Below are 56,917 nucleotides of genomic sequence, written 5' to 3'. Positions count from 1 at the left end.
TCCGATCCCCGAACGAATCCATTACATCAAACCCGAGCAGTCCATATACGAAGAGGCCCGCGTCCTGTTCCAGCGCGTAGCCAATGCCTTGGACCTCGGTGGCAAGATCAGCCTCTCCTCCTCTGCTACCGATACCTCGACAATTGCGGTTGGGCTGTCCAGCTCTCTGTCCCTGGCTGCGTATGAACGTTCGGACGAGGCATTGCTCAACGACTACGAAGAGATCCTCGAAGCACTTAAGCATGGCGGATCGGCCGTGGTTGAACTGTTCGAGGGCATCGTTGGTGGTGTACTGCGCGAGAACCCCAAGTCCATCGCTGCTGCTGTGGAGACCACCTGGGATGCGCTTCCGATGGTGGATCGAATGGTCTTCGACTCACCGATCCCCCTGAACGAAGAGCAACGCAAAGTATTGATTGCCGTGCGACAGCCTGAAGGAAAGATCGTTGTTGTCTCCGGCCCTCCAGGTACCGGCAAGAGCCATACGATCACAGCAATCGCCGCCGATTGCGCCTTTAATCAGCGCTCCTGTCTGGTGTTATCGGATAAGACCGAAGCGCTGGATGTGGTCTACGACAAACTGTCGGAAGCCATGTCACGCGTACGCCACGATCGTGATTTCCCGAATCCGATACTGCGGCTCGGCCAGCAAGCCCATAACTTCCGTAAACTGACCTCGAATCAGGCTGTGACCCAGATCGGGGCCTACGCCAAGGCAATGAAGGCGAATCAGCCCCGGCTCGAAGAGGAGCGAAAAAGTCGGTCGGAGAACCTGAAGGAACAGATCAAGCTGACTGTGGCGACATTAGGCGCCATCGAAATGACCAGCGTACAAGCAATGCTCAAAGACGAAACCGAGCTCGCTGAGCTTGCCCCGTCAGTACTGGAAGTGTTGAAACGCGCAAGTGGAGCCGGTCTGATTTCAGAGCTCGAGAGCATCACCGAGCACCTAACGGGGGTGGAACAGTATCTTCTTGAGGTCTTCTCGGAGGGAGACTTTAACCCACAAAGCCTTTGGAACAGAACGCGAAGGGATGCATTACTGGCAGCCTTCACTCAGGAACATTCTGACGCCCCATGGGATCTGTTCGAGTCGATGTCGTCCTCCCAACTGCGCACGCTTGGCGGACTTCTAGTCAGCTATGGTCAACTGAAGATGCCTCTGTTCGGTTACCTGTTCCGTGGCGCACAGGTGCGCGAAGTTGAACGTCAGCTTAATGCCCTACCCGTCAGCAGCCCCTTGCAGCTCAAGCAACGGCAAGCAATGTTATCCAACCTCGTTGAGGCGGCAAATAAGCTCCGATTGAAGCTTCAGAGCGAAGATCTAGAAGACGAATTCGAGGGTTGTTATCGGCTGCTTACCCGAGGAAAAACGCCAAAACTCAACGCAGGCAATGCGGCAAAAGCCATGGCCATTCTGCGTCGTGTCGATACCAAAATAGTGGATGTACTGCTTGAGCAACCAAAGGATGATGCCCGTCTCTGGCCCCTGTCCGTTCGGTTCCTGCACGGCTGGCTGCGCACTCGGGAGGCCTTCGCATCGGCGCCCCAGTATGATTATGCCGGCACCAAGACCCAGCTCGAGCGCCTCAACACCTCGGTCATGAACGCACACGTAGACACTCGCCTACTGAGTTTCATGGAGAATTACCGCTCAGACGCACGGGCGCTAGCTGGCGTAATCGCTAACCGACAAAAATTTCCAGAAGACAAGTTCACGCACGTACGCGAGAGCTTCCCGGTCATCATCGCCAGTATTCGCGAGTTTGGTGAATACATGCCATTGGCCCCTGACATGTTCGACGTGGTGGTCATCGACGAGGCCTCACAGGTCTCAGTCGCCCAAGCATTACCGGCGCTACTACGCGCGAAGAAGGTCGTCGTGCTGGGCGATGACAAACAATTTTCAAACGTGAAATCGGCGAATGCCAGCATTGAGCAGAATGATAAGTACCGCAATGAGCTGAAAAACTATTTCACGACCCACGTCAGCGGCGCAGCCGACGCCCTACAGCGGCTGTCCATGTTCGACGTTAAACGTTCCATTCTGGAATTCTGCAATCACGCGGCCTCATACTCAGTCATGCTGCGCAAGCACTTCCGCTCTTACCAGGAGCTAATCGGATACTCCTCGGGCACGTTTTATGGGCACCAATTGCAGGCCATCAAAATCCGCGGCATCCCGGTCGACGAAGTCATCCGATTCGACATAGTCGATACGACAGACAAGAGAGTGACACGAGGTACCAATGAAGCGGAGGCGGAGTTCATTCTTGACCGCCTTCTTGAGCTGATCGAGGAGGAATCGCCACCGACCGTAGGCATTATCTCGCCCTTTCGTGAACAGCAGACCCTACTGTCGAAGAAGCTGTTTAATCACCCCCGCGGGGCAGACTTCGAACGTCTGTTGCGGTTGAAGGTTATGACCTTCGACAGCTGCCAGGGAGAGGAACGGCACATCATTTTCTACTCGATGGTAGCGACGGCTGATGAGGATGCGCTCAACTATATCTTCCCGGTTGAACTGAGTGACGCAGAACAGGCAGTGGAGCAAAAACTCAAGGTACAGCGTCTTAACGTCGGCTTTAGCCGCGCTCAGGAAATGATTTGGTTTGTTCACTCCAAGCCACTCAATGAGTTTCGCGGCGCCATCGGACAAGCGCTTAACCACTATGCGAACATTCTTGAGAACGCCAATAGAATACCTTCTGCCGAACACACCGATCAGTCCAGCCCTATGGAAGCCAAGGTTCTGGAGTGGTTTCGCCAGACCAAGTTCTATCAGTCCAATACGCACGACACTAGCTAAAGACCAGTCGTGAGATCGCGCAGCTGCAATTCGAAGACGCCTTGGGGAAGGAATATCGCGAATTGGCCGGTGAACTGTCGAAGAAAGCTTTAATGGGCGAGTGCTTAAACGACGACGAATATGAAGAGGCCTTCGACGAACTGTATCGATATGTTGATCTGATCAACGAGCAAGTTTCGCTCCGAGCACGTGGACGCATTGTTTCGGATGTATGGCAAAGTTGGTTGGAGGAAATTGAAGCGAACTTGAATCTACCGGTATTCGCGCAGGCGTGGACCGAGATCAAGAGTAGATCCAAGGGTTTGGAGGAGCTTCGCCGCCTTGAGCGAGAAAAGTTAAAGAGCGACCCAAAGTATTGGCGGTAAGCTCTGAACCGGGCATTTGAGTTACATCGGTACGACCGCCAGGCCGCTACAACATCTCGCCGTCATACCACGCGCCTACTCCGCCTTCCCCCGCACAATCCTTCTCGCCTTCATAACCCGCCAGCTAATTTGTGCCGTTCAATGGAGAACCCTGCGACTCTCTCCAGTCCTGATCCGATCAAGCGCCCGGTTTAACGCGTCCAAGGCATCGAGGAGAGCTTTCGCCTCGGCTTCCCGGCCATCCCCCCATAGGCGTTCAGCCATTTTGTTCAGAGCTTGGATAGAACGCTCAATTTCAGCAGCAGTCACTGCTGCTTTACTGTCCGTCAGCTTCTTCTTCATTGAGTAACCGTTTGCAGGGCATTGCTTGTATTTCAGGATCTAGCGCGAATACGCCCGCCAGAACGCATGGCTATTCAGCCTTCCGGACAATCCTTCCCGCCTTCACCTCATCTGTGTAAGCAGTCAGCCGATCAGCTTGCTCATGCAGCTTTTCGATCGTCTCCATTGCCTCCAGAAGCTCTGTATCCCCGCGCTGTTTTGCAAGCCTGAACATTTCCAGGGCAGCTTCTTCGAGGGAATATGCAGCGGCTTTCAAGTCGCGGCGTAACTCTTGATTGGGTTTGTTAAGTGCCATGACAACCTCCTGCCAATCCCTTCCGCGATCATTGGCAGTGGTCAGCCTTCGCCGGCGGGACTACCTGGCCTGCACCGATTTCTTTAATCCAGCCATCTAACCGATTCTCACCTTGCTGGAAGATTGTGATCATCCTTCGAAGCGCCTCAGCGTCTGGTCCATTACCTGCGTGGCTTAGCCGCTCGGCAATCCGAACTAACTCCACGGCCGACCACTTCAGATCAGAGGCGACACCCTGCAGATCGCGCTTCAGGTCCTGCACTGGTTTGTTGAGCCCCATCATCACCCCTTACAAGTCCCCACAACACTAATCCGATATTCAGCTGCGAAATTGCACTCTACTTGATCACCCGCTTGCATTCGACCTGACCAGTCATTTGCATTCGTTCTGACCACCGATTGCATCGGATTTGACCAGCACGCTTTGTAACCATGATCGGCAGAGAACGGCCAGAAGCGGTCAGTAGCTCAAAACACTTAAAAACCACTGGTTGCTAAAGTAATCAGGATCCGAAAATAGCTCACTCGGTCGAAGGTACGGATGCTTTGCTGCCCAAGCGGATTAGTTCATTGGAGAAACACAGGCCGACGATGATCAGTGCCGCTCCCGCGTACAGGCTTTCGCGCGGTACTTCATTGAGCGCCACAAACGCCAGCAGGGCGGCGAACAGCGGCTCGGTCAGTTCCAGCGCCTGCACTTGGGATGGCTTGAGATACTCGATGGCCTTGGTGGTGCAGAAGAAGCCCAGGATTGTCGGCAGCGCGGCCAGCGCCAGCAGCGCGGCGATCGCCAGCGGCGACAGCTCGCCGATCACGAAATCATCGGCCGCGGCCGGCATCAGCAGGTACAGGCTGCCAAAGAACAACAATTGTCGGGTGAAGTGCAGTCCCCCCGACACGCCCATCCGCTTCATGGCAACCGAAAACGCCCCATAGCCGCAGCCGGCCATGGAGGCTAGCGCAGCACCTTGCAGGGTAAAGCCCTGCTGCAGGTCGGCGCCGAAGATCACCGCGATCCCGGCGATAGCCAGTGCGGCGCCCACGGTCGCGTTCGCGGTGATGGCATCTTTGAGAAAAATGCGCCCCAGAATGATCGAGGAAATTGAGGCACTGGCCATCAGCACCACCACCACACCTGCCGCAGCGTAGTGTCGATAGGCGGACGTTTCGAAATGGAACAGCACAAAGATGCCAAGGAATGCGCAGATAGCCGCCTGAGTCCATTTGGTCGACGCCGCCGGGCGCTTGAGGACAAATAATAAGATCGAGAGCAGCACGCATCCCAGTACGGTCTTGATGACAGCGACACTGCTAGCGGTGAAACCATTACTCATGAGTACTTTGCTGAGTACACCGATCGTAGCGTTCAGTGCCGCAGCGGAGAGTGCAAATATGACGCCTTTGCTGAAAGTAGATTGCATTGATGACGATCCCTGTCGCTGAATTGTCGTTCGATAGAATGCCGCCCTACATCGACGGCGCAAAGTTTGAGGATACGAAGATCCCATCGACCCCAGTATTTATTGTGGCATAAGCTGGATCGTCCAGTAGGATGCCATTCGCCTTCTTGTCGCCGCCAAGGGAGAAGTCAGAGGGCCTGGCCCTTGGCTATGCAATTTGAGTTGACGAACATTGCAGTGTGCTGCAAAGACTGACGTATATCCGGTTTGGATATTCCATGCATATTGGCAAATTGCTCGACCGCCGCTGTATCAAAACGAGTGGTCTGGATAAAGTCCAAGGCTTCGGGTTTTGTATTCAAAAACCGCGCGACGGGAGGAATACTCAGTAGCAACTTCAACAATCGGAGTGAAATGTAATGCTTGGGAGACTTTAAGCCCAAAGGTTGTGCCACCTGTACCAGGAGTTCTCGCAAGTTCGGTGTTTGGTCATCAAGCGCCAGCAGTTCCTGGCCCACCATGGCAGGATCAAAAGCACAAACCGCCACCAGCTCAACCAGGTAATCCACGGTGACCAGTGGCAGCCAGTGCTCGGCGGTACCGGGCACTGCAGTCAGCTTTCTCTGCACAAGGTTTCGTATCAGCTCCACCAGCGGCTGACCGTCAAGGATATGCCCAGTGCGGCTGTGGCCACAAACCGTCGCGGGGTGGACAACGGTAATCTCCCCGCCCTTGGTGGACATGACCTCCAGGGTCGCAAAATGCGCCTCCAGCTTGCTCCCCTCGTAACCACCGACATGTCGGTAGACGGCAGGCCAATTCGTCAGCTCCGGATAACGAGGATCAATTCCGATGCGTTGCAGATGTTCATGATTTTTCAGCATGTAGCCGCCGATCATCACTAGCCGGCTTTTTTGCTCAGCCGCCAACAGCGCCACGCGCTTTGCCCCTTCCACATTTACCGCACGAGAATGCTCCACTGAAAGCCCCCATGCGAAGTGGGCGCCCAGGTGGAATACGACGCTGGCGTGCCTTAGTACTTCTCGGTCAGCAAGACTCAGCCCGAGGTTGTCCCGTTCCAGATCGCCAGCTACGGCAAATACCCGGGTTGCACACCCTCCCAAATTGTCGACTTGCTCACGCAGTGCAGCTAGTCGCTCCGGGCGACGCATCAACACCCGAATGGTGTGACCTTTTGCACTCAGGTTCGCCACCAAATGTTGACCGATGAAACCGGTACCCCCCGTGACAAAGCACTCCACGCTCATTTCCCTGTTCCTTGTTTAAGGTGAGGAACCAAGCGTAAACTATCAACCCAACTCTATGGTCAAGCGGTGTTTTCATGAAAATCGGCGAACTCGAGGCCCGCAGCGGTGCCAGCCGCCATACGCTACGTTACTACGAGCAAATCGGCCTGATCTCACCACAGCGGCGAACTAACAACTATCGCGATTACACAGCGCAAACTCTGCAGGATCTGGACTTTATCCAGCGCGCGCAAAGCATGGGGTTTTCCCTGGGGGAAATAGGCGAGATTCTGGATGCGCAACGGAACAAGCTGATCGATTGTGCTGACGGCGCCAAGCTAATTGAAAAGAAGATGGCGGAAATCAAACAGAAAATCGCCAACCTCCAAAGTATTTATCGGTATCTGGATGAAGAGCGTGCAAACCTCGAAGCCAGTGCTGCCAAACAACTTGAGCTTCAGCAGTTGAACAACTCTTCCAACTGAACGGTCAGCATCTAGAGAGCGGAAGCTGCAGCCTGCTTCAAGTTTCAAGTTTCAAGTTTCAAGTCCCCTTATGCATTTTCTAAAGCCTTCTGGCCAGGCCCTGGACAGCAAACGTCCGCCCAACAGACCTTGCGTGGTTAAACGGGCGCCCATCTATGCGGCAGCAACTCGGTAATCTGTATCCGTCCGGCGGTGTCCTCTAGCCCGCCCTGAAAAGCTATGGTATCCGTCCTTTGGGCGAGTCGGCGAAACAGAGTGACTCGTCTTCTCACCTGCTACACCGGAGCACGCTAAACCTAGGTCAGATTCAACCCGCCGTCTGAGAGGAGTATCTCGCCGGTTAAGTAGTCCGACTCGACCAGCATTACAACAGCTTTTGCGATGTCGTCTGGGCTAGCGGCCCTGCGCATAGGTGCACGAGTTCGCCACAACTCTTGAGCACCTGTCCACTCTGCGGTCAGAGGCGTGTCGACCAAGCCAGGCGCCACAGCGTTTACGCGAATTTCTGGCCCCAGCGATACCGCGAGCAAGCGGGTCATGTGATTAAGCGCAGCTTTGCTTACCGCATAGGGAATCGATGCACCCTTAGGACGGATACCGGCATGCGAACTGATGTTTACGACGCAACCTGCTCGACGGTCACGGGCGGCATCGCGTAATGCCGACTCGGCCAATGCGACTAGGTGGAACGGCGCCACGACATTAACCTCGTTAAGTTCGTGCCACACCGTCGAGTTGGCCGAGGCAAGGTCGCAGTGCGGAATGACTCTGCTAATACCGGCGTTATTGACCAATACGTCGAGCTGCCCCCACGCGGCGATCGCCTCGTTAATAAGCCTGACCCTGTCAGCTTCGAAAGCAAGATCAGCTTGCACGTAAATAGCCTGCTTCATTTCGGCAACCATTGCGCGTCCCGCATCCGCAGAATTTCGCGAATGGAGCACCACCGCATAGCCTGCACGGCTTAGTACACGTGCAATGGCTGCGCCGATACCGGAAGTGGATCCTGTAACCAACGCGACGCGTAATACGTTATCGATTGTCGGATTGGGTTTCATATGGATATCTCGAATTGGTTGCTAAAAAGCCATCACCGTAGCACCAAGCGGGCAACGTCGGCGTCTGGCGGTCACGATAGGCAGGTATCCATTTTCAAATCAGGTTGGCGCTTATTCTGCGGCGCAAAGCTACGCTTTTCATTGAGACGTCCGGCTGTACGTATTCTTGGACGACTTGGGCTTTAAAAGGTTTGGGGCAAGAAGTTCTCTGACGCATGGAAATCCTGGCGATAATGGCGAAGGTGTCCACGTACTTTTAAGTGAAAAACACCGCCTTTGTCACAGCTATCGGCTAGGTTTATGCGTCCGACACCACGCCTTGCGTGATGAAACCGGTTGCCACTTATGCGGCAACAATTGATCGACTTCACTCACCCGCTGCGTCGGCAGGCGCGTGAGCACGCCCTTTAAATACGCATACGGTTCATGGATGTTAAGCCGTGCCGACTGGTTCAAACTGATAATCGCAGCCGCACCTTTGCCGCTACGTAAGGAGCCCGGGAATAGCCAGTTTGAAAGCCCAAAAAGCCCATGGCCGGATTTGATTTCCCCATCAGTGAATTGCTCCGGATTTGCTAGACACATAATGTCTGCTTTGGGTTGATTCTGTTGAAAAAGTCGGATTTTCAGCTGGCCTGAACTAAGGCACGACCACCATCGGAGAACCTACTCACCACATCGAGTGGTTTCTCGGCTCTTCGTTGACCTTTGCTGCTCTGTTATTGGGTTAATTTGAGGTTTTTTGCTTCGTGCAGGCGCACCTATCCCGTGGCAGGTGGCCCTTGAGATGTAAATTTGGCCAGCCGTCGCAGGTTCTGCACCGCAGCGGCCAGCGTGAATTCATCAGTCGCGCCACTCATGCCACGTAGTCGCAGGCGATCCAATTTCAGGATGCGCTTGAGGTGGGCAAACAACATTTCGACCTTCTTACGTTCGTGGCGAGAGCGCACGTACCCAGGTGTCGCTGCGATTCGCCGAGCCACATCGCGCGCGGCTTCATGGACGCTGCGGGCGATCTTGCGGCACGCAGTGTTCGGGCAGCACTTGGCTTTCATCAGACAGGCAACGCAGTCGGTCTGCCGGGATCGGAAGATAATGGTGTTGGCTTTGGTGACGTGTGAACGCTCATTTTTGAAGGCTCGCCATTCGCTGCGCAATGGGTTTCCGGCCGGGCAGCGGTATTCCTCAGCCTCTTCATTCCAGTGGAAATCGTTGCTCGAAAAACTGTTGTTCTTGCGCTCGGTTTTGTCCCACACCGGCACATGCGGCTCGATGTCTTTTTCCTCCACCATCCAGGCCAGCATCGGCGCGGTGCCGTAAGCGGTGTCGCCAATAAGGCGCTCCGGCTTGATGTCGAACTGCGCTTCGACCCGTTCGATCATCGTCTTGGTGCTCTCGACTTCTGCGGTTCGATGAGCCGGTGTGGGTTCCACGTCCATGATCACGCCGTGCTCGGTATCGATCAGATAATTCGTGGAATAAGCGTAGAACGCTGGGCCACCTGGAGCTGCGGTCCAGCGGGCTTGAGGATCAGTCAGCGATAGGCGCTTCGGTAGCGTTTCGGCCAGAGCCTCTTCATCGAGTGCCTCAAGATACTCACGCACGGCGCGGGTGCTCAGGGCCGGATCGTTCCAGTTGACCGGTTCATCACCCGGTACACCGCGCTGCCGGCTGGCATCCGCTTTGATGATGCTGGCGTCCACGGCAAAGCCTTCGCCCTTGACCAGGCCGGCGTCCATGCAACGACGCAGCACTTCGTTGAACAGCCAGCGAAACAAATCGCTGTCCCGAAAACGGCCGTGCCTATTTTTGGAAAAGGTCGAGTGATTGGGGACTTCATCTTCAAGGCTTAACCGGCAGAACCAGCGATACGCCAGGTTCAAATGGGCTTCTTCGCACAGCCGACGCTCTGAGCGAATGCCGTAGCAATAGCCCACGATCAGCATGCGGATCATCAACTCAGGGTCAATCGACGGACGCCCAATTGGGCTGTAAAAATCGGCGAGGTAATGGCGCAAGTCGCTCAGATCGAGACACCGATCAATGCTACGCAGAAGGTGATTGGCGGGGATGTGGTCTTCAAGGTTGAACGAGTAAAACAGCCGTTCCTGCCCACTCGATAACTGTCCCATCATGCTGCGTGCTTCCCTGCTGGCCAATGCAGAGATTTTGCCGCAGGCCAGACAGGGGAGCTACTTTTTCAACAGAATCGGCCGATTTCTGCCTGTCGCCACAGTCAACTTTAGGTCGTCCTCTACCGGTCAAAAATTAGGAGCGTGAGCAAGCGCAATTCAGGTGAATGTTGAATGCAAACAGCTAGATAGAACTAGGTAATTAGCCACCAGTCTCAGCCAGCGTGAGATGAGCTAGGCTTCCGGCAACATTTCTCAAGGATGACCGTCATGCTAGATAGCTCAGACTGCAAGATCGCGACGGCTGACGCTCTGACATTGCTACTCCACAATCAACACGCCCTAGGTGCAGCAATAGAAGAAATAACCAAGTGGCTTTTAGAAAATGGGGTTGGCAGTGTTGCCGCTAATGCGATATCGGCCATGGAAACGCTGGACACAAATGCTCAAGCCATCACAGATTCCATAATGAGGATACGCCAGTCTTAGGATCACTCAGTGCAGTCTAAGGCTGCCCTCTGATCTGAATCGGTCCCTGATTTTATAGGCACATTTGACCGATAGTGGAACGAGTAGCGACGGCCTAGCACGACCGTCACAATGAATGGTCAGACTTCCGTCTGCTCCGCCATTTCCAAGGCATCATCGACCTCGACTCCCAGGTACCTAACAGTGCTTTCAAGCTTCGTATGACCTAGTAAGAGTTGGACGGACCTCAGGTTCTTTGCCCTGCGATAGATCAAAGAAGCCTTGGTTCTCCGAAGCGTGTGAGTACCGTACATGGTTGGATCAAGGCCAATGGCTGCCACCCAATCTTTGACTATTCGAGCGTATTGTCTGGTGGAAAGATGGTCTGAGGCGTGCAACCAGCTCGGGCACAAGAAATCCTCGCCGCGAAGGCACTTTTGAGCAGGAAATCAGCGCAGGGGCAATCGTGCCGTTCCCCGCCTATGACCCTGCCCTGCGTACCCGTTATGCCTTCAGCCACCTGAAAGAGCGCTCACTGCCACCCGCGGTAGAGATTTAGAGCCAGTCTCTTACGGGCTCTGCTTGGAGATATGTGGCGGATACGTGGAGGTTCATACCCGAAGAGGAAAACGTTCCTCCCTATTAACGATGCAATCGTGCACGCCTCGCACCCGATGCTCTTGAACACCCCGCGTTGGAGCACTCTACGTTAATTCCCCTCCCTCTCGACCAGCGGATAATCGAAATCCTCAGTGGGGCAAAAAGTGGGGCAAAAATCAGCTCCGCGCAAAAACTATAAATCATAAAAAAATCCAGTCACCGCTAAGTGACTGGATTTCTTTAAGAATAAATGGTCGGGACGGAGTGATTCGAACACTCGACCCCTAGCACCCCATGCTAACGATGATTCTAAGCATTTGATTTATAACAGTTTTAATAAAGCGTATTTCACTCAACTTAAGTGAATGAAGCCCATCTATGTCACTGCTCAAGCGAAATACTCCAATCTGCTGCCGCCGTGGCAACTGAGTGCCCGGCGCTCCTGAATTGGGCAGTTAACGGCGATGAAGGCGAAGATACGCACCTCAAGTCAAAATCCAGGCTGAGTCGGGCGCTTTAGCATAATGGATTGCGACCAATCCTTCTGGACTGGCATACCTATTGCCGTAGCCCTTGAAAACCGATATCAGTAAGCTGATGCAACAAGGAGTACAAGGGTAGTTAGCGACTGTGATTGTATTATCAGGCGCCGGTCAAGGTTTGATATTTTTAAACTCATTGAGCAAAGCCAGAAGCTGCTGCATTTTTTCCGCACCAAATTGCTCTTCAATCCTGAGGTAGTTGCCTTCCATGCCGTCACTCATTGAGACAAAGCACTGCTGACCGCGCTCCGTGAGCGCAACGAGAACCCGCCGTTGATCCTCGCTGGACTTGTGCCGACGCACCAGACCATCTCGCTCCAAACGAGTCAAAACACCAGTCATGCTCGGCTTTAGAATGCAGGCTTGATGTGCAAGTTGATGGCTTTCAAGTTCGCCCTGCTGACGCAGTATCCGAATGATCCGCCACTGCTGTTCGGTGAGGTCGTGCTTGTTGAGAGCCGGGCGGAAGAAAGCCATTGCGGCTTCGCGAGCCTGCAACAAGGTCAGCGTCAGTGAAGGTCTGGGGTTAGCCATAATCGAACTACTTGAATGGGCGAGTCGGCAGCTTAGTGTCGCCAGCCATCAGGCGCAAGCTGCCGAGCAAGGCTCGGTTATTATCTTGTTAACCATTTTACGACTTTGCTCAACCCGACATTGCCTGGCAGCAATGCGCCTGTGAAAAGTGCAATCGGTTCCCCGTAAAAGCCATTCTGTCGCAGCGCTGCGGTGGTCATGATGATCCGTACAAGATCAACCCGACCAAAGCCAAAAAGCCTATGCCCTATTCAACGCAAACCCGATTGGCGCTGGCGATACTCCCCCGGTGTCAACTGCACGTGGCGCTGGAAGAATCGACTGAAGTAGGCCGGATCCTTGAACCCGAGCTGATAGCAGATTTCATTGGCAGAGCCCCCGGTAAACAACAACAGTCGTTTCGCTTCTTGAATCAGGCGCTCCATGATCAGGCGCTTGGAAGGCAGGTCGGCAATTCGTCGGCACACATCGTTGAGTCGTGCTTCGGTAACCCCGATGCCTTCAGCGTAACGCGACAAAGGCCAGTGCTGCTGGTAGTGGGCTTCGATCAATTCATTGAAGCGGTGGAAGATTCTCAGGTCTTCGTGCCGTGCTGGCGAAGCCTTCAACGAGTTAGGGCACAGTCGCAGCAGACTGATCATGAGCAATCGCGTCAAGCCGTCGAGGGCAGAACTGCGTCCCGGGCGCTCAGTCACGACCTCCTCACTCAGTTCCTCGAACAGATATTCAAGACGGCGCACCTCAGCGGCGTATTCCGGCCCAAGGCGAGACAGCGCGACACACACCGCCGGAAACTGCGCCCCAGCAGGCGCGAGGCTGGGATCGGCGTCGATCAATTGCCACACCAGTTGCTGACGCACCGTCAACACGTGCCCGTCACTGTCGGCCTCGGTCACGAAGGAATGGGGGATGGTCGGTGGCGTCAGGAAGAACATCGGCGCGGACTCCACGTATTGCTGGTCGTCCAGATACACCCGCACCGTGCCGCTTTTCACATAGTGAACCTGGAAGAACCGGTCATGCCGATGCACCGGCATGTTGCGGCCGAAGAAACCCGCCAGGTTACCCAGCTTGTCGTAATGGACTTCAGCGTCGCTGTAGCGCTGGTCGTACACCTGGCCAATGTTGATGTTCGGGATCGGTTGACGGTCAGTCATTGCTGGCTACTCGTTTTTATTCTGATTCATGCATTGCAGTCGCCTCCATCCTGCACCGAATTGGCTGTGGCAACCACTGCACAACCAGTCTGACACGCTTGACGATAGTTAACATATTAATTATAACTGTTAACACATTAACAAAATCATGGGCCCTCAGGGCTCTCCCAGGAGAAAAGCATGAGCCGTGCCTTGCATGACGTCGCGACCGGCACCCTTTTTGGTGTCGCGCTGAACTATCAGGGACTGCTGAAGCAGCGCCTCGCCGAATTCGAACAGCCGCCTTATCAGAAGCCGCCGGTGAAGCCTGTGCTGTTTATCAAGACGCCTAACACGCGCAATCAGCATGGCGCCAAGGTTGTGCACCCAGGCAATGGCGAACGTCTGCAGCCTGGACCGTCGCTCGCCGTGGTCATCGGCACGACTGCAAGCCGCGTCAACGCGGCGCAAGCACTCGACCACGTGGCCGGCTACACCATCGTCAATGAATTCAGCCTGCCGGAAGACAGCTACTACCGCCCCGCCGTCAAAGCCAAATGCCGTGATGGTTTCTGTGCCATCGGGCCTGAACTGGTGCCGACCGCTCAGTTTGCCGACCCGCACAGCCTGGCCATCACGCTCTACGTCAATGGCGAAATTCGCCAGCAAAACAACACCGCCAATTTCGTTCGGAACATTCCTCAACTGATTGCAGAGATCAGTGAATTCATGACGCTGCATGAAGGTGATGTGCTGATTACCGGCACGCCGGAAGGCCGTGTCGATGTTCAACCCGGCGACACCGTCGAAGTCGAAATCGGCGGCCTTGGCCGTCTCGTCAACCACATCGTAGCCGAGTAACAGGAGCCTCCATGAAACACGCCCGTATAAGCTTTGAAGGTGAGGTTCACCTCGTCCATGTCGAAGACAACAACACCGTACGCCTGGCCGACGGCCGCCTGCTGACTGAAGATCAGGTGCAGTGGTTGCCACCCGCCACTGGCAGCATGTTTGCCCTTGGTTTGAACTACGCCGATCACGCCGCAGAATTGGCCTTCAAGCCGCCCACCGAGCCATTGGCATTCATCAAATCGCCTGGCACCTACACCGGCCACAACCAAGTGACCTGGCGTCCGGATAACGTTGCCTACATGCACTACGAGTGCGAGCTCGTTGCCGTCATCGGTAAGCCGGCACGCAACGTCAAACGTGAAGACGCCCTGGAATACCTGGCGGGTTACACGGTGTGCAACGACTACGCGATTCGCGACTACCTCGAAAATTACTACCGGCCCAACCTGCGGGTGAAGAACCGCGACGCCACGACCCCCGTCGGCCCGTGGATCGTCGACGTCGCCGACGTCCCGGACCCGAGCAACCTGAAGCTGCGCACCTGGATCAACGGTGAACTGCGCCAGGAAGGCAGCACCAAGGACATGATTTTCGACATCCCTTACTTGATCGAATACCTGTCCAGCTTCATGACCCTGCAGCCCGGCGACATGATCGCAACCGGCACGCCTGAAGGCCTGGCTGATGTGGTACCAGGTGATGAAGTGATTGTGGAAGTTGAAGACGTAGGTCGCCTGGTTAATCGAATTGTCAGCGAAGCGGAGTTCTTCTCCGCCCGGAAAGAGGCTTGAGCACCATGATCAAAAATTGGATCAACGGCCGTGAGGTCGAAAGCAAAGACGTGTTCGTCAACTACAACCCGGCCACCGGTGAGGCTATCGGTGAAGTGGCGAGCGGCGGTGCCGAGGAAGTCGCTCAAGCTGTAGCGGCGGCCAAGGAAGCGTTTCCAAAATGGGCCGGCACGCCCGCCAAGGAACGTGCCCGCCTGATGCGCAAGCTTGGCGAGCTGATCGAGCAAAATGTGCCGCACCTGGCCGAACTGGAAACCCTCGATACCGGCCTGCCGATTCACCAGACCAAAAATGTACTGATTCCGCGCGCTTCGCATAACTTCGATTTCTTTGCCGAAGTCTGCACGCGCATGGACGGGCACAGCTACCCGGTCGATGACCAGATGCTCAACTACACCCTCTATCAACCAGTGGGTGTTTGCGGCCTGGTATCGCCATGGAACGTGCCGTTCATGACGGCGACCTGGAAGACCGCGCCGTGCCTGGCACTGGGCAATACCGCTGTGTTGAAAATGTCTGAACTGTCGCCATTGACCGCCAATGAACTGGGTCGCCTGGCCGTCGAAGCGGGCATTCCCAACGGTGTCCTCAACGTCATTCAGGGTTATGGCGCCACAGCGGGGCATGCGCTGGTTCGGCACCCCGATGTACGTGCGATTTCTTTCACCGGCGGCACCGCTACCGGCAAAAAGATCATGCAGACCGCAGGCTTGAAAAAGTACTCCATGGAGCTGGGCGGCAAGTCGCCGGTGCTGATTTTCGAAGACGCGGACCTGGAACGCGCGCTGGACGCGGCGTTGTTCACCATCTTCTCGCTGAACGGCGAACGCTGCACCGCCGGTAGCCGGGTCTTCATCCAGGAAAGCGTTTATCCGCAGTTCGTCGCCGAATTTGCCGCTCGCGCCAAACGCTTGATCGTTGGCGACCCGCAAGATCCGAAAACCCAGGTCGGCTCGATGATCACCCAGGCCCATTACGACAAGGTCACCGGCTACATCAAGATCGGTATCGAAGAGGGCGCCACCCTCCTCGCTGGCGGCCTGGAGCGTCCGGCCAACTTGCCTGCGCACCTCGCCAAGGGCCAGTTCATCCAGCCGACGGTGTTCGCCGATGTGAACAACAAGATGCGCATTGCCCAGGAAGAAATCTTTGGCCCGGTGGTGTGCCTGATTCCATTCAAGGATGAGGCCGAAGCCCTGCAACTGGCCAACGACACCGAGTATGGCCTGGCGTCCTACATCTGGACCCAGGACATCGGCAAGGCGCATCGTCTGGCCTATGGTATCGAGGCTGGCATGGTGTTCATCAACAGTCAGAATGTGCGTGACTTGCGTCAGCCATTCGGTGGTGTGAAGGGTTCCGGCACCGGGCGTGAAGGCGGCCAATACAGCTTCGAAGTGTTCGCCGAGATCAAAAACGTCTGCATCTCGATGGGCAGCCATCACATTCCACGCTGGGGCCTGTAAACGCACTACCGATTGCTGAAACCCGCAAGGGGCCGCGCATTGGCCCTTCGCGGTTTCACCTAACGCCGAGTTGAACCGCATAACAACAATTTCAGGAGAATCATCATGGGCGAAGTCGTCCTGGCTGCGAAAATCTGCCACGTACCCTCGATGTATTTGTCGGAGCTTCCCGGCAAGCACCATGGCTGTCGTGAAGCGGCGATTGCAGGGCACAAGGAAATCGGCCGTCGCGCCCGTGAACTGGGTGCAGACACCGCTGTGGTGTTCGACGTGCACTGGCTGGTCAACAGTGCTTACCACGTCAACGGTGGCGAACACTTCAAAGGTGTCTACACCAGTAACGAACTGCCGCACTTCATCAAAAACATGGAGTACGAGTACCCGGGCTGCCCTGAATTGGGCGAGCTGATCGCCGCTGAAGCCAACGCTGCCGATGTGCGCACCCTGGCCCACAACATCCCGAGCCTGGAGCTGGAATACGGAACCCTGGTGCCGATGCGCTACATGCACATGGGCGTACCGCAAGAACAGAAATTCAATGTCGTTTCGATTGCCGCCTGGTGTGCCTGGCATCGCCTGCAAGACAGCTTCACCTTCGGTGCCGCCGTACGCCGAGCGATCGAAAAGAGTGACCGCAAAGTACTGGTGCTGGCCTCAGGATCACTCTCGCACCGCTTTTCCGACGACCGCAATGCCGAAGCCAATATCCATAACTGGACCCGTGAATTCGATAAACAAGTCGATCTGCACGTAGTGGAGCTTTGGCGCCAGGGCCGATGGAAAGAGTTCTGCGCCATGCTCCCGGACTATGCCGAGCACTGCTTCGGCGAAGGCAAGATGCATGACACCGCCATGCTCCTCGGCTTGCTCGGCGGAGCTGACTACAACAAGCCTGCCGAAATCATTACCGAGCCCTTCGGTAGCTCGGGCACCGGCCAGATCAACGCCATTTTCCCCGTTTAACCCGTCCGGCCGCACGGCATTCCCGCGCGGCCCGCAAGGAGCCGTTCATGCCCCACTTCATTGCTGAGTACACCGACAACATTGAACAGCAAGCCGACCTGCCTGGCCTGTTCGAAAAAGTCCACCAAACACTGGGCGACAGCGGCGTGTTTCCACTGGGCGGCATCCGCAGCCGAGGCGTACGCCTGGACACCTGGCGCATGGCCGACGGCAAGCATGACTACGCCTTCGTGCACATGACCTTGAAGGTTGGCCATGGCCGCGACCTGGCCACCCGCCAAAAAGTCGCGGAACAACTGTTTGAGGTGATCACCGGGCACTTCGCCGACCTACAGGCCCAGCGCCTGCTGGCATTGTCATTTGAAATGATCGAACTGCACGAGCAGCTCAACTTCAAGGAAAACAACGTGCACGCCTTTCTAAAGGCTCAGGCCCGTTAAGGCAAACCACCTTTCGTTTCAACGGCCTCTCAGACAAAAAGTATAAAACCATGAGCACAGCCAATACCGCCGACACCCTCGACACCGATGCACACGACCGCACTCACAGCACCATCACCTGGCGCCTGATGCCGCTGCTGTTGATCTGCTACCTCTTCGCCCACCTCGACCGGATCAACATTGGCTTTGCCAAGATGCAGATGAGCGCTGACTTGAGTTTCAGCGACACGGTCTATGGCTTCGGCGCCGGGCTGTTCTTCGTTGCCTACGCGCTGTTTGGCGTACCGAGCAACATGGCCCTTGATCGCGTCGGCCCGCGACGCTGGATTGCCACGCTGATGGTGGTGTGGGGAGCGTTGTCCACGTGCATGTTTTTGATCGACAGCGCTGCGCAATTCTATGTCCTGCGCTTTTTGCTCGGGGTGGCCGAGGCGGGTTTCTTCCCAGGCATTCTGGTGTTCCTGAACCGGTGGTATCCCGCCGGTCGTCGAGCGCAAATCACTGCATTATTCGCAATCGCCGTGCCCATGGCCGGTGTCATCGGCGGTCCTCTTTCAGGCGGCATTCTCGAACACTTCCACGACTTTGGCGGCATGCGCGGCTGGCAATGGATGTTCGTCATTGAAGGGTTGCCGGTCATTCTGCTCGGGCTCGTAGTCCTCAAATGCTTGCCGGACAGCTTCGAGACAGTCCGGTGGCTGACGACGCAGCAGAAGCAGCAACTGCGCGAACAACTGAACAGGGAAGAACACCGAAAATCGATCACATCGTTTTCTGCCATCCTTCGGAACCCGCAAGTTTGGCTGCTGGTGGCGGTGTATTTCGCGGTGATGCTGGCGGTCAACACCCTGGCGTTCTGGATGCCAACACTGATTCACGGTGCCGGGAGCGGCAGCGACGGCAAGGTCGGCCTACTCAGTGCCGTGCCTTACCTGGCCGGTTGTTTCTTCATGATTGGCTGCGGACGCTCATCCGATCGTCAGCGCGAACGCCGCTGGCACCTCTGTGTGCCACTGCTGATGGCTGCTGCCGGTATCGCCGTCGCCGGGCTCGCCCCCACTGACCCGCCCCTGGTGCTGGGAGGCTTGATCGTCGCCGGCATGGGCGCCAGCGCCGCGCTACCGATGTTCTGGCAACTGCCCCCGGCGTTCCTGTCCAACAGCACCCAGGCCGCAGGCATTGCCCTGATCAGTTCCTTTGGCAGCATCGCATCGTTCTTCGCACCCTATTTGATCGGCTGGATGCGCGACACAACACAGAGTTCCAGCCTGGCGCTGTACGTCCTGGCACTGCTCATCGCTCTCGGTGGTTTTCTGGTGCTGCGCACCCAGGCCGCCATCGTCAATCCTCAGTAAGAGATCATTGTCATGCTTGATCAACAACTCATTCAGCAAGCCGCCGCCCGCCTCGACCAGGCCGAGCGTACACGCGAGCAGGTCCGTCAGTTTTCCCTGGACCATCCAGATATCACCATCGAAGATGCGTACGCCATTCAACGTGCCTGGGTGGCGCAAAAGATCAAGGACGGCCGCAAACTGGTCGGGCACAAAATCGGCCTGACCTCCCGGGCGATGCAAGTGTCCTCGAACATCACCGAGCCGGATTACGGCGCACTGCTCGATGACATGTTCTTCGAAGAAGGCACTGACATTCCGTTCGAGCGTTTTATCGTCCCGCGCGTTGAGGTCGAATTGGCGTTCATTCTCGGCAAGCCCCTGAAAGGCCCGAACGTAACGGTTTTTGATGTGTTGGACGCCACCGAGTGGGTAATACCGGCGCTGGAAATCATTGATGCGCGCATCCAGCAGGTCGATCCGCACAGCAAAGTGACCCGCAAAGTGTTCGATACCATTTCCGACAATGCCGCCAACGCTGGCGTGGTCATGGGTGGCCGTGCCGTGCGTCCCACGGAGATCGACCTGCGCAAAGTGCCCGCGGTGCTTTACCGCAACGGCGTGATCGAGGAATCCGGAGTGTCCGCAGCGGTGCTCAACCACCCGGCGAAGGGCGTGGCCTGGCTGGCGAACAAACTGGCGGCCTACGACGTCACCCTGCAGCCAGGGCAGATCATCCTCGGTGGTTCCTTTACCCGCCCTGTGGCGGCCAACCCTGGCGATACCTTCCATGTCGATTACGACATGCTGGGCTCGATTGCCTGTCGTTTCGTTTGATTGGAGGCCTCCACAATGGACATGCCCATCAACACCTTCAAGCTTCGCCTGAAAAGCGGTGAAGCGCAGATCGGCCTTTGGCTTGGTCTGGCAGATGCCTACTGCGCCGAGTTGGCCGCCAACGCCGGATTCGATTGGCTTTTGATCGATGGCGAACATGCGCCCAATGATCTGCGCAGGATGCTCGGCCAGCTTCAGGCCGTGGCGCCCTACCCCAGCCATCCGGTGATTCGCCCGGTCATCGGCGACACGGCACTGATCAAACAAGTGCTCGATATCGGTGTGCAGACGTTGCTGGTACCGATGGTTGAAAACGCGGACCAGGCACGGGAGCTGGTTCGAGCAATCCACTATCCACCCAACGGTGTTCGCGGTGTCGGCAGTGCACTGGCACGCGCGTCGCGCTGGAACAGCATTCCAGGCTACCTCGACAAAGCCGACGAACAAATGTGCCTGCTCGTGCAGATCGAAAATCGCGAGGGCCTGGCCAATCTGGATGCCATTGCGGCAGTAGACGGGGTCGACGGCGTGTTTATCGGGCCGGCGGATTTGAGTGCCTCGATGGGTTACCGCGGCAACCCGGGGCATCCTGAAGTGCAGGCTGCTATCGAGGACGCCATCTTGCGCATCCAGAAGGCCGGCAAAGCGGCCGGCATTCTCAGCGCGGACCAGAAACTGGCCAAGCGCTACATCGAACTGGGTGCGGCGTTTGTTGCAGTGGGCGTTGACACCACCGTCTTGATGCGTGGCCTGCAAACCTTGGCTGCCACATTCAAGGAGGGTCCTGTGCCTACCAGTTCCGGTGGCGTGTACTGACGGCATCGACCAAACCTGGAATGCCTGTATGACAATCACCAACCACCCCAGCGCATTGCTGGGGACTGGTGCTGATTAACGCTTGAGCGCTTTCAACTCGTTGAGCAACGTCAGTAGCGTCTGCAACTTCTCCTCGCCAAACCCCGCCTGCAACCGCTGATAGTTCGCTTCCATGCTCTGGCTCATCGAGTTGAAGCAAGCCTCGCCCTTCTGCGCCAACCTTACCAGCACTCTGCGTTGATCCTGTTGCGCCTTGCGCCGCTCTACCATGCCGGCCGCCTCCATGCGCACCAGCACACCGGTCATGCTCGGCTTGAGGATGCAGGCCAGCTCAGCCAGGCGATTGATCTCCAGTTCATCGTGCTGACTCAGGATCCGAATCACCCGCCACTGCTGCTCGGTCAAGCCGTGTTGATTCAACGAGGGACGGAAAAACCCCATCGCGGCTTCGCGAGCCTGGAGCAATGTGAGTGTCAATGATGGGCGCGACTTGGGCATTGAATGGGTTCGAATTCGATGATTATTAATATGTGAACTATATTCCAGCACTGCGCCGATGTCGATGTATCCGGGCCTTGGCAGCCACGATCAAAACCGGCGGCATAGAGGATCAAGACACCTACCGGTCGGAAGGCAGTTAATACACCTCAACAGGTACAGAGCTTCTTGCAAGCCCTGCAGTTGAGTTTCCCTTCACTTTTCCAGGCTGCGCCATGATCAATATCGAAACGCCTACCTACTACTCGGCAACCAAAAAATACAACCTGAGTTTCCCCACGCTCGAACAGGATGTGGAAGCGGATGTCGTGGTGATTGGCGGCGGCTTTTCCGGCATCAATACCGCGTTGGAACTTGCTGAAAAAGGCATCACCAACATTGTGGTGCTCGAAGCTCGATATCTGGGGTTCGGTGGCACTGGCCGCAATGGCGGACAGATCATGGCCGGTATCGGTCACGACCTGGAGAAGATCAAGACCCAGGTCGGCGAGCAAGGGCTGCGCGAGATCTTTGAAATCAGCGAGCTGGGTGCTGGCATTATCAAGGACCGAATCGCCAAATACTCGATCGATGCGGACTTCTGCAACGGCTACGGCTACATGGGCTTCAACGCCCGCCAGGAAAAAACCCTGCGTGCCTGGGAGAAGGACTTCAAGTCGATCAATACCAAGGACGAAATCCGCTTCATGGCGGGCTCCGAGGTCAAACAGATCATCGGCTCCGACGCCTATACCAGTGCGTTGCTGCACATGGGCGGTGGCCACGTACATTCATTGAATCTGTTGCTGGGCGAAGCCAAGGCGCTGGTCGGGCACGGTGCGCGCATCTACGAACACAGCCCGGCGCTGGAAGTCAGCTATGGCGAGCGCATCACGGTGCGCACCGGCCGGGGTTCGGTGAAGGCCTCGAAGTTGCTCTGGGCCTGTGACAGTTTCCTCAACAAACTGGAGCCCGAGCTGCACAAGACCACGCTGAACACCTACGCCTTCCAATTAATGACCGAACCGCTGTCGGACGAAATGATCAACCGCATCAGCCCGATACGCGGCGCCTACAGCGATATTCGTCCGGTCATCGACTACTACCGTGTCACCAATGAAAACCGCCTGCTGTTCGGTGCCGCGACGCCCCTCGTCGAGCACATCCCTCAGGATCTGAAGGCATGGAACCGCAACCTCATGCTGAAAATTTTCCCGTACCTGAAGGACGTGAGAATCGACCTGGCATGGGGTGGCCCTATGGCAACGGGTGCCAACCTGTTTCCGCAGATCGGCACACTCAGCGGCCGCAAAAACGCATTTTATGTTCAGGGTTACGCCGGCTTCGGCGTCACGCCGAGCCATATCATCTGCAAGATATTGGCTGAGGGCATGAGCGAAGGATCCTCTCGTTATGACCTGATCAGCTCGGTCAAACATGCGCAGATCATGGGCAAGGATCACATCCGGCCCTTGCTGCTGACAGCAGGCAAAAGCCTTCATCAACTTTCGGGCTATTTCAACGGTCGCCGTTGATCCCGACCCTTTCAATCACAGGAAAACTGCCATGCCTATTACCACCCTCAAGAAAGACATCCAACTGTCCGAGCTCGATGCCTGGGGCACTGTCGCTGACCTCGGTTCGGAAATCCTCGAAGGCGAAGTCAAAGCCTTCGGGAAAATGACTTTCGGTGCGCCGTCCGACCCGATCAGCAGTGCTTACTTCGGCACGACCCAGGGCAAGTTCCGGATGGTTTATCCATTTGCCGAACAAGCGACCGTGGTCACAGGCGAAGTGGTTCTGACGGACGAATCCACTGGGCAGAGCACCCGCTACGCGGCTGGCGACAGCTGGTTCGTAAACAAAGGCACCCCGGTGCTCTGGGAAGTTGTCAGCGAAAGCTTCGTGAAGCATTATTTCGCTGTCGTCTGATCGATCCCCGCTGCCGGTTTCTGCCGGCAGCTTTTTTTGGCGAGGGTTACTGACCATGAACGCCATCCCTGCTCAGGAAGTCGCCGGCCACTGCCTGCAGGCTTTCACTCAACTCGTTCCGGCCAGTCAGGCCGCGTTCTATTATGTCGACCGCCAACTGCAAGCCCGTGACTTTCAGTTGCACGGCATGAGTGGCGAAATGCATCGCGATTATCTGGACAACTACCGCCAATACGACCCGCTACAACCACGCAATTGCCTGTCGAGTGGCTTGACGGTGGTGCCTCTGGGTCTGGCCATGGCTCGACAGCCCGCGCGGGACAGCCGTCGCTATCGGGACTTCCTGCAACGCTACGGCGTAGTCGATGTAGTCGAAGTTCTCGCTCATCGTGCAGGCCAGCCTAAGGCCGCGATTTCGTTGCTGCGCACGGCCGCGCAAGGCGCTTTCACCCCCGCTCAATTAGCCCAGCTCAATGCCTTGCAGTCGTTGCTACAAATGGCCGTAGCCAATATGCAACCGCATGAAAACTCGCTGATCGGACTGACACCTAAAGAGCGCCAGATCGCACTGTTGTTGAGTCAGGGTGCCAGCAACAAGCAACTGGCCCAGGAGTTGGAAGTCGGTTTGCCAACCATCAAGACTCACTTGATCAACTTGTTCCGCAAGACCGGGGTAACCAGCCGTACTGAACTGGTGGGAGCGCTATTTTTATAAGCCGGTTCAACCATCTGGTTGATAGGCGAGTCAGTATTCGGGCGGCATGATCCAGGTTGTCGATTACACAACCGGAGCCATGCAATGACTACAAATTCTGACTGGATCACCGTAGGTGCCCTCGCTGACGGATTCGCCCCAGAAGCCTTTATCCTGCCCAACCTCGCCGATCTCAACGGCAAGACCTTCACGTTGCACTTCGCCAACGGCTGGCAGATCGAGCATCGTTTTGAAGCGCAGCTGCTGCACTGGAAAGCCGCCGACGGTCACTCCAGTGGATCCGCTGCGTACAGGGCCACTTCTGTTAGGCCGGGCCTGTATCTCGTCGACTTCATCAAACGCGAAGCCGATCAAGCCTGGTCCGTGAGCCTGGTAGTGGACACCGCTACGTCGTCGTTCACCGCCGTGATCGGACGCATGCCAGCCCAAGCGCAAACCGAGGAAGGGCTTTACAGTCGCGCACTGGCCGGCAAGGCCTTGACGTCGGTGCAAGTAGACTTCCTCCACGGCAGCCTCGACCGCCCATGGCAGGAAGGCCAATGCCCACACGCCCCGACCCGGGAACTGACCGGGTTGCGCAACCTGTATCGCTACAGCCCCAGCGAAGTCTACGAACACATCTACCTCAATGATCAGTTCTACTCCTGGCAGTGCCTCAAGGGCGTCGAGCAAGGCTTGTGTGATACCGATCGTTGCCACTACTACAAGATTGCCGATCAGCTGTATCTGTTCGTCTGGCGCGAAAAGATCATCCCGACCCTCGGCCTGGTGTTGATCGACCTGCAACAGCACCGCAGCGACGGAAAAATCTTCGGTTATGCCGGTTCGTCCTTCGACGAACTGTCGAACTTCCCGGTCAGCTCCTACTGCCAGGTCCTCAACCGCACGGAGTATCCCGATGCCTGAGCCACGCACGGTTGTCATTACCGGTGCAGGAACCGGCATCGGTGCCGCCTGCGCCCGACTGTACGCAGGCGAAGGCGCCAATCTGGTGTTGATCGGTCGGCGCCGCGAGCCACTGGAACAGGTCGCCCGGGAAACCGGCGGTCTGATTCTGATCGGCGATGCTGCCTGTGCAGATACCTGGGATGGGTTTATCACGCAGATCCGTGAGCGTTACGGTCGACTTGATGTGCTGCTCGCTTGTGCCGGTGGTCATGGGGTGGGCAGCGCCACGCAGACTAGCCCGCAAATCTGGGAAGCCTCGTTGCGTAGCAATCTGGACAGCGCGTTCTACAGCGCCCGCGCTTGCCTGCCGTTGCTGATCGAAAGTGCCGGCAACATTGTGATGATTGGCTCGATTGCCTCACTGGCCGCCGGCCCCGAAGTGTGTGGATACACCACTGCCAAACATGCACTGCTCGGGCTCAATCGCTCCATGGCCAGGGACTACGGGCCGCGCGGCGTACGCGTCAACGCTGTGTGTCCAGGCTGGGTCACTACCCCGATGGCCGACGAAGAAATGCAGCCGTTGATGAGTCTCTATGGCGACACGCTACAGCAAGCCTATGCCCGGGTTTGCGCTGACGTGCCTTTACGACGTCCCGCCAGTGCCGAAGAGATCGCCAGGGTTTGCCGCTTCCTGGCCAGCCCCGACGCTTCGATCATTACCGGAGCAACCCTGGTTGCCGACGGTGGTTCGAGCATCGTCGATGTACCGACCCTGGCCTACGCTCACATGGAGAACGCCAATGCCTGAAGACTTCGATTTCAGCGGGAAAACGGTGCTGGTCACCGGTGGCGCACAAGGAATCGGCCGGGCAATCGTCGAAGCTTTCGCATTGCGCGGAGCGCGAGTGATGATCGCTGACCTGCGTCTGCCACAGGCTCGGGCACTCGCGGCGGACTTGACTGCGCGAGCGTGCCGGGTTGAGGCCGCCGAGATTGACCTGGCCGATGCTACGGCTGTGTTCGAACAGGTTCAGCGGTTGGAACGAGACTGGGGTCGCCTGGATATTCTGATCCACAACGCCGGTTACTTTCCGTTGACGCCATTCGCCGAGATCACCCCTGCCATTCTTGAGCGCACGCTGGCAGTCAACCTCTCGGCGCTGTTTTGGTTGACCCAGGCGGCCTTGCCGATGTTTCAGCGTCAGGGTGGCGGTTGCGTATTGGTGACCTCGTCAGTGACCGGGCCACGGGTAGCCTATCCGGGGCTCAGCCACTATGCGGCGTCGAAGGCCGGGGTTAACGGGTTTATTCGAAATGCCGCTTTGGAGCTTGCTGGCAATAAGGTGCGCGTCAATGGGGTCGAGCCAGGCATGATCGCCACGCCTGCCATGGACAATCTTGGCGACGGCCAGGTCAACGACGACATCGCAAGCCGGGTTCCGTTGGGTCGTCTTGGCAAACCGGAAGATATTGCAGGGGCCATGCTCTTTCTGGCGTCTGATCTGGCGGCCTACATCACTGGGCAGACAATCGTTGTGGATGGTGGATCGACCTTGCCCGAGGTGTGATTGCATCGATTCACCAAGCAGCAAAAACCTGACATTCATGTTCAGCCACGGCTTGCACCTTCGAGCATCGACAGTGAATCACTGAAGACTCGCAACAAGGCTGCGAGCCGTTTTACGTATGTCTGCGGCGCTGCATAGATAAGCTCCACATGCAGACTGTCGACGATGCCAAGGTACGCGTCGCAGAACACCTCAAGTTGCTCGGGATGAGCCGCCGTCCATGTGTACCGGTCCCGCGTTGCGCGTTGAAAATACTGGCGAATCTGCGCCAGGTAAGCCTCGAATCCAAGCGTGATGACGGCACGGATATCTGCTGGAGGAAAGTAGGCGGTGCGCAATAGAAATCGCAGGTGCGCCGATGCTTCATAGCGTCCAATCAAACACTCGACGTGCAGTTGACCGGGCACTCCTGCGCGCCCGCCCTCTTCTTCAAAGCAAGCCGCGACATGCTGCTGTTCATGTCCGAGTGCAATCTTGAACACCCTCTCGAACAAGGCATCCTTGCTGCTGAAATGCGCGTAAAGCGATGCCTTTCGCATGCCGGCCATGACGGCGATCTCGTTGAGGGATGAAGCGTCGTAACCATGATCGGCAAAATGTTCGACAGCGACGGCGCAAATGTTGGCGGCCGAAGGGGTGAGTGGCTTCATGTCGCAGGATTCCCTGACATCGACCAGCGCATGAGAGATGACAAACTACGCATTGGATTGGTTACCGCTGGCTGAAGAAATCATGACCTTTCCTGGCGCTCGAAAACTTTATCCTGAACTCAATCGAACGCCAGTCAATTAATTTATTAACATTAATCTCGAGTCGAATGTCGTAGAGACTTCACGACCTACGCCGCCCCTACCGCCTGCTGTAGATGCGTCGAGCGAAAGTCCTTGGGCGACAGCTCAAACTGCTTCTTGAACGACCGGCTGAAGTGGGCTGAATCGGTAAAACCCCACTTGTAGGCAATAGAGGTGATCGACTCGCTTTTTAGAAATGGATTAGTCAAATCATCAGCGCTGCGTTTGAGCCGCGCACGCTGAATGTAACGGCAGACACTGTCGTCCTGCTCTTCAAACAAACGATACAGATGGCGAACGGAAATGTTCAATCGACTGGCCAGACCCACGGGGCTCAGGCCAGGCTGAGTCAGGGACTCATCGATGACTTTCTGAACGTAGCTGCGCAGATTGTTACCCTGCAAGGACGCACTGCTGTCACCCGGCGCGTTGTCCGTTTCGAATGCGGAACCCAGCAACGAAACGAACGCCGATTGCAGGGCCTCGCCTTCGCCAATGGAGTCCTGGCCATCCAGGCCCTCCCGGCACAGTTGGTCCATCAGCACATGGAGCATTCGGCCGCAGGCCTTGCTGGAAGAAATCTTGCCAAAGGTTTTCGACCCGCTTCCCAGTTGCTTGCACACCTCATTGCGTGACAGAGAAAGGGACGCATGTTCGATCAACCCGAACGGGGTTATCTCAATCGAGCCGGTCGAGTCCATGAGCAACATATCGCCCGGCGCCAGCTGAATGACCTGGCCATTCTGCGCAATCTGACAATAGCCACTGCGTTGGCTCACGAGAAAGCAATGCTGATCATTATCGTGGTCGGCGTTAGGCCGTTCGCGCCTGATCAAACCTGCATTGGTGCGCAGGTTTGCCAGGGAGAGACGGTCCTGGGACCGCTTGGAAACCTCGCCGATGAAAAGCGATCGGTTGTAAGCCAATTCAGTATCGAAATGACCGCACGCCGCTCGCAGATCACGCGTCCAGGTTTCCAATCCATATTGCGTAGACTCATTGATGCTCATGGTATCTCCACAATGGCTTATTGTTTTTGTTGTGCGATAGTTAACATGTTATCTATATGTGCACAACAAGTACAGGGTGCCGATTGCAGAGGCATTAATGATGCCAAATCTCAAATTAGAGCGTGCGTAATGTGCGTTGCAGGCCCATCAGAACATTCAACAGCACATCACGCTGCACGCCGCTCAAGGCGATGTAACGCCGGAATGACGGCATCCGGTTGACCACCTCGCTACCGCCCATATGCTCCAATCGAACGCGCCATTCATGCCCGTCCAGAGTGAGCTGAAGGCGCTTAAAATCCAGCGACATCAGCGATTGATGCAACACTGGGTCTTCTTGCAACCGAACCTGGAGCCTGGTCAGCAACTCAGGTGCTCCCGTGCGTTGTTTACACACCAGCCCTGTCCGTCGAATTGACCCGCTGTGGTGCAGATCAAAGTGGGCACTGCCCTGCTCCGTGGCAGGCACCCTGACAGAAAACTCAGTCATCACCAGATGCATCAGCAGCTGGGATTCCGTGCGCTCGACAATATCGACCTGAAGGTTGCTCTTTCCGAGAAAAAACACTGCCTCGGCCGGGCCCATGGAAGCAAAACTCGCCACACCCAGATTGCGCCGCAAGTACTCAAGCGTTACTCCGGGCCTGTAGCCGTTCGGGGCACGTCGTGCGCTGAATGATTCAGACAGTTTTTGCAGCATGGTCGAGATAACCGTTGTGATGTTTGCCAGGCTCATGGGAAAACTCCTTGGCCAGCACTTCTTCAACGGTAGCCGGCTTGAATGGATTGACTTTCTGCACCACCAACGTCCAGAAAAGCGCATAGGCAGCCGCAATGCCGAGCATCACCCCGAAAGGCACATAGATATCGGCAGGGTTCATTCCAGGTGGCGTGATGAACCACATGCCTAGCAAGATGCCGACACTGGAAAGAATCTGCGGCAATGGGAAGAAAGGCGAGCGATAGGCCCGTGGCAGATCAGGACGGCGAATCCGCAGGCTGACCACCGACAGCGTTACCAGCAGATAGGCAAAACTCCACGCGCAGACCGCGGCCAATACCAGGTTCATGATGTTGTCGGTATTGCCACCCAACCAAAAGGCGTACAAGCACGGAATCAGCATCGCCACCAGAATGCACAGCAGCGGCGTCTTGAAGCGTGGGTGCAAGTAGGTGAACACCTTGGGCAACGCACCATCCACTGCCATGCCATAGAGAATTCTCGGCACACCTGCCATCAGCGTGTTGATGGTCGCTGCGCCCGCAAACAGAAAGCCGATCCCCAGCCACAACGGGCCGACATGCCCCATGACCTGCTCAGCAAATTTCGGGATGGCCATGGGCGTGTCGAGCAGATGCACGCCTGTGGCGGCATCCAGTAGTACGTTCTCGACCTGGCGCTTCATCGCGGCGCCATAGATGAACATGCAGGTGGCAACACTCAACAATCCCAAAATCATCGCCTTGGGCATGACCTTGGCCGAATTGCGCAAGTCCGGCGCCAACGGGGTGACGAACTCGCAACCGACGAACATGAACATCGCCATGCCCACCAGCGACAGAATTGTGATCAGGTCCGTGCCCACCAACGACACCCCGAACCAGCCATCCAGTTGCACTGCCGGCGCGGCGATCAAACCCAGTACCCCGAACACCATCAACGTGGTCCACATGCCGAAGGTCAGAATGATCTCCGCCCTGCCGAAAGCGCTGACGCCGAAGGCATTGAGAATGGCGAACACAACGACAAATCCTACGCCGAGCAACCAGGAACCACCGGCAGACTCCGCCAGTGTATTGAGGTGCTCGAAGTTCACCAGCGCCATGACCCCGGACAGAATGGTTTCAGCGGTGCCCGCAAACACATGCACGATCAGGTACGCCGACAACGTGCCGGTGATTGCGAAGAACCGTCCCAGACCGCAATTGATGTAGTCGTAGACCGAACCGGTGGTCGGCAGGATCGAGGCGGCCTCAGCGAAGGTGGTTGCCTGGGCCAGCATCATGACCACCGCGATCAGCATGGCCACCGCAAAAGCGCTGCCGCCAATTCCAAAACCCATCGTGGCCGTGAGAATGACCGGGCTGGCCATGATCAGGCCAATGGTGCTGGCTAACGCGGTGGGAAAACCAACGCTACCTCGTTTCAGGTGTTCTGTGAGCCTGTCATTGATCGACATGGTGCGGATCCTCAAAAGCGGATTTCTTAGTGGAATTATTAAGCCGTTCAAGGAGCCGGCGTTTACGCCTTCCCCAGCCAGTCCCTGATCAAATCGGCTTCGTGTGCAGAATCACTTTGCGCCCCTCTCGCCCTCATCGTCTTGCCCATGTCTGCCGACGGTTTTGTTGCTGCCTGCCAAGGCGTATTACCTGGCTGACAGGGTCAATTCTGTGGCACGCAGGTGAAAGACTTGGCCCTTTTACGATTGCCCTAATGCGCCCTCGACCATTTGGCTGTCCAACAATACCGGGGAACGTAACAATGGAGCACATGCGTAAAACACGATCACTGCCCGCCGCTGTCAGCTTGGGTGCTGCACTCCTGATCACACACTCATCAGCCAACGCCTACGAGTTCTACGCCGACAATGACACTAAGGTGACTGGTAATTTTCTGGCTGTTTACGGGTTGTTCAACAGCCGCAAAAACTATGACGGCACCACCGGCGGCTCCAGTTGGCGCGAAGGCTTCATCAAGTATGGGCTGAGTATTGATCAAACCCTGGGGGGCGCAGGCAGCGTGTATGGCACGGCAAATCTGGTGAGTTCCGGCACATGGGGTGATGGCGATGCAGCGGGAATAACCGACGGTACTGAACGCACCACGAAATTCGATGAAGCGTTTGCTGGATGGCGCTCAGGCGAACTCTTTCCGGTTCTGGGCAAGGATGGCGTTGACCTGTCCTTTGGACGCCAGGTCATTACGCTGGGCGACGGTTTCATCATCAACGACGACGGCCTGAATTTTGGCAAGGGACCTGCCGACGGCAAGCTCAATCGCGGAGGGGCCTATTACCTGGCTGCTCGCCATGCATTCGATGAGACTGCCGTTGTGCGCCTGGGAGGCAAGGACGGAGTACACGGCAGCATGATGTGGATCAAGTCCGACAATCGCTCCCAGGCCAACACCGAAATGGCTGCTGGAACCCTGGAGTACACAGCGGAACCGGGTACTCTGGGCCTGACCTACATTCACGGCATCGACGTCGATGACCGCTTCGCCAGCGACTTCCAGAAACAGCGTGATGGCATGAACATCTACAGCCTGCGCGGAGCGGGTAATGCCGGCATCGAACACGCGCATTTTTCCTTCGAATATGCCTGGCAGGATAAAGACGCCGGGCCGGAAAAAGCCTGGTACACCGAAGCAGGCTACACCTTCGCCGACCTGCCCTGGTCGCCCGACGTCACTTACCGCTACAGCCGCTATTCGAAAGACTGGGATTCGATGTTCAATGGGTTCAGTCGCGGCTATGGCACCTGGTTCCAGGGTGAAGTCGCCGCCAACTACTCGGGCCCCTTCAATAGCAATACGTCAATCCAACATGTTGCCTTGAAGGTCAAACCCGTCGACGCGGTGACTGTCGGCGCCCTGTTCTTCGACTTCAAGACGCTGCACAAGAACGACGCACTGAACCTCGATGGCCGTGAACTGGATATGTACGCCGAATGGGCTGCGAACGAACACCTGATCATCACCCCACTGCTTGGCCTGTATAAGCCTGATAAAGATGCAAGCAATGGCGGTAACCAGGTGGGTGGCAATGGCACCAACGTCTACAGCCAACTCACGGTAGCTGTGCCGTTTTGATGCCATTCGGGAGCTGCTCCGCGCAGCTCCTGACCCCCCCACACGAAACTGAGACCGGGTTGGGCGCACACGAAAAACGGCGCCCTGAGGCGCCGTATAGTGCATTTCGACAATGCTTAACACTGCCTGATCAGGGTCTTCAATACGGCCTTGAAGGTTTCGATCTGTTCGTCGCTGAAATCGGCGAACACCTTGTCCTGCTGCTCCTGTGCAATAGACCAAAGATCGTCGGTCTGCTCGATACCCGCAGTGGTCAGCCGCACTCGACTATCATCATCGTTAACCAATCCCTTGCGTTTTAGATTGGCCACCGCCTCATCAATCTCCCGAACCGGCATCGCCACTTCCCGCAGCAGTTCGTTTGCACTCAAGCCGGCATCACTTTCCAGCACCATCAGCATCCGCGCCTCGCTGGTGCGCAGGCCAGTAGACAACTGCCGGGGCTGATAGCTGGACTGGTAGGCCCGCACCGCCTGAGTCATCAGATAATACAGGTTGTGGCTGAGCCGCCCCTGGAAATGACTAGTAGGGCGTGGACTGCCATCTTGTTTGGTCATGCGGGTGTGCGGCAGCACCATCGAATAGGCGCCCTGGTGATAGAGCAACGGCGAGCGACCGAAATCATCGAAGGCCACCACTTTGCCGATCATGATCCAGTGGTCACCACCGTCTACCTGCTGATACTTCTCACAGTGAAAGCGCGCCGAGCAATCGGCGAATACCGGCGAGCCGCCCTCCCCTGATTCGTATTCGATCTCGGCGAAGCGGTCTTCCTTGGGGCGGGCGAAATTGTTCGACAGATCAATCTGGTCTGCCGCCAGTACGTTGACCGCAAAGTGGCTGGCCTGCTCGAACACCTCGTGGCTGTTGGAGCGTTTATCGATGCTCCACAACACCAGAGGCGGATCGAGGGAAACCGAGTTGAAGCTATTGGCGGTCACCCCGACTTTGCGTCCGGACGCGGTGGCGGCTGTGACCACGGTCACGCCAGTAGCGAAGTTGCCCAATGCCCGGCGAAAGGCCCGTGGGTCGAAAGTGGTTTCAGTGGCTTGGCAAACGCTGTTATCAGACATGCAAGACTCCCGGACGGCTTCCATGAGCCGTCCTGATTGTTGTTATGAGAGGCGGGCTCAGATCATGCTCGGATCAGGTTCCAGGCCCATCAGCTCGCGGCCAAGAATCTGCGCACAGACGTCATAGTCGGTGTAGGCATGGGCACCGGTCATGTGCGAATCACGGAACAGCCGCTGCATCTCGTTCTGTTCAAACCAGGCGTTACCACCAGCGGCTTCGAACAACCGGTCCACGGCCTGGATGCACATTTTGGTGGCATAGGCCTGATTGGTCCGCCAGAACGCCAGGGTCTCGCGGCTTGGATAACGTTGCTGCTCACTGTGTTCGGCGTGTTCCTGCCAGGTCTTCTCGAGAAAGGCCCGGGCAGCGCCCACCTGATGAGTCGACTCGGCCAGACGCATCAACGCCGGAGTCGCCGCACCGACCGCCGCACCGGTGTAGGCACGCACGCGGGTCTTGGTCTTTTCGCGGAACACCTCAAGCATCCGCTCGGCAACACCCAGGCTCACGGTGGAAAAACCGCTGGCGAAGTAAGGACGATACGGCGAGTAAAAAATCTTGCTGTCAGGGTACAGGCCGAAACCTGCGGATCTGCCTTCCATCATGTCCTTGGCTTTCTGGATGCGGTGTTCCGGCACCCGCACGTTGTCGATGATCAAGGTCTTGGTGCCGCTGCCTTTCATGCCGGCGGCGAACCAGTCGTCACGTATCTGATAATCACTGCGCGGCAGTACCGCGAAGCAGTAGTCCTGAGTGCCTTCAGCATTCTTGCGGCGGAACCCGACGATCGCCCACTCGGCGTGATCGCAACCGCTGCTCCAGCCCATTTCGCCGCTGAACAACACGCCGCCGTCGATTTCTTCGGTACGCCCAAATGGGGCGATACTGCTGCTGGCCGTGGCATCCGGGTCGTCGCCCCAGACTTCCTGCTGCAGTTCGGCCGAGAACAGCGCCAATTGATGGCTGTGGGTGCAGAGCAGGCTCATGGCCCAGGCGGTGCTGGCGCAAGAGCCCGCGAGTAACGCGATGCAGTCGGCAAATTGCGGCAGCGATATCTCCATGCCCCCGAACTTCTTCGGCTGAAAGGCCCGATGCATGCCGATGCTTTTGAGCAGCGCAATGTTCTCGTCGGGGACCTTGCGATCCTGTTCAGCCTGGAAGGCATTGGCAGCGATGGCCGGCAGAATGGACTTGAGGTCTTCAAGGAGCGGGTTTGGCTTTTTCATGGATGGCCCTGCTTATTATTGGATACCCGGCCAACTACCCGAATCGACGAGTAGCGCTGGATGCAGGGCCAGTATGGCGTTCACCATGCCAGCAGAAAATGCACCTTCCAGAGCCAAGATTGTACTTTTCAAAGACAATACGCCAAGGCCTGGAATGGCTTTGGCAGCCACAGACATAGGCTTGGGCAGGCTCAGTCAAGCCAGCCTGAGACCCATGGATTAGTCTCGGGGCTTTCTTTGTTCGCCATCAGGAAAACCCCATGAGCGATATCCCGTTGCTGCCTCAAGTTGAAGCCTTCCTGAGTCGAAACCATGCGTTGTTCATCGACGGTGGCTACGTTCAGAGTCATTCCAGCCAGACACTGGAGGTGATCAATCCTGCCACCGGCCTGGTCATCGCCCGAGTCGCCGACGCAGACCCGGCCGATGTCGATGCGGCCGTAGAATCGGCCAACCGCGGCTTCAAGCAATGGTCCCAAGTGGCACCGGCAATCCGTGGCAACGTGCTGTTGAAACTGGCCGACCTGCTGGAGCAGAACCGCGAAGAACTGGCGCAGATCGAAACCTGCCAATCGGGCAAGATCATCCAGATATCCCGGGCCTTCGAAGTCGACCAGGCCGCACACTTTCTGCGGTACTACGCTGGCTGGGCAACCAAGATCAGCGGCCAGACCATCACCCCGTCACTGCCCTCCTTCGCTGGCGAACGCTATACCGCTTTCACCCTTCGCGAACCCGTCGGGGTGGTAGTCGGCATCGTGCCGTGGAACTTCTCTACCATGATCGCCATCTGGAAACTCGCCTCGGCGCTGGTGACCGGCTGCAGCATCATCATCAAACCCAGTGAATTCACGCCGTTGACCATCCTGCGGATTGCCGAATTGGCCGTCGAAGCGGGCTTGCCTGCAGGTGCACTGAACGTTTTGACGGGCGGTGGTCTGGTGGGCAAGGGACTGATCGAACACCCCGGAACCGACAAGGTTTCATTTACCGGTTCCGTTCCCACCGGCATTGCCGTCGGCCGCAGTGCCATGGGCGCCGGGTTGACCCGCGCAACGCTGGAACTGGGTGGCAAAAACTCTGCTGGCTTCCTGCGCGATGTCGATCTGGACAAGGCCGCCGATGGCATCATCGAAGCCGGGTTCCTGCACTCCGGGCAAATCTGTGCAGCCGCCGAACGCTTCTTCGTCCATCGTTCACAGATCGATCCGGTCATGGACAAACTGGCCCAACGCTTGAGCACGCTCAACATCGGCTCACCACTGGATGAGCTCACCGAATTCGGCCCGGTCACCAATCGCCAACATCAGCTGAAACTCGGCGAGTACTTCGCCAAGGCCCGCGCCGAAAACAACACCATCATTCACGGTGGCAACCTGATCGACGGCCCAGGCTGCTACGTTGAACCGACGGTGATTCTCGCCAACAGCGTCAACGACACGCTGCTCAACGAAGAAACATTCGGCCCGATTGCGACCTTCTTCCCTTACGACACCGAAGAAGAACTGCTGGAGTTGATGAACAACACGCCTTACGGCTTGAGTGCCAGCCTCTGGACCAACGACCTGAGCAAGGCCCTGCGCATGGTGCCTGCGATCAACGCCGGGACGGTGTGGGTGAACATGCACACAATGCTTGATCCCGCGGTGCCCTTCGGAGGTAACAAATCCTCAGGTGTGGGGCGCGAGTTTGGCAGTGCGTTTATTGATGACTACACCGAGCTCAAGTCAGTGATGATTCGCTACTGATAGCGGTTAATCCGGCAGTAAGTGCGTCCAGGAAGGCCTGGGTCACTCCACACCAGACATGGCCATTTTTTTCAAAACCCATGACCGCCCCGTTTTCGTGGACTGAGCGGTCATGGGGCTGTCTTTCGACAACTCGGAAAATACAGGGATTAGCCTCCCTGATATTTAGCAGAAAATCCCATTAATTTCAGACGCCTACCTGGCTAATGAACTTGGTCGTCAGATAGGCATCCAGACCTTCAGTTCCGCCCTCACTGCCGTGACCGCTGGCCTTGATGCCACCGAATGGCGTTTCCGGCAGGGCCAAACCAAAGTGGTTGATCGAAACCATCCCGGCTTGCAGGCGATTACCCAACTCAGTCGCGGTCTTCAATGACCGGGTGAATGCAAACGCCGCCAGCCCGTACTCCAGACTGTTGGCTTGCGCTATCACGCTGTCCAGATCATTGAAACGCAACAATGGCGCCACCGGACCAAAAGGCTCTTCATTGAGAAGACGCGCCTGCTCCGGCAGGTCGGTCAATAGCGTCGGTTGGAAAAAATGGCCCGTGCTGCCGATCCGGCTTCCGCCTGTCAGCACCTTGGCACCGAGGTCACGGGCATCGGCGATCAACTCTTGAACCATCATCAAGCGTCGAGCATTAGCTAGTGGCCCCATCTGGCTGGTTGGGTCGAAACCGTCGCCCACCTTGAGCTGTCCCGCCAGTTCGGTGAATCGCCGAGAGAAAAGATCAAATACTGCGTCATGCACATAGAAGCGCGAGGGTGAAGCGCAGACCTGTCCGGCATTGCGGAATTTGAGGGTGCAGGCCAATGCGGCGGCAGCCTCTACATCGGCATCCTCGCAGACGATAAACGGCGCGTGCCCACCCAATTCCATGGTCGTCAATTTCAAGTGTGTCGCGGCCAGGGCACCGAGTTGTCGACCTACGGCAGTCGAGCCGGTAAAGGACACTTTTCGAATAATCGGTGACCTGATCAGGTAATCGGAGATGTGCGCTGGGTTACCGAACACAAGGTTCAGCACGCCCTTGGGCACACCCGCATCGTGGAAACAGCGCACCAGCTCGATCACTGCTCCCGGAGCCTCCTCTGGCGCCTTGATGATGATGCTGCAGCCAGCAGCCAGAGCCCCTGCTATTTTGCGTACCGCTTGATTGATCGGGAAGTTCCACGGTGTAAAAGCGGCTACCGGACCGACTGGCTCGCGCACCACCAGCTGGCGTACCGCCGCATTGCGTGAAGGCACGATGCGGCCATAGGCGCGTCGCCCTTCTTCGGCATACCACTCAATGTGGTCGGCCGCGCTTTTGGCTTCCATGGTCGACTCCGCCATTGGCTTGCCCTGATCCAGCGTCATGCACTCTGCCATCAGCGCGTGGCGTTCACGTACCAGCAAAGCTGCTCGCCGCAAGATGCCTGAACGGTCGTAGGCAGATGTCGTGGACCAAATCCCAAAGCCGCTCGCTGCCGCTGCCAATGCGGCGTCCAGATCTTCATTCGAAGCTATCGGCAATTGCCCGAGCGTCTCGCCCGTCGAAGGATTGATCACAGCTGCAGTGTTGCCAGCGCTGCCGGCAGTCCATTGGCCGTCGATGTAAAACAACAGGTCGGTGTACATGGATCTTTCCTCGCAAATGGGTATTGAACACAAGCGATTGCAAAGGTATCGGCAACGCATGAGCGGTAACGAAATACGCAGCAACAGGTTGACACTATCAACCATATACTCGTAAATTTAGTTCACCATGTCAACCATGTTCCGTTACCACCTCAGGGGTCCCAATGAGAGACGTCACTCTGTGTGAATGCTTCGCCCGCGACGGTCTGCAGCACGAACCGAACTTTCTGCCCACACCCACAAAACGCCGATTGGTGGAGCGATTCGCCGAAATCGGCTTTCAGAGGGTCGAGGCGACGTCCTACTCCAATCCTGCCGTGATTCCGCAATTTGCCGATGCCAGTTCTCTGTTGGCGACCCTGCAGCGTCGGGCCGGCGTGTTCTACAAAGCGACCTGCGCCAACGTGCGAGCCGTCGAGCGAGCTGTCGGCGACCTCTCTGCCGGGCATGGCGCAAATGAAATCAGTTTACTGGTGTCCGCTTCTGAGTCGCACTCGCTGAAAAACCTTAAGCGCAGCCGTGCAGATCAATGGCTCAATATTCAGCAGATGGCCGAAAAGGCCCTCAATCAATTCCGCTTGATCGGTACTGTATCCGTGGCTTTTGGTTGTCCGTTCGAGGGTCGCGTCAGCGAGGCCAGCGTGTTGGCGGATGTGGAGCAGTTTGCCAAGCGCGGCGTGAAGTTCGTCACCCTTGGCGATACCACCGGTGTCGCGACGCCGCAGAGCGTCAAGCGCCTGTTCAGTGCCGTGCTTGCGACCTTTCCCGAGATCACTCCGATTGCTCATTTCCACGACACTCGCGCGACCGGGCTGGTGAATTACGTCGCCGCGCTCGAAGCTGGGGTCACCTGGTACGACTGCGCCTTCGGTGGTGTCGGCGGCCATCCGGCCAAGGTCAAGTATGGCGGCGGACACACCGGCAACGTCAGTACCGAAGACTGGGTCAACCTGCTGGAATCGATGGGCGTACGCACAGGTATAGACCTGGACCGCCTGCTCGACGTCGCCGCCGAATGCGAAGCCGCGCTTGGCCGTGAACTGCATAGCCGGGTCCTGCGCAGTGGGTTGAATCCACTGTTGCCCACCACTGTTTCCCAAACGACATCATCCAACGAAGAGGTGTAGAAATGCTCAGTCTCAACACTGTTGCGCGGCAAACCCGATTGATCTGTGGGGTGCTTTTGCTTTCAACACCGGTCTTCGCCAGTGATAAGTTGCTGCTGGTTGAACGGGACGATTTGATAAGGGGCCCGGCGAACGAAACCCTGCTCGGCCAGCAGATTTGGGAAATGCACAAAACCGCATCGTCACGTACCACGCTGGTCCAGCTCGACCAACAATCGCCGGTTGTCAGCCATGACATCGGCGAGCGCACGCTGATCGTTTTGCAGGGCACCGTGCTGTTCCATTTCGCTGACCGGGAAGTCACCGCGACAGCAGGCGATTACGTGGCGATTCCTCCCGGCCAGGCCTACCAGATGACCCCGCAAAACCAGGAGAAAGTCCTGCTACTGGGTTTTGATGTGCCCACCATCGACATGGCAAAGGCCACCGCTGCTGATTTCTCGACAAACAGTTCCGGCCCCACTCCCGTCGTCAAGAAACAACAATCAGTGATGACCAGTCCTCCCGGCTGGAATGATCCCAGTGACCGAGGCTGGACGCTGATAAAAACGCCGGAGAAGCGCGTGAATCTTGTAGAAATGTTCTCCGAGTTAAAAAACCATAGCCATCCCGACGCCGATCATTCACTGATCCTTCTCAGCGGCAGTGCACGGGTCGTAACCCCGACCGAGGACCGCATTCTGAAGACCGGCGATTACGTTTCCATCCCGCAGAATGTCCCACACAAGTATTACGTCGAGGGTCAGCAATCGGCGCTGTTCATCAGCTTCGATGCACCGGCGTACGATTCGGCCAAGACCATCTACCTCGAGTGACCTGTCAGCATCCGGACAGAATAAAAAAAGCATGGACCTCTGTCCGTGCTTTTTTTTGGTCGCTGAATTCATCGCAAAAAGCGGGTAAATCCCAGGCGCCTTAACTGGCAAATGCTTCCTGGAACTGTATCGCGCTACCTGCAATGGCGAGCGGCATACTCGCTGTGTGACTGAGTACAAAATTCACGAACAGATGAAACAATTCGGACTGGCTGGAAATGCCGAGCTTGCAATACAGGTGCTTGCGGTGATTCTTCACCGTGCCTTCAGCGATGCCAAGGTGCAGCGAGATCGACAGGCTGGAGTGACCGCGCAGGATCATGCTGACGATCAATTGTTCGCGCGGGGTCAGTTGGTCGGCGGCGAAACGCGAAAATGCGCTGTTCAGATGCTCTCTCAAAGCCAGCGCACTGTCATCGACCTGAGCACCAACGCCCTGGTAGTGGCGTTGCAACAACACAGCGACCATCGCCTGACAGTTTTGCAAAGCCTCAATCTGCACAGGTGAAAACTTCGCAGAGGCATTCAATCGCATCAATGAGTAGGCCAGATGACCGATGCCTGGCAAAGCACAAATGAACACGATTTCTTCGGACAACGTGCCCGACTGCATCGAGATGCAGGGATGTACATCCGGCGAATTGAAATAATCACCTTCGAAGAAGGCGTCAGGAGCCAGTTCGCTCATGCGGTACAGGCCTGTAGCCTGGCCATGCGCGCAGGCCGTGTAGACCGGGTCCAGCAAGTAAGTACCGTTGAGGTAGTTGTGCATCGCTCCTGGCTCGGAAATGCCTTGCAGGTTGTCGTGAAGTAACAATGGCGAACCACCGGACGGGTAAAACAGCACACAGCTCTGGTCGAAAATCACCAGAGCCTGCAGAGCTTCGTCCAACTGTGGGGTAAAGCCATCACACTGCAATTGTGCAACCAAACCGGGCGTCGCCGCGTGCCATGTGCCAAGAACAGGCGTGGCCTCCATGCCACACCCAGGCTGCGAAACTGAAGTTGCCATGCCATCTCCTTGTTTTTATCCGGTGCGCCGAACCGCATAGGCGCACCCTGAATCCAGCGATAAAAAACAAGCACATTTCCTGCCACGGATGACTCAGACAGCGGAAAAACAGTTGTCCACGAACAGCTGCGTACCACTTACAAATGATGCCTCGTCGCTGGCTAAAAACAGTGCTGCGCGGGCCACCTCTTCAGGCTCGCACAGACGGCCCTGTTGCAGGCTGATCGCCTCTTCACTGGCATCCACGCCCATGGCCTGCAAGTCGCGCATTTCCCGCTCGCCGTGAGGGGTGCGGATAAACCCCGGTGCGACCGCATTGCAGCGAATCCCCCGGTCACGAAACTCGACGGCTATGGCGCGTGCGAACATCTGGCAAGCGCCCTTGCTCGCGTTGTACACGACCTCCCCCGGGGTCGCGTATTGCGCGGAAATCGACGAGGTGCAAACGATGCTGCCGGCCCCCTTGGCAAGCATTTGTGGAAGCACCGCTTGGGTCACCAGGTACATGCTTTTGACATTGACCGCCAAAAGCCAGTCCCACTCATGCTCCTGCACGTCCAGAAAGGGTTTTACGATCAACGTGCCGGCGTGGTTGAACAGCACATCCGCCGGGCCAAATTCAGCCAGCCCGCGCGCAACGGCTTCACGCACCTGGGCGGCTTGCGATACATCGGCACCCACCCCAAGCGCTTGACCGCCATCGGCAATGATTTGCGTCGCGAGATTGACGGCGGCGTCGCCATTCAAGTCGATAATGACTACCTTGGCCCCTTCCGCCGCGAACAGCCGGCTTGCCGCAGCGCCGCATCCACCGGCGCCGCCGGTGATAATGGCCACTTTACCGGCCAGACGGCCCTTGCCTTGCAATTGTTTGACTGTACTCATTGCGGATTTCCTTCACGGCCGCCACTCACGGCGAATGCTTCTTCAGGTGACAACACCAGGCGATGACGACGGTAGAAAGCAAAATAGGCCATCCCGACCAGGTACCAGCAGGCAGCAGCAAGTGCGGCCCATTTGTACAGAGGATCGAGAAACTGATAAATCAGCGTCGCCAATGCAATCACGATCACCGCTACCGCACCGAATGTCCCGTAAGGACTGCGATAAGGCCGGTGCAAACTGGCAAAGGAGCGCTTCAAACGAATATAGGCGACGCTTTGCAAGATGTAGGAAATCATTCCGGCGAACACGATCATGCTCACCAGGATCCCGCCCATCAACGGGTTGTTATCCTTGCCGAAGGTGAACCAGCACAGCATCAGGATACTCAATGCAGCCGCAGCCCCGGTGGCCAAAGCAATGTTCGGGGTATTGCGGGTCGGGTGCGTCACCGACAGCCCTGTCGGGAGGTAACCGGCGCGAGACAACGAATAGATATTGCGTCCCGCGGCAAAGCTTCCCGCCAGGAACGACGCCGCCAGACCCAGCACTGCCACCGCTGACAACAGCTTGCTCGCGGTGTGCCCGAACAGCTCCCTGAAGCCATCGAGCAACGGCTCTGACGAAGTGCTCATGAAAAAGCTGCCGCCGCCGATCGATGCACTGAAAAACAACACGCCCAGCGCCAGTACCGCAAGAATCACAGTGCCCCAGACCAATGCCAGCGGCAAATGGCGGGTCGGGTTGTGCGACTCCTCGGCAGTCAGCGGCAATTGCTCAATGGCCAGGAACATGTAAACGGCGAACGGCAACGCAAGCATGACGCCTGTAAGGCCAAACGGCAGCCATGGCCCGTTACCGCCCTCCAATTCAATCGGCTTTCCAGCTGCGTCAGTTGCAAGGTTCAAGGCCTTGCCGGCGAAATCCATATGCGGGTAAGCCGCGATAAAGAACACCACCAACACCGATACTGCCGCCAGCGTGATGAGCACGACAGCGCGCATCGACACCCCCAGGCCCCGGTTCGACAACAGCAACATGCAGGCATACCCGACCACCCACCAGACAGGTTGCCACTCGGGTCCGGTACCGAAAATGGCAGTCAGATAGGCGCCCATGAAAAACATGTTGCCGGCCGGGGCCAGAATGAATTCGATGTTCTCCGCAAGCCCTGTGCTGAATCCGCCCCAAGGCCCCATCGTGGTACGAGCAAAGGAGTAGGCACCACCAGTGTGCGGCAGCGCAGCCGCCATTTCACCGATTGACGAGCAGAGAAACAGGTACATCACGGCGATGATCAGCAAGGCTAAAGCCATGCCACCGAAGCCTTGTGCCAAGCCCAGGTTCCAACCGGAGTACTGACCCGCCACCACCGCCCCGACGCCAAGAATCAGCAAGGTGAAAAAGCCTGCATGACGTTGCAGGCGACGTTGTTCAAAGTAACCGCTTTCCACACTTTGATAGCTGATCCCTGACGGGGTAACGGCCGCCGTCGGCGCTGATGTTATCGGTCTGTCCACGCGGTGATCCTCCAATGTCTCGTTCAGGGCAAATTCCCCGAACGTCATCTTCGGATGCACAACGTCAACTGCCTATGTCTCCAAAGGGACATGTCGACAAGGCATGAACCGCATCAATGCTGCTGACGACGCTCCAGGCTCTTGATGTACTGCATCGCCACCAGTAGCAGGATCGACAGGACAATCATCAAGGTCGATACCGCGGCCACGGTCGGATCGATCTGATCGCGGATATTGGCGAACATCCGGCGGGGCAGCGTGGAGCTTTCGCCGCCGACAATGAACAGCGCAATGACCACCTCATCGAATGACGCGATGAAGGCAAACAGCGCGCCGGAACAGATCGATAGTCGCAGCTGCGGCAGCGTCACCGTCAGAAAGGCCCAGGGACGTGAAGCACCCAGGCTGCGTGCGGCCATTTCCTGATTCATGTCGAACCCCTGAAGACCATTGCCCACCGCAATCAGCACAAAAGGTATCGCCAGCACACTATGCGCCAGCACCAGGCCGGTGATGGAATTGTTCAGACCTGTACGCGAATAGACAAAAAACACACCCACCGCCACCAGAATGATTGGCACCAGCATCGGCAGCATCATCAGGCTATTGACCAGCTTCGCCGCGCCACCGCGTACTTGCGACAGGCCATAGGCTGCCAGCGTCCCCAATACCGTAGCGATGCAGGTCGACATCACCGCCACTTTCACCGTGACCCAGGTCGCCATCATCCATTCCGGCGATCCCAGATAAGCCTCGTACCACCGCAGGCTCCACTCCCGTGGCGGAAACTCCAGGTACTGCGAGGCGGAAAACGACATCGGGATCACAATCAGGCATGGAATGATCAAGAACAACAGGATCAACCCGACCAGGACGTATAACCAGAGCCGGTGTGCATGGGTAATCTGCGTCGGCGTCACCGCTTGATTGAGCTTGAACATCAGCCGTTCCTCCCTTGTTCGTTGAGCCCGAACAGTTTGCGCATGCCCCAGAGGATCAACACCGTGGCGACCAGCAAGGCCACTCCCAGTGCACTCGCGGCGCCCCAGTTACCGTACAGGGCAATGGTGTCGCTGATCTTCATCGACCACATCGACACCTTGCCACCGCCCAACAATGCCGGTGTCAGGTAAAAGCCCAGGCAAATCACAAAGACCAGCGTGATACCCGAAGCCAGTCCAGGCAGCGACAATCGCAGAAAGACCTGACGAAACGCCTGGGCCGGTGTGGCGCCACAATTGGCCGCTGCCGACATCAACAACGGATCAATGTTTTTCATCTTGTCGTAGAGCGGCAGCACCATGAACGGCAACATGACGTGGACCATGCCGATGACGGTTCCGAAGAAGTTGTTCACCAGCGCCAGTGGCTCATGGATCAGGCCCAGATCGAGCAACCAGTTATTGATGATCCCCTGGCGCTGCAACAACACCAACCAGGCGTAGGTACGAACCAGAATCGAAGTCCAGAACGGCAGCAATACGAAAGCCATGCAGATCTGGCTGGCGCGTTCGGGCAGTTGCGACAGCAGGTACGCCAGTGGATATCCCAGCAGCACGCAAATCAGCGTGACGCAGAACGCCATCTGAAAGGTAATGATGAAGCTGCTCAGGTACACAGGTCTTAGCAAACGCAGGTAATTGTCCAGGGTCAGCGCACCGCTGCTGTCGAAGGCCGACAACCAGAACAGCCACCCCAAGGGCACCGCCAACACCACGAACACCAGAATGAAGCCCGGCAACGTCAGGGAAAGCAGCGCCCAGCGTTCCTTGAGTTCGGCCATCGCCAGGCGATGGACCATCGGGTCTTCGCCTCCGATGGTAGCGCCGTCGGTGCGAGCGGAAAGACTGACTTGTTTCATGGGCGTGACCCTCTGGAGCTTTTGACGAGGGGGAAGATCGGCATTCATGCGCCCTCCGTCACCAGCAAGGTGTCCTCGGCATGCAGCCATAGCTGAGCCGCAGCACCGGGTGTCGGTACCGCGACATCACGAAAGCCCTTTTGATGGCGAGCCGTGAGCTCGCTACCGTCAGGTAACACCAGACCGACGTGATAACTGTCGCCCTGATACACCACGTCGCGTGCTACCGCATCGATCCGGTTCATCGCGCTGGCATCCGCCGGAGCCTGCCATTGCAGGCGCTCAGGTCGCACCATGAGCACTCGGCGCTGCGAATGTCTGAGCGCCGTGCCCAACGGCAGTTTCAGCGCCCGTCCCTGGAACAGGACGGCATCGCCACTCTCCTCCACGGGAAAAAAACAACTCTCGCCAATGAAACCCGCGACAAAACGATCAAGGGGGCGCTCGTAGAGTGCGTCCGGGGTATCCAGTTGCGCCAGTTTGCCCTTGTTCAACACCGCAATGCGATGGGAGAGCGTCAATGCTTCCTTCTGGTCGTGGGTGACATAAATCGTGGTCATCCCCAATCGGGCATGCAGGCGCTTGAGCTCAAGTTGCATGTGCTCGCGCAGGTTCTTGTCGAGTGCTGAAAGCGGCTCGTCCATCAGCATGATTTTCGGCTCGAACACCATGGCCCTGGCTAGCGCGACACGCTGACGCTGACCACCTGAAAGCTGATGAATGCCGCGCTCACCGAGATGGTCCATCTGCACCATTTCCAGGGAGGCCTTGACCCGACGGGTTCGCTCCGCACCGCTGACCTTGCGCAAACGCAAGGGATAAGCAACGTTTTCTGCAACGGTCATATGCGGGAACAGCGCATAGTTCTGAAACACCATGCCGATATCCCGTTTATGTGGCGGACAATCCAAAAACTCTACGCCATCGACCTTGATGCTTCCCGAGTCCGGGCGAATGAAGCCGGCCAGCACATTGAGCAAGGTCGTTTTCCCCGACCCTGAAGGGCCGAGAAGGGTAAGAAACTCACCAGGGTTGACGTCCAGGGATACATGATCGATCGCAGTAAATGATCCGTAACCTTTATAGACATCCCGAATCGCAATATTGCCTTGCATAACTCCGACCTCCAAAAAAACCAATTACCGTGCGATCAACTCTTTGTAGTCTTCCTGAACATCTGTGACATGGTCGCCCCACCAGCGAGGGTCCATCAGCGCCTGCTTGGCTCTGTTGTCGGGCGACATGTTGGAGCTGTTCAGTGCATCGGCCGGAACACCAGGTTGATCGAAAGCCAGGCTATTGGTCGGGCCGTAGTAGCCCATCATGGTCGGAATTCGGGCCTGAATCGGCGCAGATACGGAATTGGCAATCAGCTTCTGCGCCCCCGGCGCATTCCCGGCGCCCTTGAGGATGGCCATGCAGCCATAACCGAGCAGGCCATCTTCATAGGTATAGGCCACCGGTGCTTTGTCTTTCACCACAGAATCGACACGGCTGCTCCAGATCGCGATCAGATCGACCTCGCCATCCTTGATCAGTTGCGCGGATTGAGCACCGGAGGTCCACCAGACAGCGACGTAAGGTTTGATCTTTTCCAGCGAAGCGAGGCCACGCTTGATATCCAGGGGATAGAGTTGATCGCGCGGCACGCCATCGGCCAGCAAGGCCACTTCAAGCATTTCATCCGGTGCGACGGAAAGCGCACGACGACCTGGAAACTTCTTCACGTCCCAAAACTCTTTCCAGTTCTTCGGGCCGACCTTGAATTTGTCGGTGCGCCAGCCCATGACCACTGAATAGCTGTTGGTAGCGATCCAGTTCTTGTCCCGCGCCAGTTCAGGTATGCCTTTGGCATCGATCACGGAGTAGTCCAAGGGTTCGAGCATCCCCTGCTTGGACAATGCCGCACAGTCATTGGCGCCGATATGAATGGCATCCCAGGCGGGTTTGCCAGATTGCACTTGCAGTCGTACAGCCGGTTGTCCGTCATGCGACTCGGTCCGCAGCTTCAACCCAGCCTTCTCTGCCGCTGGCTTCCACAGCGTTGCAATCAATGCATCCTGCAGACCACCACCATAGCCTGCGACGGTCACTGTAGACGGATCGGCCGCCCAAACCTGCGGAGCGATCAACGCTGCGCCCGCAACCGCCAACACATGTCGCCTTACTGCTGAAAACTTCAGGGTGTCGAACATTTTCCATCTCCTGTTTCTAGCGCCCGCTGAGCGCTGACTTGTTATTAGGCAGAGATAAAGATCAAACCTTAGCGCAGCTTTCCATCAGCTCGACCGTGTCCCCGGTCGTTGCTCATCTTCCGTTTGAAGCACCAGAAGATAGTTGACAACATGAACCACATGATTCACATTGTCAACCATATTGAAGCCACCCCATCAACAACAATTGCACCCACGACGCAAGTCGCACGACCCGAACGGAGTACCGCCATGTCACGCTCATTACACGCCAGCGACATCGCTTTTCACATCCACAGCCAGACCAACCTGGCCAACCACGAAAAGGTCGGTCCGACCGTGATGGTCCGTGGTGAGGGCATCTACACCTGGGATGACCAAGGCAAGCAGTATCTGGACGCCATGTCGGGCATGTGGAGTGCCGCGCTGGGTTATAGCGAGACGCGCCTGGAAGAAGCCGCGTTGCGGCAAATGAAGCAACTGCCCTATCACCAGAACTTTGCGCACCGCTCGACCGAACCAGCGATCCAGTTGGCAGAACGCTTGATCTCGCTGGCACCGGTGCCAATGTCCAAAGTGTTGTTCGCTTGTTCAGGTTCTGAAGCCAACGACACCGCGATCAAACTGGTCTGGTACTACTGGAGCGCCATTGGCCAGCCACAACGTCGCAAAATCATCAGCCGTAATCGCGCTTATCACGGCACAACCATTGCCAGTGCCAGCCTCACCGGCCTTGCACACTTGCACCAGGACTTCGGCCTGCCGCTGCCCGGTTTCCTGCATGTCACCTGCCCCCACTACTACCGCGAGGGTCTGCCGGGTGAAAGCGAAGAAGCGTTCTCCACCCGCCTGGCAGCAGAGCTGGAAACCCTGATTGAGCGCGAAGGTGCCGATACGATTGGCGCATTTTTCGCCGAACCGCTGATGGGCACCGGAGGCGTGATCACCCCGCCCGCCGGCTATTTCGAAAAAATCCAACAGGTTCTCAAGCGCCACGACATCTTGCTGGTCGCCGACGAAGTCATCTGTGGCTTCGGTCGTACCGGCAATTGGTGGGGTTCGCAAACCTTCGGCCTGCAGCCAGACATGATTACCTGCGCCAAGGCACTCTCGGCGTCCTATCTGCCGATTTCCGCACTGCTGATTTCCGAGCCGGTGTATCAGGCGATGAAAAGCCAGAGCGAGAAAATCGGCATCTTCGGTCACGGCTTTACCTATGGCGGCCATCCGGTCCCGGCGGCCGTTGCACTGGAATGTTTGAATATCTATGAAGAGCGCCAACTCCCGGCGCACGCCCAGCAAGTCGGTGCACGCCTGGGTGCAGGCCTGCGCAAACTGGCCGACCATCCGCTGGTGGGCGAAGTACGCGGTGCCGGCCTGATGTGGGGCGTCGAGGTGGTGGCAGACAAAGCCAGCAAGGCCGCGTTCCCCAAAGAGTGGAAAGTCGGCTTGAGCGTGTCTCAGCAAACCGAAGCCAATGGTGTGACTGCCCGTTCGCTGAACGACAGCGTGGTGTTCGCACCACCGTTGATCATCACTGACAGCGAAGTCGACCTGGTGCTTGCAGCCTTCTCCAAGGGGCTGGATGGCAGTCTGGCGTTATTGCGCGAGCAATCACGCTTCAACGGTTGAGCTCAGGTCTGCACTCCCGAACAATGAGAGGCTAATTCCTTTCCCCAGATAGCCTTTGGTGCCTTATGAAAAAAACCACAGCAGCCGCCGCTCGAGAACCTGAAATCACTACGGATATGCGCGACCTGTTCTCTGTTCAGCTGCAGCGTCTGGCCGGCCTGTCGAGTCGTATCGCAGCGATGACCATTCCTCAGCATTTCGCCATTACGGTGCTTGAGTGGCGGACTCTGGCGATTCTCGATTACCTCGGCCAGGCGCCGCTGGTTCAAGTCGCCAAGCATGCCAGCGTGTTGAAAAGCCAGATGAGCAGGATCGTCACCAACCTGACCAAGCGAGAGTTGATCGAGCGTCAACCTAATCCGGAGGACGGGCGTAGTGCACTGCTCTGCCTGAGTGCGGAAGGCAAGGAGATGGTCGACCGAATTCTCGATGATTCCAACGAGCGGAACGAACGCATGTTGAGCGGCCTGTCGACTAGCGAGCTCAAGCAACTGCGTGAACTGATGCATCGCGTCTACAACAACAGCCTCGAGTACTACGGCGAACTCAAGAAAAACAATCCGTACAACCTGAGTCCGGAGAATGATGATGAGGAATGAAGCATGTCGATCGACACCCGCCTGACCCGGTTACTCGGCATCCGCTACCCGATCATTCAGGCAGGCATGAGTTGGGCATCCAGTTGCGCCGCCCTGCCCGCCGCCGTGTCCAATGCCGGTGGCCTGGGAGTGATCGCCGCAGGACCGATGCGTCTGGCCGACCTTGCCCAAACGCTCCGCCAGGTGCGTGAGCTGACCGACAAACCCTACGCGGTGAACATCCCGCTGTACCGCAAGGGCGCCGACGAAGTACTGGACTTGCTGGTGGCCGAACAAGTACCGGTCATCATTGCCAGCCAAGGTTCGCCGAAAGCTCACTTGCAACGCTTCAAGGACTACGGAGCGACCTGGCTTCACGTCGTCGCATTTGTCGAACATGCACGCAAGGCCGCTGCGGCCGGGGTCGATGGGCTGGTCGTCGTTGGCAGTGAAGCCGGTGGACATCCGCCGGCCAATGAAGTGAGCACGCTGGTCAACGTGCGGCGCGTGTTGCAGGAAGTCGACTGCCCCCTCGTAGCCGGCGGCGGAGTCGCCGACGGATATGGCATTGCCGCGCTGCTCGCCCTGGGTGCGGACGCCGTGCAGTTAGGCACACGCTTCATGCTGTCGGAGGAAGCATTCCTGCATCCCGCCTACAAGCAAAAAGTACTAGACGCCGACATCGACGACACCGTCCTGGTCGGTCGCGGCGCACTGCCGGTGCGCAGCGTGCGCAATGCCTTTACCGAACGCGTTGAACAGGCCGAGCGCGACGGCATGCCACAGGCTGCCCCCGACGCCTATGCCTCATTGCTGGCCTCGGCCAGTTTGAAACAAGCCTCATTCGACGGCGATGTCAGCAACGGCAAAGTCGAAGCCGGACAAAGTGCCGGGCTGATCCATCAACTGCTGCCCGCCGCAGCAATCATGCAATCACTCGTCGAAGAACTCGAACAGGCCCTCGCCCGCCTGCGCGCCATGCAGCCCTGACAGGAGCACTTTATATGACCGAACATCAGGTCGTTTTGCGTGAAACCCGGGATGGCGTACAGACGCTGACGCTCAACCGCCCGGACAAACTCAATGCCTTGAACTTCGCACTCACCGAGGGATTGGTCCAGGCCCTGAAGGATGCCGATGCCGACCCGTCTGTTCGAGTGGTGATCGTCACCGGTGCCGGCCGTGGTTTCTGTGCGGGGGCCGACACCCGAGAGTTCGAGGTGCTGACCCCGGACAATCAATCGCTGGTGGAACGTCGCGCTGCGCTGACCACCGAACTGCAAGGGCTGGTCAAGCAGATGAGTAAACCGGTGATCGCCGCCGTCAACGGTTACGCCATGGGTGGCGGTAGCGGGCTCGCCTTGTCTTGCGATCTGGCGCTGGCTGGCGAAAGCGCTCGGTTCGGTTATCCAGAGGTCAAGCACGGGATCGTCGCCGCAATTGTCATGGCCGGGCTGGTTGAACATGTCGGGCGTAAGGCTGCTTTTGATCTGGTCGCCACCGGTCGCACTCTGGATGCTCAGGAAGCTCGGCAACTGGGCATGATCAACCGGGTTGTGGCCGACGCCGACCTGCCTGGCGAGGCGCTAGCGTTGGCTCAGCAGATCGCCAGTCATCCGCTGCAGGCAATGCAGGCCACCAAGAGCATCTTCCACCGGGTCACCGAACTGCCCTTCAGCGAAGGTCTGAAGATCGGTCAGCAATTGAATGCCCAGATGCGTGCCTTTCGCCAAACGGAGGCGCCAGCATGAAACCCTTGGAAGGTGTAACGGTTGTGGAGTTGGCGCGCGTCCTGGCTTGCCCCTTTGCCGGGATGATTCTCGCTGAACTTGGCGCCCGGGTGATCAAGGTCGAACAACCCGTCGATGGTGACGAGACCCGAGGCTATGAGCCTTTTGTGCGTCAGGCTGACGACAACGTTGATTACCTCGACGAGGATGCACAGGCCGAAGCGCTGGGGCGTGAACGCAGTGCCTATTTCTATGCTTTCAATCGCAGTAAAGAATCGATCACGGTCAATCTGCGCACAATCGAAGGCCAGGAAATAGTCCGCAAACTGGCCGGCGAAGCCGACGTGATCCTGGAGAATTTCCCGGTCGGTACACTCAAGCGATACGGCCTGGACTGGCCAGTGCTCAAAGCACTCAACCCGCGCCTGCTTTACGTCTCCTGCACCGGGTTTGGCCAGACTGGACCATATGCCAGTCGCAAGGGTTACGACACCGTGTTTCAGGCCATGAGCGGAATCATGAGTCTCACCGGCGAGAAAGATGGCGGCCCGGTGAAACCCGGAATTCCGGTCTCAGACCTCAGCTCCGGGTTGTGGATCGCACTGGGCATCGTGTCCATGCTTCAGGGCAGGCAAAAAGAAGGCACGGGCGCCTACCTTGATTTCTCCATGCTGGACGGCCAAATCAGTCTGCTGGCCTTGGCGGCCGCCCGTTACTTTGCGCTGGATGAAGTGCCTGAGCGTCTCGGCACCGAGCACCCTGGCCGTGTCCCGTCGGCCAGTTTCCGATGTGCCGATGGCGGTTATGTACACATTACCGGGGCCGATCAGCACTGGCATCCACTCTGCGCTCTGCTTGGTCTGGAATCGTTGGGATCTGATCCGCGCCTGCAACACAACAGTGGCCGTGTATTGCACCGCGATGAAGTGATGGCGATGTTGACGGACGCCATCGCCCTGCTGACCCGAGATCAACTCTGCGCTGCCTGTGACGCGGCGGGTGTACCTGCCGGGCCGCTGAAAACCCTGGACGAGGTAGTCGTCGACCCGCACTTGCGTGCACGCGGTGTGTTTGCCGACTTCGAACATCCTGAGAGCGGGCGCTTCCCGGCCATTCAATTGCCATTTCAGTTCAATGGTTACGACAACCCCACGGCAAACCGCCCGCCTTTGCTGGGCGAACACACCGACAAAGTGCTGCAAGACCTTGGCTACAACTCGCAAGACATCAACGCCTTGCATCGCTCCGGAGCGGTATAAAAATGACTCAGCCCGATCTGACCACAGTTGCCTGCCTCACGGTGGCGCAAAACATCGCCACCCTGACCCTCAATCGCCCGCAGGCACGCAACGCCTTGAACACTCAACTGTGCCTTGAATTGCACCTGGCTATCCGGGAAGTCAACAAGCGCACCGATATTCACGTGCTGCTGGTGCGCGCCAATGGACCCGTGTTCTGTGCCGGTGCCGACCTCAAGGAACGCAAGGACATGGATGAAGACCAGATCCGCGCTCGACGCATCAAGGCCTTCGCCCTGTATGCCGCACTGGAAGACCTGACGATACCGGTGATTGCGGTAGTCCAGGGCCCGGCTGTGGGCTCCGGCTGCGAAATTGCCAGCGCCTGCGACTTCATCGTCGCCAGTGACCAAGCCAGCTTCCGCTACCCGGAGGCACGCTGGGGCACCGTCGGCGCCACACAACGGCTGCCACGCATCGTTGGCAGGCGCATCGCAAAAGAACTGATGTTCACCGGGCGTGAAGTCAGTGCCGAGGAAGCCAAGTCCATTGGCCTGGTCAATCAGGTGCTGCCTCACGCTGAGTTCGACAACTATGTCCATAGCTTGGCACGGGAGATCGCCTCGGCTCCCACTCATGCCATCCGCAGTGCCAAACGCACCATCGACAAGGGCGCCGATGACAGTCGCTTTGGCGCCCTGGCCCACGAGATCCTCGCCATCGAGGACAACCTGACCGAAGGCACCTGGCGTGCCGGCATGACATCTTTCGTCTGAGGAATCCCCATGACTGTATCGACTTCCCCGCTGCCCGGTCCCCTTTGGACAGTATTGAGTGACGTTGCCCGGCACTACCCCGACAACGACGCCTTGATTGCCGAAGACGGCCGCATGAGTTATCGCCAGCTTCTTGAGCAGGTAGATAACACGGCTCGCGCCATGCTCGGGCTGGGCCTGCAACGAGGCGAGCATATCGGCCTGCTGATGGGCAACTCCGTGCAATGGGCGGTGCTCTGGTACGCAGCGGCTTCGCTCGGTCTGGTGTGCGTACCGTTCAACACGCGCTTTCGCAGTGAGGAGCTCAGCTACGGCCTGGACCACGAAGATGTTCGCGCACTGTTCTGCGTTGATACCTTCCTCGACAAGATTGACTTCGTCGGCATGCTCGGGGATGTCGAACCGGCGATAAACACCACGCTGCCGGGGAACAATCTGCCGCTCTTGCAGCATCTGGTGGTATTTGGTCAACGCGTACCCCAAGCAGGATTGAGCGAGGCCGGCTTCCTTCAACTCGGCGCCGATGTCCAGCCCGCTGAATTGGCGGCAGCACGCACGCAGGTCGATCCCGACGATACGTTGTTGATCCAGTTCACCTCGGGAACCACCGCTTTTCCGAAAGGGGTCATGCTCAGCCATGCCTCGATGCTCGGGATTGCCAAATGTGTGGCCGTTCGCATGGGCGTGCGCCCGGAGGATCGATACTTCAGTCCACGGCCGTTCTATCATGTGGCCGGCAGCACCATGTCATTGTTGGTCGCGCTGGTTCACGGCGCCACCCTGGTCACCGCCGCGACGTTCGATCCGGCTCAGGCACTGGCGATCATGGAGCGCGAGCGGTGCACCTTGACCTCGGGCAACGACACCATGTTTCTGATGATGCTGGCCGAGTCCGGCTTCGGCACCCATCGTCTGTGCCTTCGCGGCGGCTGGGCGGCTGCCAGCCCGCAGATCCTCCATGACGTCGTCGAGAAGATGGGCGCGAAGGACATTTGCAATGCGTACGGCCTCTCGGAAGCTTCACCGAATCTGGTCTTTTCCGATTACCGTGAACCTCTGGATTTGCGTCTCAATGGTTCCATGACCACCCACAACGGTCTGGACATTCAGGTTCGAGACCCCGTAAGCGGTCAACCAGTGCCGCCAGACCAACCGGGTGAAATTTGCGCGCGCGGCTGGAGCCTGATGAAGGGCTACTACAAGCTGCCCGACCAGACAGCCGCCACCTTGCGCGAGGGCTGGCTGCATACCGGAGACCTTGGCACGCTGTCGGCGGACGGACGCTTGCTGTTCATCGGTCGACTCAAGGATATGTTCCGCGTCGGTGGCGAGAATGTTTCGCCACTGGAAGTCGAACAGGTGCTGCTCAAACACCCCGCTATCGAGTTAGCCCAAGTGATCGGCGTGCCCGACCCGCGACTGGGAGAAGTCCCTGCGGCCTATGTCACCCTCAAGCAGGGTGCCGTCGCCAGCAGCGAAGACTTGATCGCTTTCTGCAAAGCACGCTGTGCCAATTTCAAGGTGCCGCGCTACCTGTGCATTGTCGAAGACTTCGAAAGCATCGGCATGACCGGATCGAGCAAGATCCAGAAAAACCGATTGCGCGACTTTGCCATTCGCCAACTTGGGCTTACCTGAGTACGGCAGACCCTGAAAAGTGTTACCGATCGAGCAGCTTAAATGTTACCAGCCTGGACGCCCGCAAATGGAAAGTGTGGATCGTGCCAGGCCACCCCGAGTCCCCGCTATGCAGTGCCCGAATTGGGTGCAATAACACCCATAGTCAGTAGATCCCGGGGCAGCTTTCGCCCGCCATTGGCGGGCGTCACAGCCTGATCAGGGTTTTTCCCTGAAGCTGTCGCCATAAACAGGACAATTTGCCTGGAGCCTGCGCAGGAAGCTCGATTCGCGGCGTTCATGGCCTGGTTTATGCCTTCATTTCAAGAATGCGTGTATTGCGTCTGCACACTTGCATCAGCAATAACCACCCGGCCACATCCAGACAGAACAACAACAGTTCTGCATGAGGAGAACCCAGCATGATCCCCGGCATGAATGAAATGGCAAACCTGGTCGGCGGAATTGGCAACAACCATTTTTCGCAGGATTTCTTCAGTTTTTGCCACGACCAATTGAACGTGGACCAGTGCACCGTATTCAGCTTCGATCAACGGGGTAATCCTCACTGCCTCGTTGCCGAGGCGCTGCACAGCCAGGCCCGCAACGTGACTCGCACCCTCGCACAGGAATATACGGAGGGAGCCTTTCGGCGCGATCCGAATATCACCTTGGGGCAAACCGCCTTGACCCCGAATCAGCCGTTGCTGGTACGTTGCGTTTCACCCGCACATATCCGCGACCAGGGCTACCGTCGGCGCTTTTATCACGACGCACTGGTGCGCCAGGAACTCGCCTTGGTGACGTCAGTCGGTGACCGCACGCTTTACTGCAGTTTTTACCGCAGTGATGAGCAAAGAGACTTTGTTCATGAGGACAGTCTGCGGCTCGAGTATCTGGGCGGCTTCCTCGCGCAGACGTTGAGCAAGCACACGCAAATGCTAGAGCTCAGGCACCGCGAGGAAACACCAGAAACAAAACCGGCAGAATTGAGCCTGGAACGCAGGGAAAGAATGTATGAAGAGTTACGCAACACGTTGCTCAAGGCCGCTGGAGGCCTGACCCAACGCGAAGCGCAGATCTGCGCGTCCATCGCGCTGGGATATACCACCATGGGTATCGGTTTGAATCTCGGGATCTCAATAAATACCGTGGCGACCCATCGTAAACGGGCCTATGCCAAGCTTGGCATTTCCTGCCAGAACGAACTGTTCGCTCGTTATTACGACAACATGGATGGATCACGGAACCTGAACTGATCAAAGAATCAGTGCCCGCCCTCATCAGCGGGCACTGCCATCGCATCTCCCATCAAGCGAATGTACAAACCTCATCGAAAGACAGACGCGGCAAGCGTTGATGCAACTTGCTTGCATCGCCGTATCCAAGGTTGCAAAGGAAATTGCTGCGCACTGTACTACCGGCAAAAAATGCCTCATCTACTGCCTGACTATCGAATCCCGACATCGGCCCGCAATCCAGTCCCAACCCACGGGCAGCCAGCATCAACCAGGCCGCTTGCAGACAACTGTTGCGTAAAGCGCACTCTTCACTCGCCACGGGGTCGTTGCGAAACATATCGCGCACATCCGCATGCGGGAACAACCTGGGCAACTGCTGCCAGAAGTCCATGTCAAAGCCGATAATCACGGTCACTGGTGCACTCAGCACTTTTTCGACGTTGCCTGGGCTCAAACATGGTTGCAAGCGCTGCTTGCCAGCATCACTGGTAACGAACACCAACCTTGCGGGCATGCAATTAACTGAGGTCGGCGCAAACTGAGCCAACGCCCACAGCTCTTCGAGGAGCGACTGGCTGACAGGGCGCGCGTGCCAACCATTGTGGCTGCGCCCTTCACGAAACAGTAGATCGAGACTGGCGTCATCGAGGCTCGACAAACGTCGGCGAAGGTCATTCGCCATTTCCAGCGTTGAATTCATGGAAGCACTCACACTTGAGACAGACGAAAAATGACCAGCATCCGTAAATGCTGGTCGGCAGTGGCTTACCAGGGGTTGGCAACAAACGCGCGATCGAGCACTTCGACCACTTCGTCGACGTGTTCTTTAGTGAAGGTCAGCGGTGGCGAAATGATCAATTTGTTGACGATGGTGCGAATCATCACGCCATTGCTCACACAAGCCTCAGAGATGGCCAACG

At 57.2% G+C, this 56,917-nt stretch carries 56 protein-coding genes and 2 pseudogenes (2 of these 58 running past the window's edge); 30 read left to right on the top strand and 28 right to left on the bottom strand.

The genetic code is table 11. The features are described from left to right. Positions 1-2,809, top strand: partial view of a DEAD/DEAH box helicase gene (locus QMK54_RS11175; RefSeq protein WP_320402481.1) — the 3' portion only. The gene continues 950 nt to the left of window position 1, outside the view; only the last 2,809 of its 3,759 coding nucleotides appear in the window; its start codon lies off the left edge, out of view; the stop codon is at positions 2,807-2,809. Positions 2,810-2,871: 62 nt separating this feature from the next. Continuing rightward, positions 2,872-3,174: a hypothetical protein gene (locus QMK54_RS11170; protein ID WP_223510979.1), complete on the top strand. Its 303-nt coding sequence runs from the start codon at positions 2,872-2,874 to the stop codon at positions 3,172-3,174. Positions 3,175-3,312: 138 nt separating this feature from the next. On the opposite strand, the gene QMK54_RS11165 is transcribed toward QMK54_RS11170, so the two are convergent. The 5 genes from QMK54_RS11165 to QMK54_RS11145 all read right to left on the bottom strand — a co-directional run bounded on the left by QMK54_RS11165 (position 3,313) and on the right by QMK54_RS11145 (position 6,479). Further along, positions 3,313-3,516 (bottom strand): hypothetical protein, encoded by a 204-nt coding sequence (locus QMK54_RS11165; protein WP_218497788.1) that lies wholly within the window; start codon positions 3,514-3,516, stop codon positions 3,313-3,315. Positions 3,517-3,586: 70 nt separating this feature from the next. After that, positions 3,587-3,811, bottom strand: coding sequence for a hypothetical protein (locus QMK54_RS11160; protein ID WP_008019294.1), 225 nt, complete (start codon positions 3,809-3,811; stop codon positions 3,587-3,589). A gap of 28 nt (positions 3,812-3,839) precedes the next feature. Continuing rightward, the gene (locus QMK54_RS11155) at positions 3,840-4,091 is read right to left on the bottom strand and encodes a hypothetical protein (RefSeq protein ID WP_223510980.1); all 252 of its coding nucleotides are present in this window, start codon (positions 4,089-4,091) and stop codon (positions 3,840-3,842) included. 241 nt (positions 4,092-4,332) lie between these two features. Continuing rightward, entirely contained in the window at positions 4,333-5,232 is a 900-nt protein-coding gene (locus QMK54_RS11150; RefSeq protein ID WP_223510981.1) for a DMT family transporter, read from the bottom strand. 167 nt (positions 5,233-5,399) lie between these two features. Further along, positions 5,400-6,479, bottom strand: coding sequence for an SDR family oxidoreductase (locus tag QMK54_RS11145; protein ID WP_218497786.1), 1,080 nt, complete (start codon positions 6,477-6,479; stop codon positions 5,400-5,402). 74 nt (positions 6,480-6,553) lie between these two features. Here QMK54_RS11145 and QMK54_RS11140 point away from each other — a divergent pair, with 74 nt between their 5' ends. Beyond that, positions 6,554-6,943: a MerR family transcriptional regulator gene (locus QMK54_RS11140; RefSeq protein WP_218497785.1), complete on the top strand. Its 390-nt coding sequence runs from the start codon at positions 6,554-6,556 to the stop codon at positions 6,941-6,943. A 296-nt stretch (positions 6,944-7,239) separates the two neighbouring features. On the opposite strand, the gene QMK54_RS11135 is transcribed toward QMK54_RS11140, so the two are convergent. The 3 genes and pseudogenes from QMK54_RS11135 to QMK54_RS11125 all read right to left on the bottom strand — a co-directional run bounded on the left by QMK54_RS11135 (position 7,240) and on the right by QMK54_RS11125 (position 10,136). Next, on the bottom strand, positions 7,240-8,001 hold the full coding sequence (locus QMK54_RS11135) for an SDR family NAD(P)-dependent oxidoreductase (RefSeq protein WP_110625626.1): 762 nt from the start codon (positions 7,999-8,001) through the stop codon (positions 7,240-7,242). A gap of 285 nt (positions 8,002-8,286) precedes the next feature. Further along, positions 8,287-8,548, bottom strand: a pseudogene (locus QMK54_RS11130) (transposase domain-containing protein); the annotation flags it as partial. A gap of 214 nt (positions 8,549-8,762) precedes the next feature. Further along, on the bottom strand, positions 8,763-10,136 hold the full coding sequence (locus QMK54_RS11125; RefSeq protein ID WP_218498467.1) for a transposase: 1,374 nt from the start codon (positions 10,134-10,136) through the stop codon (positions 8,763-8,765). A 267-nt stretch (positions 10,137-10,403) separates the two neighbouring features. Between QMK54_RS11125 and QMK54_RS11120 the strand changes: the two genes are divergently transcribed. Beyond that, the gene (locus tag QMK54_RS11120) at positions 10,404-10,622 is read left to right on the top strand and encodes a hypothetical protein (protein WP_223510931.1); all 219 of its coding nucleotides are present in this window, start codon (positions 10,404-10,406) and stop codon (positions 10,620-10,622) included. A 119-nt stretch (positions 10,623-10,741) separates the two neighbouring features. Here QMK54_RS11120 and QMK54_RS11115 read toward each other — a convergent pair. From QMK54_RS11115 to hpaA, 3 genes and pseudogenes are all read right to left on the bottom strand, one after another. Then, positions 10,742-11,041 (bottom strand): annotated as a pseudogene (locus tag QMK54_RS11115) (tyrosine-type recombinase/integrase); the annotation flags it as partial. 813 nt (positions 11,042-11,854) lie between these two features. After that, positions 11,855-12,277 (bottom strand): homoprotocatechuate degradation operon regulator HpaR, encoded by a 423-nt coding sequence (gene hpaR, locus QMK54_RS11110; protein ID WP_154910166.1) that lies wholly within the window; start codon positions 12,275-12,277, stop codon positions 11,855-11,857. Between the two features lie 251 nt (positions 12,278-12,528). Next, on the bottom strand, positions 12,529-13,434 hold the full coding sequence (gene hpaA, locus QMK54_RS11105) for a 4-hydroxyphenylacetate catabolism regulatory protein HpaA (RefSeq protein WP_154910165.1): 906 nt from the start codon (positions 13,432-13,434) through the stop codon (positions 12,529-12,531). Positions 13,435-13,614: 180 nt separating this feature from the next. Here hpaA and QMK54_RS11100 point away from each other — a divergent pair, with 180 nt between their 5' ends. The 8 genes from QMK54_RS11100 to hpaI all read left to right on the top strand — a co-directional run bounded on the left by QMK54_RS11100 (position 13,615) and on the right by hpaI (position 20,912). Then, on the top strand, positions 13,615-14,274 hold the full coding sequence (locus QMK54_RS11100; protein WP_154910164.1) for a fumarylacetoacetate hydrolase family protein: 660 nt from the start codon (positions 13,615-13,617) through the stop codon (positions 14,272-14,274). 11 nt (positions 14,275-14,285) lie between these two features. Further along, entirely contained in the window at positions 14,286-15,056 is a 771-nt protein-coding gene (locus tag QMK54_RS11095; protein ID WP_154910163.1) for a fumarylacetoacetate hydrolase family protein, read from the top strand. A 5-nt stretch (positions 15,057-15,061) separates the two neighbouring features. Further along, positions 15,062-16,522: a 5-carboxymethyl-2-hydroxymuconate semialdehyde dehydrogenase gene (gene hpaE, locus QMK54_RS11090; RefSeq protein ID WP_154910162.1), complete on the top strand. Its 1,461-nt coding sequence runs from the start codon at positions 15,062-15,064 to the stop codon at positions 16,520-16,522. Positions 16,523-16,627: 105 nt separating this feature from the next. Beyond that, the gene (hpaD, locus tag QMK54_RS11085; protein WP_154910161.1) at positions 16,628-17,485 is read left to right on the top strand and encodes a 3,4-dihydroxyphenylacetate 2,3-dioxygenase; all 858 of its coding nucleotides are present in this window, start codon (positions 16,628-16,630) and stop codon (positions 17,483-17,485) included. A gap of 47 nt (positions 17,486-17,532) precedes the next feature. Further along, a complete protein-coding gene (locus tag QMK54_RS11080; RefSeq protein ID WP_154910160.1) occupies positions 17,533-17,925 on the top strand; it encodes a 5-carboxymethyl-2-hydroxymuconate Delta-isomerase in 393 nt (130 codons plus the stop codon). Between the two features lie 50 nt (positions 17,926-17,975). After that, a complete protein-coding gene (locus tag QMK54_RS11075) occupies positions 17,976-19,280 on the top strand; it encodes an MFS transporter (protein ID WP_154910159.1) in 1,305 nt (434 codons plus the stop codon). 12 nt (positions 19,281-19,292) lie between these two features. Continuing rightward, on the top strand, positions 19,293-20,096 hold the full coding sequence (gene hpaH, locus QMK54_RS11070) for a 2-oxo-hept-4-ene-1,7-dioate hydratase (protein WP_154910158.1): 804 nt from the start codon (positions 19,293-19,295) through the stop codon (positions 20,094-20,096). Positions 20,097-20,111: 15 nt separating this feature from the next. Then, entirely contained in the window at positions 20,112-20,912 is an 801-nt protein-coding gene (hpaI, locus tag QMK54_RS11065; RefSeq protein ID WP_154910157.1) for a 4-hydroxy-2-oxoheptanedioate aldolase, read from the top strand. Between the two features lie 75 nt (positions 20,913-20,987). Here the strand turns inward: hpaI and hpaR (QMK54_RS11060) are convergent, their stop codons facing one another. Next, on the bottom strand, positions 20,988-21,410 hold the full coding sequence (gene hpaR / locus QMK54_RS11060; protein ID WP_154910156.1) for a homoprotocatechuate degradation operon regulator HpaR: 423 nt from the start codon (positions 21,408-21,410) through the stop codon (positions 20,988-20,990). A gap of 215 nt (positions 21,411-21,625) precedes the next feature. Here hpaR (QMK54_RS11060) and QMK54_RS11055 point away from each other — a divergent pair, with 215 nt between their 5' ends. From QMK54_RS11055 to QMK54_RS11030, 6 genes are all read left to right on the top strand, one after another. Continuing rightward, entirely contained in the window at positions 21,626-22,924 is a 1,299-nt protein-coding gene (locus QMK54_RS11055; protein ID WP_154910155.1) for an NAD(P)/FAD-dependent oxidoreductase, read from the top strand. Positions 22,925-22,955: 31 nt separating this feature from the next. Beyond that, positions 22,956-23,321: a cupin domain-containing protein gene (locus QMK54_RS11050; RefSeq protein ID WP_154910154.1), complete on the top strand. Its 366-nt coding sequence runs from the start codon at positions 22,956-22,958 to the stop codon at positions 23,319-23,321. Between the two features lie 55 nt (positions 23,322-23,376). Then, complete coding sequence (locus QMK54_RS11045) at positions 23,377-24,036, top strand: helix-turn-helix transcriptional regulator (RefSeq protein ID WP_320402480.1); 660 nt, start codon at positions 23,377-23,379, stop codon at positions 24,034-24,036. 84 nt (positions 24,037-24,120) lie between these two features. Continuing rightward, the gene (locus tag QMK54_RS11040; protein ID WP_154910152.1) at positions 24,121-24,942 is read left to right on the top strand and encodes a molybdenum cofactor biosynthesis F family protein; all 822 of its coding nucleotides are present in this window, start codon (positions 24,121-24,123) and stop codon (positions 24,940-24,942) included. Next, a complete protein-coding gene (locus QMK54_RS11035; RefSeq protein ID WP_154910151.1) occupies positions 24,935-25,735 on the top strand; it encodes an SDR family NAD(P)-dependent oxidoreductase in 801 nt (266 codons plus the stop codon). Before QMK54_RS11040 ends, QMK54_RS11035 begins: the two co-directional genes overlap by 8 nt. After that, positions 25,728-26,495 (top strand): SDR family oxidoreductase, encoded by a 768-nt coding sequence (locus QMK54_RS11030; RefSeq protein ID WP_154910150.1) that lies wholly within the window; start codon positions 25,728-25,730, stop codon positions 26,493-26,495. The genes QMK54_RS11035 and QMK54_RS11030 overlap by 8 nt, the downstream gene beginning before the upstream one ends. 41 nt (positions 26,496-26,536) lie before the next feature. Here the strand turns inward: QMK54_RS11030 and QMK54_RS11025 are convergent, their stop codons facing one another. From QMK54_RS11025 to QMK54_RS11010, 4 genes are all read right to left on the bottom strand, one after another. Beyond that, positions 26,537-27,145 carry a TetR/AcrR family transcriptional regulator gene (locus QMK54_RS11025; RefSeq protein WP_154910149.1) on the bottom strand — a complete coding sequence of 203 codons (609 nt, stop codon included), beginning with the start codon at positions 27,143-27,145 and terminating at the stop codon, positions 26,537-26,539. A 188-nt stretch (positions 27,146-27,333) separates the two neighbouring features. Further along, complete coding sequence (gene feaR / locus QMK54_RS11020; RefSeq protein ID WP_154910148.1) at positions 27,334-28,296, bottom strand: transcriptional regulator FeaR; 963 nt, start codon at positions 28,294-28,296, stop codon at positions 27,334-27,336. Positions 28,297-28,411: 115 nt separating this feature from the next. Continuing rightward, positions 28,412-29,032, bottom strand: coding sequence for a DUF3156 family protein (locus tag QMK54_RS11015; protein WP_223593036.1), 621 nt, complete (start codon positions 29,030-29,032; stop codon positions 28,412-28,414). Beyond that, positions 28,977-30,476 carry an APC family permease gene (locus QMK54_RS11010; RefSeq protein ID WP_223593034.1) on the bottom strand — a complete coding sequence of 500 codons (1,500 nt, stop codon included), beginning with the start codon at positions 30,474-30,476 and terminating at the stop codon, positions 28,977-28,979. Before QMK54_RS11010 ends, QMK54_RS11015 begins: the two co-directional genes overlap by 56 nt. A 302-nt stretch (positions 30,477-30,778) precedes the next feature. Here QMK54_RS11010 and QMK54_RS11005 point away from each other — a divergent pair, with 302 nt between their 5' ends. Beyond that, a complete protein-coding gene (locus QMK54_RS11005) occupies positions 30,779-32,107 on the top strand; it encodes an alginate export family protein (protein WP_154910146.1) in 1,329 nt (442 codons plus the stop codon). Between the two features lie 116 nt (positions 32,108-32,223). On the opposite strand, the gene QMK54_RS11000 is transcribed toward QMK54_RS11005, so the two are convergent. Then, entirely contained in the window at positions 32,224-33,180 is a 957-nt protein-coding gene (locus QMK54_RS11000; RefSeq protein ID WP_154910145.1) for a p-hydroxyphenylacetate 3-hydroxylase reductase component, read from the bottom strand. A 57-nt stretch (positions 33,181-33,237) separates the two neighbouring features. Then, complete coding sequence (locus QMK54_RS10995; protein ID WP_154910144.1) at positions 33,238-34,407, bottom strand: p-hydroxyphenylacetate 3-hydroxylase oxygenase component; 1,170 nt, start codon at positions 34,405-34,407, stop codon at positions 33,238-33,240. 260 nt (positions 34,408-34,667) lie between these two features. Between QMK54_RS10995 and QMK54_RS10990 the strand changes: the two genes are divergently transcribed. Further along, positions 34,668-36,155 carry an aldehyde dehydrogenase family protein gene (locus QMK54_RS10990; RefSeq protein WP_154910142.1) on the top strand — a complete coding sequence of 496 codons (1,488 nt, stop codon included), beginning with the start codon at positions 34,668-34,670 and terminating at the stop codon, positions 36,153-36,155. Positions 36,156-36,342: 187 nt separating this feature from the next. Here the strand turns inward: QMK54_RS10990 and QMK54_RS10985 are convergent, their stop codons facing one another. Then, positions 36,343-37,776: an NAD-dependent succinate-semialdehyde dehydrogenase gene (locus tag QMK54_RS10985; RefSeq protein ID WP_154910141.1), complete on the bottom strand. Its 1,434-nt coding sequence runs from the start codon at positions 37,774-37,776 to the stop codon at positions 36,343-36,345. A 164-nt stretch (positions 37,777-37,940) separates the two neighbouring features. Between QMK54_RS10985 and QMK54_RS10980 the strand changes: the two genes are divergently transcribed. Then, positions 37,941-38,903 carry a hydroxymethylglutaryl-CoA lyase gene (locus QMK54_RS10980; protein ID WP_154910140.1) on the top strand — a complete coding sequence of 321 codons (963 nt, stop codon included), beginning with the start codon at positions 37,941-37,943 and terminating at the stop codon, positions 38,901-38,903. 2 nt (positions 38,904-38,905) lie between these two features. Further along, positions 38,906-39,718, top strand: coding sequence for a cupin domain-containing protein (locus QMK54_RS10975; RefSeq protein WP_154910139.1), 813 nt, complete (start codon positions 38,906-38,908; stop codon positions 39,716-39,718). A 100-nt stretch (positions 39,719-39,818) separates the two neighbouring features. Here QMK54_RS10975 and QMK54_RS10970 read toward each other — a convergent pair whose 3' ends face one another. The 7 genes from QMK54_RS10970 to QMK54_RS10940 form a co-directional block, all read right to left on the bottom strand. Further along, the gene (locus tag QMK54_RS10970) at positions 39,819-40,697 is read right to left on the bottom strand and encodes a helix-turn-helix transcriptional regulator (protein ID WP_320402479.1); all 879 of its coding nucleotides are present in this window, start codon (positions 40,695-40,697) and stop codon (positions 39,819-39,821) included. A 126-nt stretch (positions 40,698-40,823) separates the two neighbouring features. After that, positions 40,824-41,615, bottom strand: a complete 792-nt coding sequence (locus QMK54_RS10965) for an SDR family NAD(P)-dependent oxidoreductase (protein WP_154910137.1) — start codon at positions 41,613-41,615, stop codon at positions 40,824-40,826. Beyond that, the gene (locus QMK54_RS10960; protein ID WP_154910136.1) at positions 41,612-43,132 is read right to left on the bottom strand and encodes an amino acid permease; all 1,521 of its coding nucleotides are present in this window, start codon (positions 43,130-43,132) and stop codon (positions 41,612-41,614) included. Before QMK54_RS10960 ends, QMK54_RS10965 begins: the two co-directional genes overlap by 4 nt. A 113-nt stretch (positions 43,133-43,245) precedes the next feature. Next, positions 43,246-44,073: an ABC transporter permease gene (locus QMK54_RS10955; RefSeq protein WP_154910135.1), complete on the bottom strand. Its 828-nt coding sequence runs from the start codon at positions 44,071-44,073 to the stop codon at positions 43,246-43,248. Next, positions 44,073-44,993, bottom strand: a complete 921-nt coding sequence (locus tag QMK54_RS10950) for an ABC transporter permease (RefSeq protein ID WP_154910134.1) — start codon at positions 44,991-44,993, stop codon at positions 44,073-44,075. The genes QMK54_RS10955 and QMK54_RS10950 overlap by 1 nt, the downstream gene beginning before the upstream one ends. Positions 44,994-45,037: 44 nt before the next feature. Beyond that, positions 45,038-46,132 carry an ABC transporter ATP-binding protein gene (locus tag QMK54_RS10945; protein ID WP_223593028.1) on the bottom strand — a complete coding sequence of 365 codons (1,095 nt, stop codon included), beginning with the start codon at positions 46,130-46,132 and terminating at the stop codon, positions 45,038-45,040. Further along, the gene (locus QMK54_RS10940) at positions 46,133-47,188 is read right to left on the bottom strand and encodes an ABC transporter substrate-binding protein (protein WP_154910133.1); all 1,056 of its coding nucleotides are present in this window, start codon (positions 47,186-47,188) and stop codon (positions 46,133-46,135) included. Between the two features lie 249 nt (positions 47,189-47,437). Here QMK54_RS10940 and QMK54_RS10935 point away from each other — a divergent pair, with 249 nt between their 5' ends. From QMK54_RS10935 to QMK54_RS10900, 8 genes are all read left to right on the top strand, one after another. Next, positions 47,438-48,817, top strand: coding sequence for an aspartate aminotransferase family protein (locus tag QMK54_RS10935; protein WP_154910132.1), 1,380 nt, complete (start codon positions 47,438-47,440; stop codon positions 48,815-48,817). Between the two features lie 65 nt (positions 48,818-48,882). Beyond that, positions 48,883-49,416, top strand: coding sequence for a MarR family winged helix-turn-helix transcriptional regulator (locus tag QMK54_RS10930; RefSeq protein ID WP_154910131.1), 534 nt, complete (start codon positions 48,883-48,885; stop codon positions 49,414-49,416). 3 nt (positions 49,417-49,419) lie between these two features. Beyond that, positions 49,420-50,385, top strand: coding sequence for an NAD(P)H-dependent flavin oxidoreductase (locus QMK54_RS10925; RefSeq protein WP_154910130.1), 966 nt, complete (start codon positions 49,420-49,422; stop codon positions 50,383-50,385). Between the two features lie 14 nt (positions 50,386-50,399). Then, complete coding sequence (locus QMK54_RS10920; RefSeq protein WP_154910129.1) at positions 50,400-51,146, top strand: enoyl-CoA hydratase/isomerase family protein; 747 nt, start codon at positions 50,400-50,402, stop codon at positions 51,144-51,146. Next, positions 51,143-52,384, top strand: a complete 1,242-nt coding sequence (locus QMK54_RS10915; RefSeq protein ID WP_154910128.1) for a CaiB/BaiF CoA transferase family protein — start codon at positions 51,143-51,145, stop codon at positions 52,382-52,384. The genes QMK54_RS10920 and QMK54_RS10915 overlap by 4 nt, the downstream gene beginning before the upstream one ends. A 2-nt stretch (positions 52,385-52,386) precedes the next feature. Next, a complete protein-coding gene (locus tag QMK54_RS10910; RefSeq protein WP_154910127.1) occupies positions 52,387-53,139 on the top strand; it encodes an enoyl-CoA hydratase/isomerase family protein in 753 nt (250 codons plus the stop codon). A 9-nt stretch (positions 53,140-53,148) separates the two neighbouring features. Further along, positions 53,149-54,777, top strand: a complete 1,629-nt coding sequence (locus QMK54_RS10905) for an AMP-binding protein (RefSeq protein WP_154910126.1) — start codon at positions 53,149-53,151, stop codon at positions 54,775-54,777. A gap of 401 nt (positions 54,778-55,178) precedes the next feature. After that, a complete protein-coding gene (locus QMK54_RS10900) occupies positions 55,179-56,015 on the top strand; it encodes a helix-turn-helix transcriptional regulator (protein ID WP_154910125.1) in 837 nt (278 codons plus the stop codon). 52 nt (positions 56,016-56,067) lie between these two features. Here QMK54_RS10900 and QMK54_RS10895 read toward each other — a convergent pair whose 3' ends face one another. After that, the gene (locus tag QMK54_RS10895) at positions 56,068-56,697 is read right to left on the bottom strand and encodes a malonic semialdehyde reductase (protein WP_263597278.1); all 630 of its coding nucleotides are present in this window, start codon (positions 56,695-56,697) and stop codon (positions 56,068-56,070) included. 65 nt (positions 56,698-56,762) lie between these two features. Beyond that, positions 56,763-56,917, bottom strand: the final stretch of a protein-coding gene (locus QMK54_RS10890; protein ID WP_154910124.1) for an aminotransferase class III-fold pyridoxal phosphate-dependent enzyme. It continues 1,210 nt past the right edge of the window; only the last 155 of its 1,365 coding nucleotides appear in the window; its start codon lies off the right edge, out of view; it ends in the stop codon at positions 56,763-56,765.

Origin of the sequence: Pseudomonas sp. P5_109 (assembly GCF_034009455.1) — a bacterium.
Taxonomy (GTDB): domain Bacteria; phylum Pseudomonadota; class Gammaproteobacteria; order Pseudomonadales; family Pseudomonadaceae; genus Aquipseudomonas.
This window is presented reverse-complemented; position numbering and strand designations above follow the sequence as displayed.

Bases quoted from the DNA above. Each gene is read 5' to 3' on its own strand.
- QMK54_RS11055 (WP_154910155.1), top strand. From the start codon at position 21,626: ATGATCAATATCGAAACGCCTACCTACTACTCGGCAACCAAAAAATAC.
- QMK54_RS11150 (WP_223510981.1), bottom strand. From the start codon at position 5,232: ATGCAATCTACTTTCAGCAAAGGCGTCATATTTGCACTCTCCGCTGCG.
- QMK54_RS11095 (WP_154910163.1), top strand. From the start codon at position 14,286: ATGAAACACGCCCGTATAAGCTTTGAAGGTGAGGTTCACCTCGTCCAT.
- QMK54_RS10900 (WP_154910125.1), top strand. From the start codon at position 55,179: ATGATCCCCGGCATGAATGAAATGGCAAACCTGGTCGGCGGAATTGGC.
- QMK54_RS11140 (WP_218497785.1), top strand. From the start codon at position 6,554: ATGAAAATCGGCGAACTCGAGGCCCGCAGCGGTGCCAGCCGCCATACG.
- QMK54_RS11080 (WP_154910160.1), top strand. From the start codon at position 17,533: ATGCCCCACTTCATTGCTGAGTACACCGACAACATTGAACAGCAAGCC.
- QMK54_RS10975 (WP_154910139.1), top strand. From the start codon at position 38,906: ATGCTCAGTCTCAACACTGTTGCGCGGCAAACCCGATTGATCTGTGGG.
- QMK54_RS11145 (WP_218497786.1), bottom strand. From the start codon at position 6,479: ATGAGCGTGGAGTGCTTTGTCACGGGGGGTACCGGTTTCATCGGTCAA.
- QMK54_RS10905 (WP_154910126.1), top strand. From the start codon at position 53,149: ATGACTGTATCGACTTCCCCGCTGCCCGGTCCCCTTTGGACAGTATTG.
- QMK54_RS10930 (WP_154910131.1), top strand. From the start codon at position 48,883: ATGAAAAAAACCACAGCAGCCGCCGCTCGAGAACCTGAAATCACTACG.
- QMK54_RS11120 (WP_223510931.1), top strand. From the start codon at position 10,404: ATGCTAGATAGCTCAGACTGCAAGATCGCGACGGCTGACGCTCTGACA.
- QMK54_RS11165 (WP_218497788.1), bottom strand. From the start codon at position 3,516: ATGAAGAAGAAGCTGACGGACAGTAAAGCAGCAGTGACTGCTGCTGAA.
- hpaE (WP_154910162.1), top strand. From the start codon at position 15,062: ATGATCAAAAATTGGATCAACGGCCGTGAGGTCGAAAGCAAAGACGTG.
- QMK54_RS11035 (WP_154910151.1), top strand. From the start codon at position 24,935: ATGCCTGAGCCACGCACGGTTGTCATTACCGGTGCAGGAACCGGCATC.
- QMK54_RS11000 (WP_154910145.1), bottom strand. From the start codon at position 33,180: ATGTCTGATAACAGCGTTTGCCAAGCCACTGAAACCACTTTCGACCCA.
- QMK54_RS10980 (WP_154910140.1), top strand. From the start codon at position 37,941: ATGAGAGACGTCACTCTGTGTGAATGCTTCGCCCGCGACGGTCTGCAG.
- QMK54_RS11040 (WP_154910152.1), top strand. From the start codon at position 24,121: ATGACTACAAATTCTGACTGGATCACCGTAGGTGCCCTCGCTGACGGA.
- hpaR (WP_154910156.1), bottom strand. From the start codon at position 21,410: ATGCCCAAGTCGCGCCCATCATTGACACTCACATTGCTCCAGGCTCGC.
- QMK54_RS10990 (WP_154910142.1), top strand. From the start codon at position 34,668: ATGAGCGATATCCCGTTGCTGCCTCAAGTTGAAGCCTTCCTGAGTCGA.
- QMK54_RS11045 (WP_320402480.1), top strand. From the start codon at position 23,377: ATGAACGCCATCCCTGCTCAGGAAGTCGCCGGCCACTGCCTGCAGGCT.
- hpaD (WP_154910161.1), top strand. From the start codon at position 16,628: ATGGGCGAAGTCGTCCTGGCTGCGAAAATCTGCCACGTACCCTCGATG.
- QMK54_RS11160 (WP_008019294.1), bottom strand. From the start codon at position 3,811: ATGGCACTTAACAAACCCAATCAAGAGTTACGCCGCGACTTGAAAGCC.
- hpaR (WP_154910166.1), bottom strand. From the start codon at position 12,277: ATGGCTAACCCCAGACCTTCACTGACGCTGACCTTGTTGCAGGCTCGC.
- QMK54_RS11125 (WP_218498467.1), bottom strand. From the start codon at position 10,136: ATGATGGGACAGTTATCGAGTGGGCAGGAACGGCTGTTTTACTCGTTC.
- QMK54_RS10920 (WP_154910129.1), top strand. From the start codon at position 50,400: ATGACCGAACATCAGGTCGTTTTGCGTGAAACCCGGGATGGCGTACAG.
- QMK54_RS11050 (WP_154910154.1), top strand. From the start codon at position 22,956: ATGCCTATTACCACCCTCAAGAAAGACATCCAACTGTCCGAGCTCGAT.
- QMK54_RS10935 (WP_154910132.1), top strand. From the start codon at position 47,438: ATGTCACGCTCATTACACGCCAGCGACATCGCTTTTCACATCCACAGC.
- hpaA (WP_154910165.1), bottom strand. From the start codon at position 13,434: ATGACTGACCGTCAACCGATCCCGAACATCAACATTGGCCAGGTGTAC.
- QMK54_RS10895 (WP_263597278.1), bottom strand. From the start codon at position 56,697: ATGAATTCAACGCTGGAAATGGCGAATGACCTTCGCCGACGTTTGTCG.
- QMK54_RS11155 (WP_223510980.1), bottom strand. From the start codon at position 4,091: ATGGGGCTCAACAAACCAGTGCAGGACCTGAAGCGCGATCTGCAGGGT.
- QMK54_RS10970 (WP_320402479.1), bottom strand. From the start codon at position 40,697: ATGGAGGCCACGCCTGTTCTTGGCACATGGCACGCGGCGACGCCCGGT.
- QMK54_RS10965 (WP_154910137.1), bottom strand. From the start codon at position 41,615: ATGAGTACAGTCAAACAATTGCAAGGCAAGGGCCGTCTGGCCGGTAAA.
- feaR (WP_154910148.1), bottom strand. From the start codon at position 28,296: ATGAGCATCAATGAGTCTACGCAATATGGATTGGAAACCTGGACGCGT.
- QMK54_RS11100 (WP_154910164.1), top strand. From the start codon at position 13,615: ATGAGCCGTGCCTTGCATGACGTCGCGACCGGCACCCTTTTTGGTGTC.
- QMK54_RS10910 (WP_154910127.1), top strand. From the start codon at position 52,387: ATGACTCAGCCCGATCTGACCACAGTTGCCTGCCTCACGGTGGCGCAA.
- QMK54_RS10915 (WP_154910128.1), top strand. From the start codon at position 51,143: ATGAAACCCTTGGAAGGTGTAACGGTTGTGGAGTTGGCGCGCGTCCTG.
- QMK54_RS11025 (WP_154910149.1), bottom strand. From the start codon at position 27,145: ATGAAGCCACTCACCCCTTCGGCCGCCAACATTTGCGCCGTCGCTGTC.
- QMK54_RS11030 (WP_154910150.1), top strand. From the start codon at position 25,728: ATGCCTGAAGACTTCGATTTCAGCGGGAAAACGGTGCTGGTCACCGGT.
- QMK54_RS11005 (WP_154910146.1), top strand. From the start codon at position 30,779: ATGGAGCACATGCGTAAAACACGATCACTGCCCGCCGCTGTCAGCTTG.
- QMK54_RS11010 (WP_223593034.1), bottom strand. From the start codon at position 30,476: ATGTCGATCAATGACAGGCTCACAGAACACCTGAAACGAGGTAGCGTT.
- QMK54_RS10950 (WP_154910134.1), bottom strand. From the start codon at position 44,993: ATGAAACAAGTCAGTCTTTCCGCTCGCACCGACGGCGCTACCATCGGA.
- QMK54_RS10940 (WP_154910133.1), bottom strand. From the start codon at position 47,188: ATGTTCGACACCCTGAAGTTTTCAGCAGTAAGGCGACATGTGTTGGCG.
- QMK54_RS10985 (WP_154910141.1), bottom strand. From the start codon at position 37,776: ATGTACACCGACCTGTTGTTTTACATCGACGGCCAATGGACTGCCGGC.
- QMK54_RS11075 (WP_154910159.1), top strand. From the start codon at position 17,976: ATGAGCACAGCCAATACCGCCGACACCCTCGACACCGATGCACACGAC.
- hpaH (WP_154910158.1), top strand. From the start codon at position 19,293: ATGCTTGATCAACAACTCATTCAGCAAGCCGCCGCCCGCCTCGACCAG.
- QMK54_RS10925 (WP_154910130.1), top strand. From the start codon at position 49,420: ATGTCGATCGACACCCGCCTGACCCGGTTACTCGGCATCCGCTACCCG.
- hpaI (WP_154910157.1), top strand. From the start codon at position 20,112: ATGGACATGCCCATCAACACCTTCAAGCTTCGCCTGAAAAGCGGTGAA.
- QMK54_RS11015 (WP_223593036.1), bottom strand. From the start codon at position 29,032: ATGAGCCTGGCAAACATCACAACGGTTATCTCGACCATGCTGCAAAAA.
- QMK54_RS11135 (WP_110625626.1), bottom strand. From the start codon at position 8,001: ATGAAACCCAATCCGACAATCGATAACGTATTACGCGTCGCGTTGGTT.
- QMK54_RS10955 (WP_154910135.1), bottom strand. From the start codon at position 44,073: ATGTTCAAGCTCAATCAAGCGGTGACGCCGACGCAGATTACCCATGCA.
- QMK54_RS10995 (WP_154910144.1), bottom strand. From the start codon at position 34,407: ATGAAAAAGCCAAACCCGCTCCTTGAAGACCTCAAGTCCATTCTGCCG.